53 protein-coding genes and 1 riboswitch (2 of these 54 only partly in view) are annotated in these 57,222 nt (G+C 65.2%); of the genes, 22 read left to right on the top strand and 31 right to left on the bottom strand.

Features of this window, described 5'->3' with window-relative positions; genetic code table 11:
* The 5 genes from MB901379_RS01355 to MB901379_RS01335 form a co-directional block, all read right to left on the bottom strand.
* Window positions 1–509 carry the 5' portion of a class I SAM-dependent methyltransferase gene (locus MB901379_RS01355; protein ID WP_158014969.1) on the bottom strand. 430 nt of this gene lie to the left of the window's left edge, so the window shows 509 of its 939 coding nt (coding positions 1–509); its start codon is at window positions 507–509; its stop codon lies beyond the left edge, outside the window.
* Window positions 509–1,441: a class I SAM-dependent methyltransferase gene (locus MB901379_RS01350; RefSeq protein WP_158018868.1), complete on the bottom strand. Its 933-nt coding sequence runs from the start codon at window positions 1,439–1,441 to the stop codon at window positions 509–511. Before MB901379_RS01350 ends, MB901379_RS01355 begins: the two co-directional genes overlap by 1 nt.
* 33 nt (window positions 1,442–1,474) lie before the next feature.
* Window positions 1,475–2,401, bottom strand: a complete 927-nt coding sequence (locus tag MB901379_RS01345; RefSeq protein ID WP_158014968.1) for a class I SAM-dependent methyltransferase — start codon at window positions 2,399–2,401, stop codon at window positions 1,475–1,477.
* Between the two features lie 84 nt (window positions 2,402–2,485).
* Entirely contained in the window at window positions 2,486–3,121 is a 636-nt protein-coding gene (locus MB901379_RS01340) for a TetR/AcrR family transcriptional regulator (protein WP_158014967.1), read from the bottom strand.
* On the bottom strand, window positions 3,121–4,107 hold the full coding sequence (locus MB901379_RS01335) for a pirin family protein (RefSeq protein WP_158014966.1): 987 nt from the start codon (window positions 4,105–4,107) through the stop codon (window positions 3,121–3,123). Before MB901379_RS01335 ends, MB901379_RS01340 begins: the two co-directional genes overlap by 1 nt.
* 96 nt (window positions 4,108–4,203) lie before the next feature.
* Between MB901379_RS01335 and MB901379_RS01330 the strand changes: the two genes are divergently transcribed.
* Window positions 4,204–5,646, top strand: coding sequence for a chloride channel protein (locus tag MB901379_RS01330; protein ID WP_158014965.1), 1,443 nt, complete (start codon window positions 4,204–4,206; stop codon window positions 5,644–5,646).
* 79 nt (window positions 5,647–5,725) lie between these two features.
* Here MB901379_RS01330 and MB901379_RS01325 read toward each other — a convergent pair whose 3' ends face one another.
* On the bottom strand, window positions 5,726–6,637 hold the full coding sequence (locus MB901379_RS01325) for a DNA-3-methyladenine glycosylase family protein (protein ID WP_158014964.1): 912 nt from the start codon (window positions 6,635–6,637) through the stop codon (window positions 5,726–5,728).
* 84 nt (window positions 6,638–6,721) lie between these two features.
* On the opposite strand from MB901379_RS01325, the gene MB901379_RS01320 reads away from it, so the two are divergent.
* Window positions 6,722–7,132 (top strand): nuclear transport factor 2 family protein, encoded by a 411-nt coding sequence (locus MB901379_RS01320; protein ID WP_158018867.1) that lies wholly within the window; start codon window positions 6,722–6,724, stop codon window positions 7,130–7,132.
* Here MB901379_RS01320 and MB901379_RS01315 read toward each other — a convergent pair.
* The 3 genes from MB901379_RS01315 to MB901379_RS01305 all read right to left on the bottom strand — a co-directional run bounded on the left by MB901379_RS01315 (window position 7,113) and on the right by MB901379_RS01305 (window position 9,095).
* Entirely contained in the window at window positions 7,113–7,493 is a 381-nt protein-coding gene (locus tag MB901379_RS01315; RefSeq protein ID WP_158014963.1) for a DUF427 domain-containing protein, read from the bottom strand. The two genes, MB901379_RS01320 and MB901379_RS01315, sit on opposite strands and share 20 nt — an antisense overlap.
* 79 nt (window positions 7,494–7,572) lie before the next feature.
* Window positions 7,573–8,592: an NAD-dependent epimerase/dehydratase family protein gene (locus MB901379_RS01310; RefSeq protein ID WP_158014962.1), complete on the bottom strand. Its 1,020-nt coding sequence runs from the start codon at window positions 8,590–8,592 to the stop codon at window positions 7,573–7,575.
* Window positions 8,589–9,095, bottom strand: a complete 507-nt coding sequence (locus MB901379_RS01305) for a nuclear transport factor 2 family protein (RefSeq protein WP_158014961.1) — start codon at window positions 9,093–9,095, stop codon at window positions 8,589–8,591. The genes MB901379_RS01310 and MB901379_RS01305 overlap by 4 nt, the downstream gene beginning before the upstream one ends.
* Before the next feature lie 151 nt (window positions 9,096–9,246).
* On the opposite strand from MB901379_RS01305, the gene msrA reads away from it, so the two are divergent.
* Window positions 9,247–9,762 carry a peptide-methionine (S)-S-oxide reductase MsrA gene (msrA, locus tag MB901379_RS01300; protein WP_158014960.1) on the top strand — a complete coding sequence of 172 codons (516 nt, stop codon included), beginning with the start codon at window positions 9,247–9,249 and terminating at the stop codon, window positions 9,760–9,762.
* A gap of 112 nt (window positions 9,763–9,874) precedes the next feature.
* Here the strand turns inward: msrA and MB901379_RS01295 are convergent, their stop codons facing one another.
* Window positions 9,875–11,200: a cytochrome P450 gene (locus tag MB901379_RS01295; RefSeq protein WP_158014959.1), complete on the bottom strand. Its 1,326-nt coding sequence runs from the start codon at window positions 11,198–11,200 to the stop codon at window positions 9,875–9,877.
* A gap of 128 nt (window positions 11,201–11,328) precedes the next feature.
* Here MB901379_RS01295 and MB901379_RS01290 point away from each other — a divergent pair, with 128 nt between their 5' ends.
* From MB901379_RS01290 to MB901379_RS01280, 3 genes are all read left to right on the top strand, one after another.
* The gene (locus MB901379_RS01290) at window positions 11,329–11,937 is read left to right on the top strand and encodes a TetR/AcrR family transcriptional regulator (RefSeq protein ID WP_158014958.1); all 609 of its coding nucleotides are present in this window, start codon (window positions 11,329–11,331) and stop codon (window positions 11,935–11,937) included.
* A gap of 68 nt (window positions 11,938–12,005) precedes the next feature.
* A complete protein-coding gene (locus MB901379_RS01285; protein ID WP_158014957.1) occupies window positions 12,006–12,218 on the top strand; it encodes a TOBE domain-containing protein in 213 nt (70 codons plus the stop codon).
* A 5-nt stretch (window positions 12,219–12,223) separates the two neighbouring features.
* The gene (locus tag MB901379_RS01280) at window positions 12,224–13,267 is read left to right on the top strand and encodes a zinc-binding dehydrogenase (protein WP_158014956.1); all 1,044 of its coding nucleotides are present in this window, start codon (window positions 12,224–12,226) and stop codon (window positions 13,265–13,267) included.
* A gap of 215 nt (window positions 13,268–13,482) precedes the next feature.
* Here the strand turns inward: MB901379_RS01280 and MB901379_RS01275 are convergent, their stop codons facing one another.
* Together MB901379_RS01275 and MB901379_RS01270 are read right to left on the bottom strand one after the other, a co-directional pair.
* Window positions 13,483–14,373, bottom strand: a complete 891-nt coding sequence (locus MB901379_RS01275) for an alpha/beta fold hydrolase (RefSeq protein ID WP_158014955.1) — start codon at window positions 14,371–14,373, stop codon at window positions 13,483–13,485.
* 28 nt (window positions 14,374–14,401) lie between these two features.
* Window positions 14,402–15,562 carry a sulfotransferase family protein gene (locus tag MB901379_RS01270; RefSeq protein WP_408632347.1) on the bottom strand — a complete coding sequence of 387 codons (1,161 nt, stop codon included), beginning with the start codon at window positions 15,560–15,562 and terminating at the stop codon, window positions 14,402–14,404.
* A 103-nt stretch (window positions 15,563–15,665) separates the two neighbouring features.
* Here MB901379_RS01270 and MB901379_RS01265 point away from each other — a divergent pair, with 103 nt between their 5' ends.
* Both MB901379_RS01265 and MB901379_RS01260 read left to right on the top strand, forming a co-directional pair.
* The gene (locus tag MB901379_RS01265; RefSeq protein ID WP_158014954.1) at window positions 15,666–16,265 is read left to right on the top strand and encodes a TetR/AcrR family transcriptional regulator; all 600 of its coding nucleotides are present in this window, start codon (window positions 15,666–15,668) and stop codon (window positions 16,263–16,265) included.
* Window positions 16,262–17,374 carry a DUF1214 domain-containing protein gene (locus MB901379_RS01260; protein ID WP_158014953.1) on the top strand — a complete coding sequence of 371 codons (1,113 nt, stop codon included), beginning with the start codon at window positions 16,262–16,264 and terminating at the stop codon, window positions 17,372–17,374. Before MB901379_RS01265 ends, MB901379_RS01260 begins: the two co-directional genes overlap by 4 nt.
* Here MB901379_RS01260 and MB901379_RS01255 read toward each other — a convergent pair.
* From MB901379_RS01255 to MB901379_RS01240, 4 genes are read right to left on the bottom strand one after another with little or no spacing between them, the layout of a single operon-like run.
* Window positions 17,371–18,411: an LLM class flavin-dependent oxidoreductase gene (locus tag MB901379_RS01255; RefSeq protein ID WP_158014952.1), complete on the bottom strand. Its 1,041-nt coding sequence runs from the start codon at window positions 18,409–18,411 to the stop codon at window positions 17,371–17,373. The two genes, MB901379_RS01260 and MB901379_RS01255, sit on opposite strands and share 4 nt — an antisense overlap.
* The gene (locus MB901379_RS01250) at window positions 18,411–18,935 is read right to left on the bottom strand and encodes an SRPBCC family protein (protein WP_158014951.1); all 525 of its coding nucleotides are present in this window, start codon (window positions 18,933–18,935) and stop codon (window positions 18,411–18,413) included. Before MB901379_RS01250 ends, MB901379_RS01255 begins: the two co-directional genes overlap by 1 nt.
* Window positions 18,936–18,980: 45 nt before the next feature.
* Window positions 18,981–20,093: a fatty acid desaturase family protein gene (locus MB901379_RS01245; protein WP_174236961.1), complete on the bottom strand. Its 1,113-nt coding sequence runs from the start codon at window positions 20,091–20,093 to the stop codon at window positions 18,981–18,983.
* 45 nt (window positions 20,094–20,138) lie between these two features.
* The gene (locus MB901379_RS01240) at window positions 20,139–21,248 is read right to left on the bottom strand and encodes a flavin reductase family protein (RefSeq protein WP_158014950.1); all 1,110 of its coding nucleotides are present in this window, start codon (window positions 21,246–21,248) and stop codon (window positions 20,139–20,141) included.
* 70 nt (window positions 21,249–21,318) lie between these two features.
* On the opposite strand from MB901379_RS01240, the gene MB901379_RS01235 reads away from it, so the two are divergent.
* Window positions 21,319–21,993, top strand: a complete 675-nt coding sequence (locus MB901379_RS01235; RefSeq protein WP_158014949.1) for a TetR family transcriptional regulator — start codon at window positions 21,319–21,321, stop codon at window positions 21,991–21,993.
* Window positions 21,994–22,001: 8 nt separating this feature from the next.
* Here MB901379_RS01235 and MB901379_RS01230 read toward each other — a convergent pair whose 3' ends face one another.
* From MB901379_RS01230 to MB901379_RS01220, 3 genes are all read right to left on the bottom strand, one after another.
* On the bottom strand, window positions 22,002–24,110 hold the full coding sequence (locus tag MB901379_RS01230) for a catalase (protein WP_158014948.1): 2,109 nt from the start codon (window positions 24,108–24,110) through the stop codon (window positions 22,002–22,004).
* Between the two features lie 65 nt (window positions 24,111–24,175).
* Entirely contained in the window at window positions 24,176–24,517 is a 342-nt protein-coding gene (locus MB901379_RS01225) for a hypothetical protein (protein WP_158014947.1), read from the bottom strand.
* Window positions 24,518–24,590: 73 nt separating this feature from the next.
* Complete coding sequence (locus tag MB901379_RS01220; RefSeq protein ID WP_158014946.1) at window positions 24,591–25,196, bottom strand: GNAT family N-acetyltransferase; 606 nt, start codon at window positions 25,194–25,196, stop codon at window positions 24,591–24,593.
* A gap of 128 nt (window positions 25,197–25,324) precedes the next feature.
* Between MB901379_RS01220 and MB901379_RS01215 the strand changes: the two genes are divergently transcribed.
* On the top strand, window positions 25,325–26,620 hold the full coding sequence (locus tag MB901379_RS01215; protein WP_197717887.1) for an acyl-CoA dehydrogenase family protein: 1,296 nt from the start codon (window positions 25,325–25,327) through the stop codon (window positions 26,618–26,620).
* A 101-nt stretch (window positions 26,621–26,721) separates the two neighbouring features.
* Here the strand turns inward: MB901379_RS01215 and MB901379_RS01210 are convergent, their stop codons facing one another.
* Window positions 26,722–27,177 (bottom strand): MaoC family dehydratase, encoded by a 456-nt coding sequence (locus MB901379_RS01210; RefSeq protein ID WP_158014945.1) that lies wholly within the window; start codon window positions 27,175–27,177, stop codon window positions 26,722–26,724.
* A 36-nt stretch (window positions 27,178–27,213) separates the two neighbouring features.
* Between MB901379_RS01210 and MB901379_RS01205 the strand changes: the two genes are divergently transcribed.
* The 5 genes from MB901379_RS01205 (at window position 27,214) to ag85C (ending at window position 31,096) form a co-directional block, all read left to right on the top strand.
* On the top strand, window positions 27,214–27,711 hold the full coding sequence (locus MB901379_RS01205; protein ID WP_158014944.1) for a metallophosphoesterase family protein: 498 nt from the start codon (window positions 27,214–27,216) through the stop codon (window positions 27,709–27,711).
* 18 nt (window positions 27,712–27,729) lie between these two features.
* Window positions 27,730–28,233 carry a MarR family winged helix-turn-helix transcriptional regulator gene (locus MB901379_RS01200; protein ID WP_158014943.1) on the top strand — a complete coding sequence of 168 codons (504 nt, stop codon included), beginning with the start codon at window positions 27,730–27,732 and terminating at the stop codon, window positions 28,231–28,233.
* Entirely contained in the window at window positions 28,230–29,045 is an 816-nt protein-coding gene (locus MB901379_RS01195) for an ATP-binding cassette domain-containing protein (protein WP_158014942.1), read from the top strand. The genes MB901379_RS01200 and MB901379_RS01195 overlap by 4 nt, the downstream gene beginning before the upstream one ends.
* Window positions 29,035–29,853 carry an ABC transporter permease gene (locus tag MB901379_RS01190; RefSeq protein ID WP_158014941.1) on the top strand — a complete coding sequence of 273 codons (819 nt, stop codon included), beginning with the start codon at window positions 29,035–29,037 and terminating at the stop codon, window positions 29,851–29,853. The genes MB901379_RS01195 and MB901379_RS01190 overlap by 11 nt, the downstream gene beginning before the upstream one ends.
* A 250-nt stretch (window positions 29,854–30,103) precedes the next feature.
* Window positions 30,104–31,096, top strand: a complete 993-nt coding sequence (ag85C, locus tag MB901379_RS01185; protein WP_158014940.1) for a diacylglycerol acyltransferase/mycolyltransferase Ag85C — start codon at window positions 30,104–30,106, stop codon at window positions 31,094–31,096.
* Window positions 31,097–31,174: 78 nt separating this feature from the next.
* Here ag85C and MB901379_RS01180 read toward each other — a convergent pair whose 3' ends face one another.
* From MB901379_RS01180 to MB901379_RS01160, 5 genes are all read right to left on the bottom strand, one after another.
* Window positions 31,175–31,855, bottom strand: a complete 681-nt coding sequence (locus tag MB901379_RS01180; protein ID WP_158014939.1) for a YoaK family protein — start codon at window positions 31,853–31,855, stop codon at window positions 31,175–31,177.
* Window positions 31,856–31,937: 82 nt separating this feature from the next.
* Window positions 31,938–33,305 (bottom strand): maltokinase N-terminal cap-like domain-containing protein, encoded by a 1,368-nt coding sequence (locus MB901379_RS01175; RefSeq protein ID WP_158018863.1) that lies wholly within the window; start codon window positions 33,303–33,305, stop codon window positions 31,938–31,940.
* Window positions 33,306–33,367: 62 nt separating this feature from the next.
* Window positions 33,368–35,152 carry a maltose alpha-D-glucosyltransferase gene (treS, locus tag MB901379_RS01170; RefSeq protein ID WP_158014938.1) on the bottom strand — a complete coding sequence of 595 codons (1,785 nt, stop codon included), beginning with the start codon at window positions 35,150–35,152 and terminating at the stop codon, window positions 33,368–33,370.
* A gap of 121 nt (window positions 35,153–35,273) precedes the next feature.
* Complete coding sequence (locus MB901379_RS01165) at window positions 35,274–36,347, bottom strand: S1C family serine protease (protein ID WP_158014937.1); 1,074 nt, start codon at window positions 36,345–36,347, stop codon at window positions 35,274–35,276.
* Between the two features lie 96 nt (window positions 36,348–36,443).
* Window positions 36,444–36,929, bottom strand: coding sequence for a nuclear transport factor 2 family protein (locus tag MB901379_RS01160; RefSeq protein ID WP_158014936.1), 486 nt, complete (start codon window positions 36,927–36,929; stop codon window positions 36,444–36,446).
* 41 nt (window positions 36,930–36,970) lie between these two features.
* Here MB901379_RS01160 and MB901379_RS01155 point away from each other — a divergent pair, with 41 nt between their 5' ends.
* The 3 genes from MB901379_RS01155 to MB901379_RS01145 all read left to right on the top strand — a co-directional run bounded on the left by MB901379_RS01155 (window position 36,971) and on the right by MB901379_RS01145 (window position 40,265).
* Window positions 36,971–37,378, top strand: coding sequence for a TIGR03668 family PPOX class F420-dependent oxidoreductase (locus MB901379_RS01155; protein ID WP_158014935.1), 408 nt, complete (start codon window positions 36,971–36,973; stop codon window positions 37,376–37,378).
* A 193-nt stretch (window positions 37,379–37,571) separates the two neighbouring features.
* Window positions 37,572–39,731 carry an elongation factor G-like protein EF-G2 gene (locus tag MB901379_RS01150; RefSeq protein ID WP_158014934.1) on the top strand — a complete coding sequence of 720 codons (2,160 nt, stop codon included), beginning with the start codon at window positions 37,572–37,574 and terminating at the stop codon, window positions 39,729–39,731.
* Between the two features lie 15 nt (window positions 39,732–39,746).
* Window positions 39,747–40,265, top strand: a complete 519-nt coding sequence (locus MB901379_RS01145; protein WP_158014933.1) for a DUF2231 domain-containing protein — start codon at window positions 39,747–39,749, stop codon at window positions 40,263–40,265.
* On the opposite strand, the gene MB901379_RS01140 is transcribed toward MB901379_RS01145, so the two are convergent.
* The gene (locus MB901379_RS01140; protein ID WP_232022059.1) at window positions 40,218–41,825 is read right to left on the bottom strand and encodes a FadD7 family fatty acid--CoA ligase; all 1,608 of its coding nucleotides are present in this window, start codon (window positions 41,823–41,825) and stop codon (window positions 40,218–40,220) included. The genes MB901379_RS01145 and MB901379_RS01140 overlap by 48 nt on opposite strands.
* Window positions 41,826–42,190: 365 nt before the next feature.
* On the opposite strand from MB901379_RS01140, the gene oxc reads away from it, so the two are divergent.
* Entirely contained in the window at window positions 42,191–43,951 is a 1,761-nt protein-coding gene (gene oxc / locus MB901379_RS01135; RefSeq protein ID WP_174237066.1) for an oxalyl-CoA decarboxylase, read from the top strand.
* Here the strand turns inward: oxc and MB901379_RS01130 are convergent.
* Window positions 43,935–44,867, bottom strand: coding sequence for a LysR family transcriptional regulator (locus MB901379_RS01130; RefSeq protein ID WP_158014930.1), 933 nt, complete (start codon window positions 44,865–44,867; stop codon window positions 43,935–43,937). The two genes, oxc and MB901379_RS01130, sit on opposite strands and share 17 nt — an antisense overlap.
* Before the next feature lie 275 nt (window positions 44,868–45,142).
* On the opposite strand from MB901379_RS01130, the gene MB901379_RS01125 reads away from it, so the two are divergent.
* A complete protein-coding gene (locus tag MB901379_RS01125; RefSeq protein ID WP_158014929.1) occupies window positions 45,143–45,898 on the top strand; it encodes a L,D-transpeptidase in 756 nt (251 codons plus the stop codon).
* Between the two features lie 201 nt (window positions 45,899–46,099).
* Here MB901379_RS01125 and MB901379_RS01120 read toward each other — a convergent pair whose 3' ends face one another.
* Together MB901379_RS01120 and MB901379_RS01115 are read right to left on the bottom strand one after the other, a co-directional pair.
* Window positions 46,100–47,878: an NRAMP family divalent metal transporter gene (locus MB901379_RS01120; RefSeq protein WP_408632346.1), complete on the bottom strand. Its 1,779-nt coding sequence runs from the start codon at window positions 47,876–47,878 to the stop codon at window positions 46,100–46,102.
* Window positions 47,879–48,000: 122 nt separating this feature from the next.
* On the bottom strand, window positions 48,001–48,192 hold the full coding sequence (locus tag MB901379_RS01115; protein ID WP_158014927.1) for a hypothetical protein: 192 nt from the start codon (window positions 48,190–48,192) through the stop codon (window positions 48,001–48,003).
* A 290-nt stretch (window positions 48,193–48,482) separates the two neighbouring features.
* Window positions 48,483–48,655, bottom strand: a riboswitch (M-box (ykoK) riboswitch).
* A gap of 660 nt (window positions 48,656–49,315) precedes the next feature.
* Between MB901379_RS01115 and MB901379_RS01110 the strand changes: the two genes are divergently transcribed.
* Both MB901379_RS01110 and MB901379_RS01105 read left to right on the top strand, forming a co-directional pair.
* Window positions 49,316–53,716, top strand: coding sequence for a PE family protein (locus MB901379_RS01110; RefSeq protein WP_158014926.1), 4,401 nt, complete (start codon window positions 49,316–49,318; stop codon window positions 53,714–53,716).
* A 94-nt stretch (window positions 53,717–53,810) separates the two neighbouring features.
* Window positions 53,811–54,476: an O-methyltransferase gene (locus tag MB901379_RS01105; RefSeq protein ID WP_158014925.1), complete on the top strand. Its 666-nt coding sequence runs from the start codon at window positions 53,811–53,813 to the stop codon at window positions 54,474–54,476.
* Window positions 54,477–54,479: 3 nt separating this feature from the next.
* Here MB901379_RS01105 and MB901379_RS01100 read toward each other — a convergent pair whose 3' ends face one another.
* The gene (locus tag MB901379_RS01100) at window positions 54,480–56,492 is read right to left on the bottom strand and encodes an acyltransferase family protein (protein ID WP_158014924.1); all 2,013 of its coding nucleotides are present in this window, start codon (window positions 56,490–56,492) and stop codon (window positions 54,480–54,482) included.
* Between the two features lie 234 nt (window positions 56,493–56,726).
* Window positions 56,727–57,222, bottom strand: partial view of a CaiB/BaiF CoA transferase family protein gene (locus MB901379_RS01095; RefSeq protein WP_158014923.1) — the 3' end only. It continues 683 nt past the right edge of the window; the window shows 496 of its 1,179 coding nt (coding positions 684–1,179); the start codon falls outside the window, past its right edge; it ends in the stop codon at window positions 56,727–56,729.

Raw genomic sequence — 57,222 nt, 5'->3', positions numbered from 1 at the left:
CAGTCGTGGCGTAAGTCGACGGGCACCGATCGTCGATCTGCGATCGGGATGGCGCCGTGACTGGCCAGCGTCTGCTCCTTGTATTCCAACACCTTGGGCAGATCGATCTCGTACACGGTGGTGTTGGCCGGCCAATCCAACCGGTAGGCCCGGGAGTCAAGACCGGCGGCCAGGATCACCACTTGCCGAATTCCGGCCGCGGTTGCCTCGACGAAGTAGGCGTCGAAGAAGTGGGTGCGTACCGCCTGGTAGTCGATCATTTGCTGGGAGTCGACGGTGAAATCGGGGTCCGCCTCGACCCCATCGTCGTTCGGCTCCGGAGCCCACCAGACGGCAACCTGTTCCCGTACCTCCGCCAGCTCGGGCGTGGAGACCAGCGGCTCGGCGAACTCATCCCTGATCAGCGGAGAGTCGGTGGCGGTCTCGGCGGCACGGGCCAACGCGACCATGACCGCGGTCGCTCCGACGCTGGTCGCGATGTCCCAGGAGTCGTCCGCGGTGCGCGGCATTACAACCGCTCCGCGGTCACAAATTCCGAATATGCCTGCTTGTCGTCCGCCATAGGCACGCCCTCGACCCAACGCCCCACCCGGCGCATTTCGTCGCTCGCGTTTTGGCCGGCCGCCCGCCAGCCGTGCTCGTTGAGCCAGTCAGCGAGAACGGCTCGATCCGGGTCGTTGTAGATCAGCTCGTGTACATCGATGGTCTGTTCCAGACCGAGCGCCTCGGCGACCTTCCGGAATCGCTCCCGCATTTCTTGTCGCCGCTCATCGGCGTGGTTGCCGGCGGTTTCGGCGGCGATACGGCTACCCGCGGCACTGAGCTCACCGATCTGGGTGAACAGCCGATCTTGAGCCTCCGCGGGCAGATACATCAACAAACCCTCGGCCAACCACGCGGTCCGCGCGGTGGGGTCGAAGCCGGCGGCACGCAGGGCGACCGGCCAGTCCTGACGCAAATCGATGCGCACTTCGCGGCGATCGGCCGTGGGAGTTACGCCGTGTTCCGCCAGCGTTGCCGACTTGTAGGCCAGCACCTGCGGCTGATCGATTTCATACACGGTGGTGCCGGCCGGCCAGTCGAGCCGGTAGGCGCGGGAATCCAGTCCCGACGCCAGGATCACCACCTGCCGTACCCCGGCGGCCACCGCGCCGGCAAAGTAGGTGTCGAAAAAGTTCGTCCGCACCGCCTGATAACCACGCATGTGGGCGACGGTGGCGGCGGTTTCGGCGTCGAGAGCCTCGACCTTGGCCACCATCTCCTCGTCGAGCATCGCTTCCCAGATGACCCCGGCGTTCGCGTTGGTCACCAGCAACTTCGCGTACGGGTCGCGGATCAGCGCGTCGGGCTGATTGGTCTCGACGGCCCGAGCCGCAGCCACCATGACTGCGGTGGCGCCGACGCTGGTTCTGATGTCCCAGGTGTCGTCATGGGTACGCACCGTGCTCATCGCGTCCTCCCGGTCTTTCGTGAGTCAGTCAGTGAGTGCCGCTCGTAGCAGCGTCGTCGTGATCGCCTCGTCGGACAAATCCTCGGGGACCGGCCGGCCAAGCCGCGCCATCTCTTCGATGTTGCCCACGCCATGCACCTGCCAGCCATGGTCGACCAGCCATTCGCCCGCATCCGCACGACCGGGCTCGTGATAGGTCAGTGCTTCAATGTTGACATCAAGGCCGAGACGATCACGCATGCGATTCCAGCGGTGCGTATTGCCTTTGGTGCTCATGTTGAACGCCTCGACAGCGACTTGACTGCCGGACACGCTGTGCGCCGTGAGCACTTCGAAAAGTCGATCCTGGGCGTCACTGGGCAGGTAGGCCAGCAACCCTTCGGCCAGCCAGGCGGTCGGTCGGGTCGGGTCGAAGCCGGCGTCCGTTAACGCGGCCAGCCAGTCGTCGCGTAAATCCACTGCCACCGCACGCCGTATCGCCGTCGGAACCACGCCGTGTGATTGGAGAATCCCTGCCTTGTACTCCAACACCTTTGGTTGGTCGATCTCATAGACCACCGTGCCCGACGGCCACCTCAGCCGGTAGGCCCGCGAGTCCAGTCCGGCGGCAAGGATCACCACTTGCCGGATTCCGGTGCCCACCGCGGCCTCGAAATACTCATCGAAGAAATGCGTCCGCACCGCCTGGTAGTCACAGCCGATCCGGTGCAGCCGTTGGCCGTGCCGGTCGCCGTCCAGCCAGGCGATGTCGGGGTCGGCCAATTGGGTCCATGCCGGGCCGGCCGGCGACACCAGGATGGCGGCGAACTCGTCACGGACCAACGGATTGGGGCTGGCAGTTTCCACGGCACGAGCGGCCGCGACACCCAACGCGGTGGCGCCCACACTCTCCGTGATGTTCCAGCTGTCGCCGTCGGTGCGCACGGAGCGAAGGTCGTCGAGATCAGTCATGTCCCGACCATGCTACCTAGTAAGTTAGGCAATCTATACTCTTTGTGGGCCACGTCACGCCGGACACGTCGCCACTGCCCCCGACTAGGCCCGCGGCCTCCACAGCGTGCCACCCATCAACTGGCCCAGCGCCGCGATGATGTCCTCCATCTCCCGGTAGCTGCCCACAAAGCCGGCATAGAAACCCACCCCACACAGCACCAGCAACAAGGCCTCGGCCAGTGGACCGGCTTCGACGTCGGTATTGAGTTCTCCCCGCTCGATGGCATCGCTGACGGCCGAGAGTAAGTAGCCGCGGCTGATACTTACCGCGTCGTTCTGCCCCTGCTTCAGTTCCGGATGACGCTGCGACTCCAACACCGCGGTCGCCAGAAACGCTGCGGTGCAAGGATTCTTGGCGTCGGCGTCCATGGCCACCTTGATGAATGCCGCAATCTGCTCGATCAGCGTGTTCTCGTGTCGAGCCCGCTCCATCCCAGCGGCAACCACAAGTTCGTTGGTTTGCGCCATCACTTCCCGATAGAGGGTCCGCTTGCTATCGAAATAGTGATTGATCGCCGGGCGCGTCAGATCGGCGCGCACCGCGATGCTCTGGAAGGTCGCCCCGTCGTAGCCGCGTTCGCTGAATACCTGACGAGCGGCGCGGACGATGCGCCTTCGGGTGTCGTCAGCTTTTGTGGCTGGAGGACGCCCCGGACGGCGTGTGGCCATGATCGGCATTATCGAAGTGTCCCATCGCTTTGGTGTGGCATCAGCGCGTTTTGTGGGATGCTACGGAACTTGCCCGTTCGATAGTCCTCGAGTGCCTCGATGATTTCGGCGCGGGAGTTCATCACGAAGGGTCCGTAATGAACGACCGGCTCCCGGATCGGTCGCCCACCCAGTAGCAGCACGTCAAACATCGTTCCGCGATACCGATCGGGCGTGGACTCGGCGGCCAGGCCAATCCGATCCCCGCTGCCCAGCACGGCCAATTGACCCTGGCGGATGGGGTGCCCGAGCGGACCCACAACGCCGTGACCAGAGAGAACATACACCAACGAATTAAAATCACGCTGCCACGGAATGCTAAGCCGTGCACCACGTTCGATCGTCGCGTGCGCCATCGTGATCGGCGTGTGGGTGATTCCAGGTCCGCGGTAGCCGTCGATCTCACCGGCGATAATGCGGACCAGCGCCCCGCCGTCACCCGAAGCGACCAACCTGACATCGCCGCCTTCGATTGCCTGGTACCGCGGTGGCGCGAACTTGTCTTTCCTCGGCAAATTCACCCACAACTGAATGCCGTGAAATGTGCCGCCGCTATTTATGGTATCGACAGGCGGAGTTTCGATGTGTAGTATGCCGGACCCGGCGGTCATCCACTGTGTTGCACCATCGGTGATCAGGCCACCACCGCCGTGCGAATCCTGGTGCGCGAATTTTCCGTCGATCATGTATGTGACGGTTTCGAAACCGCGATGCGGATGCCAGTCGGTGCCGCGCGGCTCTCCGGGCTGGTACTCCACCTCGCCCATCTGGTCCATATGCACGAACGGGTCCAGTGCGGTGGTGCTGACGCCGGCGAACGCCCGTACGACCGGAAAGCCTTCACCCTCGTAGCCACGCGGGCCGGACGTGATCGATCGCACCCGTCGTTCGGTGTCGCCCGGACCCGGCAACCCCAAGCGGGGCAAGGTAATTGTGTCTGCGGTTACTGCGGGCATGGACGCCTCCTCAACTTCGGTCCATCGATACAACCGGACCAGAGTCCGTTTATTCCCACTGTCATACGATGGCCAAATGCCTGTGAGGTCCGCGTCGTGAGCAAACGGAGACCTAACACCCAACACCCAAGGGAGGCCCCGGCCGCGTCGGCGGGCGGACGGTTCGGGGCATCGATTCGCAATGCGGGTTACCTCCGCAAGTGGTTCCTGCTTGGCATCATCATCGGCGCCATTGCGGGGCTCGGAGCGGTCGTCTTTTATCTCGCTCTGAGATACACCGGCGAGTTTCTGCTCGGCTATTTGGCCGACTACCACATACCGACTCCGGTGGGTGAGGGCGGCAACCGCGGATCCACCAGTTTTGTGCGTCCGTGGGCGATCCCGCTGATTACTACCGGCGGAGCGCTGGTGTCGGCGTTCATCGTGGCCAAGTTTGCGCCGGAAGCCACCGGTCACGGCACCGACGAAGCCATCGAAGCGGTCCACACCAATCCGCGGGCCATCCGCGGCCGGGCGGTGCTGGTGAAAATGGTGGCCAGCGCCTTGACGATCGGCTCGGGTGGTTCCGGCGGGCGGGAAGGCCCTACGGCGCAGATTTCTGCCGGTTTCTGTTCGTTGCTGACGCGTCGGCTGGGGCTGTCCGACGAGGACGGCAGGATCGCGGTGGCGCTGGGCATCGGCGCGGGTATCGGTGCCATTTTCGCCGCACCGCTGGGTGGCGCGGTGCTGGCCGCCTCGATCACCTACCGCGATGACTTCGACTACCAAAACCTGCTGCCCGGTTTTATCACTTCGGGAACGGCATACGCGGTGCTCGGCGCCTTCATGGGCTTCGATCCGCTGTTCGGCTACATCGACGCCGAGTACCGCTTCGAGAAGGCGGGGCCGCTGTTGTGGTTCGTGGTGATCGGCGTGGTCGCCGCCGCCGCGGGCTACCTCTACGCACGGATATTCCATGCGTCGGTGGCACTGACTCGCCGGCTTCCCGGCGGACCAGTGCTCAAACCGGCCATCGGCGGTCTGCTGGTCGGGTTGTTGGGACTGTTGATTCCCCAGATCTTGAGCAGCGGCTACGGCTGGGCACAGCTGGCCTCCGATCGGGGTGCACTCATGGGAATCCCGTTGTGGATCGTCGTCGTTTTGCCGATCGCCAAGATCGTTGCGACGTCGCTGTCGATCGGCACCGGGGGCTCCGGTGGATTGTTCGGACCTGGAATCGTGATCGGCGCCTTCGTGGGCGCGGCAATCTGGCGGCTCGGTGAGCTGTCCGGCTTACCGGGGGTACCCGACGCACCGGGAATCTTTGTTGTGGTGGCGATGATGACCTGCTTCGGCAGCGTCTCGCGCGCCCCGCTGGCGGTGATGATTATGGTCGCTGAGATGACCGGCTCGTTCTCGGTGGTGCCGGGTGCCATTCTGGCCGTCGGGATCGCTTCGCTGCTGATGTCGCTGACCAACGTCACCATCTACGAGGCGCAGCGCCTGAATCGTGAGACCGCCGAAGCCGAACGCGCGGAAAGATCGGCCGCGGGCGACTGACCCAACAGCCCCACCGCGGCGGCCGCATCGTGCTTGGCGCACTGCGGGGGTGACGCCCGGCCGAGCCGCGCCCCTTCTTCTACAGCGAACCGATATTCTGCACCGGCAGCCGCGGGCCACGGCGAGGTTCGCGGGCCAGCCCGCTGGCTTCGAGCAACCGCACCACCCGGTGGCGGTGCGGGCGCATGGGTTCCAGCAGTTCGAGCATGCCGGCGTCATCGACCGGACGGCCCAGCAGCGTCCAGCCGATCATTTTCGGAATGTGGTAGTCACCCACCGAGATCGCGTCGGCGTCACCAAACGCCCGTTGCACGGTCTCGGCGGCAGTCCACACCCCCACGCCGGGAAGCGACACGAGCGCTTCCCGGGCCTGCACCGCGGTGCGCGACGCCAACCGCTCCAGCGAGGCCGCCCGCTGCGCGCAACCCGCCACCGTGCGCGCCCGCCCCGGGTCCACATTGGCGCGGTGAAACTCCCAGGACGGGACCGCTCGCCACGCATCGGCAGACGGCGGCACCCGCATCCCGACCGGTGCCGGACCGGGGGCCGGGGTCCCAAACCTCGTGACCAATAGCCGCCAGGACCGAAACGCCTCCGCACCGGGAACCCGCTGCTCGATGACCGCCGGAATCAGGGCTTCCAGCACCCGCCCGGTGCGGCCCACCCGCAGATGGGGCAGCCGTCGGTGCGCGGCAACAACGGTCGGATGCTGCGGCACAAAGTCCGACGCGTCGTCGTCGGCACCAAGTAGCGCGGGCAACGTCTCGACAAACTCCTGGGCACCACTGCCCCAGACCGCGCAATGGGCCGCATCAGGTGCACAGCGGCTGATCCGGGCGGTGACGGGTCCCGACGCCAGCAAGCTGGTCCGCCAGATGGAGCCGTCCCCCGGGACCCGAAAGCACGGATCCCCGCGGCCCCGGCGAAGGGGCGCCAAGCAGTGCCCGAACCCCGCCGCCCCAGCGAACGTGATCGTGCGCTCTATCTCCACCTGAGATCTCCGTAAACCCGATGGTCCGGTCGATTGACCGCAAACTGGCTTCCACGACAGGATGGCCTATGTGATGACGCCGTGATGACTCCGTTCGACGATCCGCAGGCCGAACTGGCCTGGATGTTCTTGCAGAGCATGGCCGAGGGCGGGGATCTCGACGAAGGCTTCGCTTTGCTCAGCGACGACTTCACCTACTGGAGCATCATCACCCGTTCCGCCTTCGGCAAGCGGACGCTGCGCCGAGCGGTTGAGCAGCGCAAAAAGGTCTTCGAAGTCACCATCGATCTGCTCCGTTGCGTCAACGAGGGAGAAACGGTGGTGATCGAGGGCGAATCGGACGGCACCACCGCCGAAGGCGTCCACTACAGCAGCCCGTTCGTGTGCATCTTCGAAACGCGTGACGGCCTGATCGTCTCGCTACGCGAATACAGCGATACCCAATCGTTGGCCGAAGTGTTCCCGGTGGGCGGTGCTACCGCGGCACCACGCTGATTTCGGCCTTGTTGGGGTAGAAAGCCACGTGCCCGGCGATGGCCGACACCGCGGGATACGGCTGCTCATATGTCCAGATCGCGTCCGCGACGGTGTCGCCGGCAGCGGTGGTCACGCTGAAGTAGCTGGCATCGCCCTTGAATGGGCAGTAGGTGCTGGTGTCGGTGCGCGTCAGCCGGTCTTGCACCACATCAGATAGCGGAATGTATTGCACCGCAGGCAAAGTGGCTTCACGCAATTCCAACGCCGCCGTGGTGTCCGCGACGAGTTCGCCGTTGACCCGAACCTGTACCCGCCCCTTGGTCGGTTCGATGGTGATGGGATGACCGGCACTGGGTTCTTTGACTTCCGGGTGGCTCATGGTTGACCTCCTTAGACGCGGGTGCCTAGTGCAACGCCGGCCGGCGATCGAGACTTCCCATATTCGCGCAGCGGTTGGATTAGCCAGCGACGTCCTCGGTGCGGTGTCGAGCCGTCCGCATCACGACCCAGAACCGGGCGGCCTCTCGGATAGATTCCTCGACGGGGCGCGGTTGCCAGCCCAATTCGCGCACGGCCTTGCTGTGGTCGACGTCGGCTTCGGCGCGCATCATCCGCACCGACTCCAGGCTCAGTTCGGCATCTTTGCCGGTCAACCTTGCCCGCAGGCTGCCCAACGCACCCAGGACATAGAGCATCGGTGCCGAGATCGACCGCCGCGGCGGCGGCACCCCAGCCTCGTCGGCGGCGATCCGCACCACGTCTCTCAACGCGATCATCCGCTCGGAGACAAGATAGCGCTCGCCGTTGCGTCCGCGTTCGGCCGACAGGATCATCGCCCGCGCGGCGTCGTCGACACCCACCGCTTCCAGCTTGATGCCGTTCATCAGGAACGGCAGCTTGCCGAAGACCGCGCCGGCAATGAAGGCGCCGTGTGGGGTGCGGCCCCAGTCGCCGCTGCCGTAGGTCGTCGACACGCACATCGCCACCGCGGGCAACCCATGCTGCGCGACATAGCTCATGACGAGATCTTCAGCTTGAACCCGGGATTGGACATAGGACGAAACCCGGCGGGAGCCGATCCGGTCGTCCTCGGTCGCCACATGCCCAGGTCGACGATCCACGGTCGAGTAACTGCTGGTGAACACGAACCGATGCAAGTCTGCGCTCTTGGCAACGTCGAGGACATTGCGCAGGCCTTCGACATTGGTGCGAAAAAGCGGCGACGGGTCACGTAGCCAGGCGCGAGTGTCGACCACGCAGTAGTACACGTCGTCGCAGCCAGCCATCGCTTCGCGCAGCGCGGGCGTGTCGAAGATGTCGCCGTGGAATCGAGTGACCGGCAGGTCGTCGATGCTGCGGGTGTAGGCGGTGGGCCGCACCATCACCCGTACTTGCGCGCCATCCTGGACGAGCAAACGGGTCACATGTGAGCCGAGAAAGCCATTGGCGCCAATGACGAGCTTGGGTTTGGTGCTCATTGCGAGCCGCCGTATTGCTGCATCCACCGGGCCGCGTCTTCGTCGAGTGTGCCCAGTTCGTGGGCCTTTTGGCACCATCTCAGCCCGGCCCGCAGGAAACGCAGCGGGTTGTAGATGTCTTCTTGCCGGCGCCACTGGCCCGACCCGGCATAGGTGATGATCGAGATGTTGGTCGCGCCGATCACGGTGCCGTCGCCGGGGTCGCGCATCGGGTTGTCCAGCTCCATGATGATCCGCCCGGTGGATTCGTCGATCACCGACCACAATGCCGGGAACTCCATCATGTGACTGCCGGGGAAGGTTGTCATCGTGCGTTGGATCCAGGCGCGCACCTGCTCGCGGCCGTGCATGGTGCCGGCAGCATGTTCGATGTACTCCACGTCCGGCGTGTACTGCGCCACCCAGGCGTCCCAGTCGCGTGATTGCGCGGCTCGGGCGACCGTATCCTCGAACTTCTCGAAGGCCGCCGCCAGCTCGCTACGAGAGAACTCTGACCCGCTCACCCGGCGACCGTAAATCTGCTGGTTGAGCGAATTTTGTTGCCGGCCATGGCTGGCATCGCAGCGTTACACCCCATCGCCGGAGTGTAGCCTGGGAACGACTTGGGTCCCCGGGGTCCCTGGGACGTCCGGGCCGGCTAGGAGGACGAAATCCATGACGAACACGCAAAAGGCGATCCTCGCCGGCGGCTGCTTCTGGGGAATGCAGGACCTGATCCGCAAGCAGCCCGGTGTGGTGTCGACACGAGTCGGCTACAGCGGCGGCGACGTCCCCAATGCGACGTATCGCAATCACGGCACGCATGCCGAGGCGGTCGAAATCGTCTTCGACGCCCAAACCACCGATTACCGCACGCTGTTGGAGTTCTTCTTCCAGATCCACGATCCGACAACGCCGAACCGTCAGGGCAACGACCGGGGTACCAGCTACCGGTCGGCAATTTTCTATGCCGACGACGAGCAGCGGCGAATCGCGCTGGACACCATCGCCGACGTCGAGGCGTCGGGCTTGTGGCCCGGCAAGGTGGTGACCGAGGTGAGCCCGGCAGGCGATTTCTGGGAGGCCGAGCCCGAACACCAGGATTACCTGCAGCGCTACCCCAACGGGTACACCTGCCACTTCATCCGGCCGGGCTGGCAGTTACCGCGACGCGCTGACGCTAGCCGCTGAGTGCGGGGCGATTCCGCGCTGAGGGCCGTGTCGCAGCGAAAGGTTTAGGACCTGTACTCGGCGCCGCCACCGCGGGCTCGATCGAGCGCCGGGCCCGAGCGGGCCGGCGGCCTCAGCGACGCCGCACCACAACCCGTCCACCGTCTTTGGGGGTGTAGGCCACACCCCGGCAATGTCTCCGTTCTCCGGGGGCGGTGGTCGTCTCGATAGTGAAGTGCTGCAACACCGTGCGCAGCACCACATCCATTTCCATGTTGGCAAACGCCGCCCCCACGCAGCGCCGGGTGCCACCACCGAACGGGATCCAAGCGAACGCGGATGGTTTGGTTGCGATGAACCGCTGCGGGTCGAAACGTTCCGGGTCGGGAAATATCTCCGGGCTCTCGTGTATGTGTGCGATGTTGACCATGATCGATCGCCCGCGCGGAATGACCCACTCACCGAGTTGGTAGACCTCCGGGTAGACGCACCGAGCCGCGAAATCAATGACCGTACGGGCCCGCTGGACTTCCAGAATCGTTGCTTGACGCAGCTCGCCGCCGCCGCTATCAGCCTCCTCAACCAGGCGCGACAGCACATCGGGATGGCGACTCACCCGCTCGAACGCCCAGCCGAGGGTGGCCGCGGTGGTTTCGTGCCCGGCGGCCAGCAACGTAAGAAGCTCGTCGCCGATGTCCTTGCGCGACATGCGTGACCCATCGTCGTAGGTGCTACGCAGCATTAGTGCGAGCACATCGGTGCGATCCGCGAAGTTGGGGTCGGACCTTTCCCGGTCGATCAACCGGTCGATAACGAGGTCGTACTGGCGCCGGTACTCGGCCAGCCGGCCCCACGGGGTGTGCCGGCCATAGTCCCGTTTAGGCCCTGGCATCGCCGCTAGACGCGAGCCCAGCGTGACCCACGGCGGGATGATTCGGCGCAACTCCTCCAGTTCGGCGCCGTCGGCACCGAAAACGGCACGCAGGATGGCGTTGAGGGTAATGCGCATCATCGGCGCCAGCGTTGCCAGCGGCCGACCCTCCGGCCAGTTGGCGATTTCACGAAGGGTCTCTTCTTCGATGATGGCCTCGTAGTTCTTCATGCTCTTGCCATGAAACGGCGGCGCCAACAGCCGCCGACGCCGGCGATGATCGTCCCCGTCAAGCGCGAACACCGAACCCGAGCCGAACATCCGGCTCAAATTGGGCTGGATATTGCCGAGTTCATCGGGGCTGGTGGTGAAGATCTGTTTGGCCAGCTGCGGATCGCCGACCACGACAATGCTGCCGTAGACGGGAACGTTGAGCATAAAAGCGTTGCCATAACGGCGGGCCAGCCATCGCATCATCCCCCGCCGCGACATGGCAAAGGCCAATCCCTGCATCAGTTTCGGCAACCGGCTCGCCGGAGGCAATCTGACTGGGGGCGCTGGTGCAGCAACGGCGATCGGTTGGCTCATTGAGGTCGCTCCCAAACATCAGCCCAAGGAATCGGGGTGGTACTGCGGTGTACCGCATGCTTGTCCAGTACGGTACCCTTCGGTACCAAACCTGACAAGGCATCGCGATCACCGAAGGAGGCGCGCTCGTGACGGCAGTCGCTGGCGGCGCGGCAGTGACGATCGCACCTGACGCGTTTCGACTGCGACTGCTCGACGGTCTGGCCGCATCGATCGATGAGCGCGGCTACCGCGCAACCACCGTCGCCGATATCGTGCGGCACGCGCGGACGTCAAAGCGTACGTTCTACGACCGGTTTTCCAGCAAAGAGCAGTGTTTCCTCGAGCTGCTACTGGCCGACAACGAGAAGCTGGTCCAGGACATTGGAGCCGCGGTGGATCGCGAAGCCGACTGGCACGATCAGATCCGTCAAGCCGTCCAAGCCTATGTCAGCCACATCGAATCCAGGCCGGCCCTGACGTTGAGTTGGATCCGTGAATTCCCCTCCCTCGGCGCCGTCGCCTACCCCGTGCAGCGCCGTGGCATGGACCTGTTGACCAACCTGATCATCGAGCTCAGCGCCAGCCCCGGGTTCCGACGGGCCAACTTGCCACCGATGAATGCGCCACTGGCAGTGATCCTGCTGGGCGGTCTGCGGGAACTGACCGCGCTGACCGTCGAGGACAGAAAAGACATCCGTGAAATCGTCGCACCCGCGGTGGACGCGTCCATCGCGCTGCTCGGGCCTCGACATTGAGCCGACGCTAGGCCCGGGGACTAGGCTCGGTTGCCGACCGTGACCGTCTATCAGATCGGGGACTTGCGATGCGGCTATCGACCCGAAACCAGCTCAAGGGCACTATCACCGAGGTCGACCTCGGTAACGTGATGGCTATCGTGAAGGTTCAACTCGACGGCGGTGACCAGGTCGTCACGTCCTCGATCACCAAGGATGCGGCGGTCGAGCTGGGGCTTGCGGTCGGTCAGCCGGCGACGGTGTTCATCAAATCGACCGAAGTAACCATCGGCGTCGAGTAACCGACATGGTAGCCACCATGCGCGCCGAGCGCTTTTACTCGGAAACCAAAACTGTTGAGCTCGAAGATGTTCCAATTCCAGAGCCGGGCCAGGGCGAGGTGCTGGTCAAGGTCGCCTTCTGCGGAATCTGCCATTCGGACCTGAGCCTGATCAACGGGACGTTCCCGGCCCAGGCCCCGGTGGTGACGCAGGGCCATGAAGCGTCGGGGACCATCGCGAAACTTGGTCCCGGCGTTACCGGTTGGGCAGCGGGCGACCGGGTGGTGGTTGCCGCCGGACGGCCCTGCCAGACCTGCCCGAATTGCCTGCGCGGTGACGGGGTCAACTGCTTGCGGATCCAGTTGATGGCATTCGCCTACGACGGCGCGTGGGCCGAATACACGGTGGCCCAGGCCGCGGGACTGACTCGGGTGCCCGACAACGTCCCGCTGGAGCAGGCCGCCATTCTGGCCGACGCGGTTTCGACGCCTTTCGGTGCGGTGGTGCGCACCGGCAAGGTGGCGGTTGGCGAGTCGGTGGGAGTGTGGGGCGTGGGGGGTGTGGGCACCCACATCGTCCAGCTCGCGCGGTTGGTCGGCGCGGTGCCAGTGATCGCCCTCGACATCAATCCAGCCGTTCTGCAGCGTGCGCTGGAAATCGGCGCCGACTATGCGTTCGATTCCCGCGACAACGGGTTGCAGGACAAGATCGCGGAGATCACCGGGGGCCGCAAGCTGGATGTTGCTTTCGACGCCGTCGGCCTAAAAACGACGTTTGAGCAGGCACTCGACTCGTTGACCCCCGGCGGCCGGCTGGTCGGCGTGGGCATGAGCGCCGAGTCGCCGACCATTGGCCCCACCTCCATGTTCGGGTTGATGCGCAAGCAGGTGCTCGGTCACCTTGGCTACGAAAACGTGGACATCGAGACCCTGGCGAAGCTGGTTTCGCTTGGGCGCCTCGATCTTTCGCGGTCGATCAGCGAGGTCATCTCCCTCGAAGACCTGCCGTCCGGTATCGAAAAGCTGGAGCGCCAGGAGGGCAACCCGATCCGCATTCTCGTCCAGCCGTAGCGCGGCTACCGCCACCACTAGTCCGACAGTTTGTCAATGACGCCCCTGTCGGTGCGCGCCGGCATACGCTTCCGCACCCGGCGGTGGCTCGCGGCGCGGCTACGGGGCGTCCCTGGCCCGGCACTACAGCATCTATCGAGCGCTGACCGCACTGCTTCAGACCGAGCTGACCCACGGTAGCCCGGTCGCCGTGGAATCCAGCTGATGCGCGGGGCCTAGGTTCCAATCCGCAGAAAGGCGCGCAACCGGTCCAACACCAAATCGGGTCGCTGCTCGACGATCCAATGACCAACGCCGTCGACCAGCTCAACCTCGAAATCGCTTGCCCGATCCTGATATCCGCGCAGCAGTTGAGGCGTCAGCACGGGGTCACCGGTGCCGTGCAGCCAGCGCATCGGAACATCGACGCGAGCGTCGTCGTATTCGCCACGCAGCCAGCGCAGCATTTCGGTGGTTTGGAAGGTGCGATACCACCGCGAGCCAGCTACCGCGTGCCCTGGCGCTCGCATCCGATCGACATACAGCCGCACATCCTCCTCGGGCACCGTGAATCCGCTACCGACCCAGGACGCCAGCATGCGGAAGTAGCGGCCCTTGGGATCGGCAATCAGCCGTGGACCGATGACCGGCAGCGACATCGGTATTTGGTACCAAAACCGCCACATGTGGCGAACCATTCCGAGATCGCGACGTACCCATGGCGCCGAGGTATTCAGCCCGAAGAACCCGGTCACCTTCGCCGGATGACGCAACATCATGATGAACGCGACCGGTCCGCCCCAATCATGCGCGACGAGCCTGACCGACGTGACGCCCAACCGGTCCAGCACCGCCGCCAGATCGTCGGCCATGTCGCTCTTCAGATATCGCGAGCGCGGCGCTGAACTCCAGCCCGCGCCGCGCAAATCGGGGCACAACACCCGATAGCCGTCGGCGGCCAGCGGGCCGATCAGCTCGTGCCACTCCCACCAGTTCTCCGGGAACCCGTGCACCAGCATTATCGCCGGTCCGTCGGCGGGGCCGGCATCGGCGACGTGGATGGTGACACCGTCACCCAGGTCGACAAATCTGTGTTCGACGCCGTCCAGTGCGGGCAGGGTGGTCATAGTCGTCAACGTAGCTACTCACCGGCGGCTAGGCCAGGAACCGCTCGACATACGCGGCGAACCGGCCTCGCAGATCCTCCGCGGTCAGCCCGAACATCTCGTACGACGTTTCGACCCTGCCCAACCGGCCGCGCCGGTGGCCCGCCAGGTAGTCGACGACTGCTGCTCGCGCTAGCTCGGTGAAGGGTTCACCGGCCAGGTCGTATACCCGCTCGGCGACCCCGAGTTCGTCGGCCATGAAGTCGTCGAAGCGGATGTCGATCGAGCGCTCCGGGCCAATGGTGTCGCGATCGCGAACCAGCAAGGAAAGCATTTGTTCGAGCCGATCGAGCCAATACCGGGCGATCTGCTCCACCGGCACCGGGGAACGGTGCATGCGGGCGGAGTAGGTGATCATCGCGATCATGGACAGCGCCACCGGGACCGGATCGCGATGGGTGAACACCACGATGCTGTCCGGGAAAACCCGATTCAGTACCGGCACCTGTTCGAGATGCTGGGGCGACTTGAGCAGCCAGCGGCGCCCACCGCGCAAAAACTGCATCGCTTTAAGTTGCCGGGTGAGGTACCGGTAGTGCGGCGTCTGGTCATGGACCTGGTAGTAGTCTCGCCAGGCCGGGGCGTCGGCGAGCGTCTCGAACAGCATGGTGGAGAAGTCGTTGGCCAGCAGCTGAATTTCTTCGTGGACGTGATCGGTGGTCATCTCGTGCATCAGCGGGAAATGGGGCATCACGGTGTTGATGACACCGACCGCGACGTCCATCCGGGTGCGGCGCGGATCCGGCTCGACCCCGGCTTCGGCCGGTAGCGGAAACGGTTCGACGCTCTCCCAGTACGGCATGGTGCGAAACGTGGGCGGGGCCGCGAGCATGTTGTGCAAATGGGTGGTGCCGGTGCGGGGCAGACCGGCGATCACCACCGCCGGTTGCAATTGGATGTCGTCGATCTCGGGGTGCCGGCGCAGTAGGTCGGTCAACAGCAGCCGGTTCTTGAGCAGCTGCAGCAGCTGGCCGTAGAAGTTGACCACGCCGGCTGGGTGCAGCCCGTCGATGTCCCGCAGTGCGGCTAGGTAGACCTCGAGCCGTTCTCGGTAGTCTGCGGCGCCGAAGTCATGCAGTCCGGTGTCGGCGCTGGCGTTGGCGTGCAGGGCCGCGGCATCCAACGGACAGTTCGGACCCATCGCGGCCATCACATCGAGGATCTGCTGTGCCTCGGGGCTAAACCGCGGCCGGTTCAGGTCTTCGAGGAGCAAGCCCTTGGTCACATCGACTTATGTTACTCTTAGTTTCGTAATGGTAGTAGACTTCGGCCGACCTCGCGATCCCCGGATCGACAGCGCAGTGCTGCGCGCCACGGTGGAACTTCTCGCCGAAACCGGCTACTCCGGGTTGTTGGTCTCCGCCATTGCCGAGCGCGCCGGCACCAGCAAGCCCGCGATCTACCGGCGCTGGCCAAGCAAGGCCCACCTGGTGCACGAAGCGGTGTTTCCGGTCGGCGCCGCCACCGCGATTCCCGATACCGGATCGCTGACCGAGGATTTGCGTGAGATGGTGCGTCGCACCATGGCGGTCTTGAGCACGCCCGCCGCCCGGGCGGCACTGCCGGGGCTGGTCGGCGAGATGGCCGCAGACCCGACGCTGCACTCGGCGCTGTTACAGCGGTTCGGCGACATCATCGGCGGTGGCCTCGCCCGGCTGCTGGCGAAAGCCGCTGCCCGAGGTGAGATCCGGACCGAGGTGACCGCCACCGAACTCGCCGAAGCAATCGCCGGCCTCACCTTGATGGCGTTGCTCACACGGCGCACCGGGCGGGACGCCGAACTGGACGGCGCGTGGATCGATCGCACCACCACGTTGCTGCTGAACGGAATCCGGAAAGGAACCACCGCATGACCCACGAGTCGACCGCCGCATGGCGAGCGCTGCTGGCCGCCCTCGGCGAACTCGACAAGTCCTTCCTAGAGGGCGAGCGCGCGGTGACCGACGACCGCCACATCGCCGACGGCTACCGCATGCTGGCCGCGACCCTGGGCGTCGCGTTTGACGCCTACCTGTTCCCCGAGCCGGGTCGGCCACAGTTCGTCGCGGTCAACACGCCATTCCGTCGTGATCGTCGGTGGGGCGGGGACAACACCGACGCCTACTACTTCATGTGCCCGGTCGATCCGGCACGCCGCTACCGGATCAGCGGGAACAGGGGGGACAGCGTGTACTTCTCGGTGACCGCCTACAACGAACCAACACCGGGAGCGTGGTCGGACCGCATCGTTGCGATAGTCCGGGACAGCGACCTCGACATCGACGCCGTCGGCAACTTCTGCTTCGAATTCCCTCCAACGCCCGACGCCGCCGTGCTGATGACCCGCGACTACCAAGCCGACCCACTGACCGGTGCCCCGATCACCTGGCATATCGAGGCACTCGATGAGCCGGACCCGATACGACACGGCGACGCCCAGACCGCCACATCACTGCGGGCGGCCACCACCTGGTTGCGCACCATGTTCGCCATCATGCCGCTGGCGGTCGGAACGCGGGTTGACGATGCGCATGCGCTCGGACACCAGACCGCGCATACCGCCAATCAATTCGCCGACCCCTATCAAGTGCCCGACGCCAACTTCGGCTGGTCGGCGCGAGATGCCTGCTATTCCTATGGCAGCTTCATGCTCGACGACGACGAAGCGCTGGTCATCACGCACCGACCGCCGTCGTGCAGATTCTGGAACCTGGTGGTGTGGAACCAGTTCATGGCCACCTACGGCGCCGCCGAAGGCCCCGACGCACGTTGCTCCATCAATGGCCATAGCGCCGTGGCAAACAGCGACGGCTCGGTGACCGCAGTCCTGGCCGCCGCCCGGACCGCACATCCGAATTCCCTGACCACGCTAGGCTATCCGCGTGGCAACCTAGCCTTCCGGTGGTTTCTCCCCGCCGGCGTGCCCACACGACCCGACGTGCAACTCGTGCAGCTGTCGGACGCGCCGACCGAACCGCTCTAGGCCTCGCGGACCAGTTCGATGGCCCGGCCCAAGGTGGCCAGCTTGGCATCCAATGTGTCTCCCGCGGGATACAACCGCACGGTGTGCACACCGCAATCGCGCCACACCGATAAGCGGGCACGGACCATCTCCTCGGTACCGACAAGCGTGGTGGCCAGCACCATCTCGTCGGTAACCAACGCCGCCGCGGCCTCCCGTTCACCGCGCTGCCACCGCTCACGTACCGCGGCAGCAACCTCCGCCCAGCCTTGCCGGCCATAGGCCCGGTTGTAGTAGTTCGTGCTTGCCGAACCCATCCCGCCGAGGCTGAACGCTAGCTCCGTTTTCCGGGCCGCCAGCATGTCGCGCAGTTCATCCTCGTCGGAGGCGAACGCGACCTCGGCGCCCTGGCAGATATCGATGTCAGCGCGGGTGCGTCCGGCGGCGGCCAGGCCCTCGTCGAGGTGGGCGAAGTAGGCGTCGGCGGCTCCCTCCGGGACAAAGCTGGTGCCCAGCCAGCCGTCCGCGACCTGCCCGGTCAATCGCAGCATCGCCGGCGACAAGGCGGCCAGGTAGATCGGAATCGGGTGTTGGGGGCGCGTCGACAAGCGCATCGGCACCCCTTCTCCGCCGGGGCGGGGGATCTGAAACTCACTGCCGGAGTAAAAGATTTTGCCGCCGTGGAAGACCTGCCGCACGATGTCGACGGTTTCTCGCATCCGGGTCAACGGCCGGCTGAACCGCGTCCCGTGCAGGCCCTCGATCACCTGCGGACCGGATACGCCCAAACCCAGCAGAAAACGTCCGGTGGACAGGTTCGACAAGGTGATCGCGGTTTGGGCGACCGCGATCGGCGACCGGGTACCGATTTGCAGGATTCCCGAGCCAAGCAGCATCCGCCGGGTTCGGGCCGCCAGGTAGCCCAGCGCCGAGGGTGCATCGCTACCCCAGGCCTCGGCGACCCAGCAGACGTCCAAACCCAGCCTCTCCGCCTCGACAACGAACTCCACAACATCGGCGGCCTCAGCGGATAGCTCAACCGTCGTAGCGGTCCGCACTACCGCACCCCGTGTTCAGCCAACCTTTTGATCGCGGCCAGGGTCTTGTCGATGGCAGCCTCGAACTCTCGCAGCCGCACAAAGACGATTTTTTGTTCCTGGTCGGGCATCGCGTCGATGGCGGTCGACAGCCCCGAACGGCCCGGTCCCATTTGGGTCCGGTAGGTCAGGGTGGTGCCACCGTCACGGGGGGTGAGCAGAAAGCGCCACAGCGACGCCGGGTAGTTGGGTTCACCTACCGCCCAAGCGAATTCGCGCGGCTGATCAAAGCTGACAATCTGGGAAGTGCTGCGCCACTGCCCGAACGCGTCGTGTTCGTTGTAGCCGACGAACCGGGCCCCGACTCGGGGTCCGGTGGCTCCCTCGATCCATTCCACCGCCTGCAGCTCGTTGCTGAGTGTCGGCATCAACTCAATATCCGCAACCAGACTCCAGACCCGTTCGGGGTCCGCGTCGATCCACGTCGATGCTTCCACCGTTGGCTTGTCCGCATAGCGCGCCCCGGTCCACTCCACGGGGACCATTGTCCTCCTGTTTGGCCGGTTGGAGCGGACCGGAGCGCGGCCGGCTCATGCGACTGCGGGCAACGGGTCGGCCGGCGCGGTGTCGGTGGGTTTGCCACCCGCCGGCCCCGACCGTGGCAAGGCGAGCTTGACGATCTTGCGGACCACCGTGCCGAACTGGCGCAGCAGCGGGCCGCGGTTGTAGGGAATACCGTAACGTTCACAGATCTCTTGCACCTCGGGCGCGATCTCGGCATACCGGCGCGCCGGGATGTCCGGGAAGAGATGGTGCTCGATCTGATGCGACAGGTTGCCCGACAAGAGGTGAAATATCTTGCCGCCCGTCAAGTTTGCCGACCCGAGCACCTGGCGGAAATACCACATGCCGCGAGATTCGTCCTTGGTCTCTTCGAGGGTAAATTCCTGGGTACCGTCCGGGAAGTGGCCGCAGAAAATGATCATGTACGACCACACATTGCGCATCAGGTTGGCCGACAGGTTGCCCGCGAATACGAACGGCGCAAACGGGCCGGCCAGTAGCGGGAAGGCCACGTAGTCTTTCAGCGTTTGCCGACGCGTCTTTTTCCAGATGGCCCGCAGCACCTCGCGCTTGTCGGCAATCGTGATCTCACCGGCGCGGATGCGCTCGGTTTCCAGTTCATGCAGCGCGACCCCATACTGGAACAGCACCATGAGCAGGAACGCGTAGATCGGGTTACCCAGAAAGTACGGTTGCCAGGGTTGGTCTTCGCTCATCCGCAGGATGCCGTAGCCGATGTCGCGGTCCATCCCGACGATGTTGGTGTGGGTGTGGTGCATGTAGTTGTGGGAGTGCCGCCATTGATCGGCGGGGCAGGCCGTGTCCCATTCGAACGACCGCCCTGAGATGGTCGGGTCTCGCATCCAGTCGTACTGACCGTGCATGACGTTATGACCAATCTCCATGTTGTCCAATATCTTCGACAGTCCGAGCATTGTGGTGCCCGCCAGCCAGGCCGGAGGCAGGAACAGCAGCGCGCGCCCACCGACCTCCAGGGCGCGCTGTGTCTTGATAACGCGACGGATGTACTCGGCGTCTTTTTCGCCGAGGTCTGCCATCACCCGCTCCCGGATAGCATCGAGTTCACGGCCGAAGGCGTCGGCCTGTTCGGGCGTAAGGGTGATCTTGTTGTGTGTCATGGTTTTCCCTCCCAAGGTTGATATGAGTTGCGCGGCAGCCCGTAGCTACAGCGATAGATCGACGTCACCGACCGGCACCGACACACAGATCTGCACATCCTCGTCGGGGGCCGTAGAAACCGCACCGGTGATCAGGTTTCGCACAGTGCCGGAGGTCTTGCGCCGGGTACAGGTGTGGCAGATGCCCATCCGGCAGCCGTTGTCGGGTGTCAACCCGGCCGACTCGGCCTGCTCAAGCAGCGAGCGGCCATCGTCGACGACGTCGATACCGCTGTCTCCGAAGGTCACTCGACCGCCCGCAGGAGTCGCCGGCGCCGCCAACACGGGTGGCACAAAGCTTTCGGTGAACACGTTTTCACAGTGTTGCCGCACCGCGTCCACCAAAGTGGTGGGCCCGCAGACGAACACCACGTCCGGTGCGGCCATCGCCGCGGCCAGGTGGTCCGGCCCGAAACGACCGACCAGGTCGCCCCGGTCCGATCGGGTGTAGCCGTGCAGCACTCGCACCTTGGGCATGGCGGCCAGCTCCTCGCGGTAGCAGTCCTCGGCCGGGGTGCGCGCGTAGTGGACGAACGCGATCTCGCCCGCGTGGTGCTCGGCGACCAAGGTCCGCAGCATCGCCATCACTGGCGTGATGCCGCTGCCGCCCGAAACGAACAGGACCCGGCGAGGTCGCCTCCGGGGCAATACGAAGTCGCCGCCGAAACCGGCCAATCCGACCACCATGCCGCGGCGGGCATGCTGGTAAAGGTAGTTGGATACCAGTCCGCCGTCGTGGCGGCCGATCGTCAGCTCGAGAGTCGGGCTGCCTTCGGCATTGGCCGGTGAATAGCAACGGGTGTGCCGACGACCGTCGATGTCGACAGTGACGTTGACATACTGGCCCGCCCTGAGGCCGCCGCCGGCGGTATAGGCGTCGTTGGGCGCCAACGTAAAGGTGACGCTGCGCGGCGTGGTCCGCCGCACGTCGATGACCCGGGCGCGGGCCTCGCCTAGCGTCCACGTCGGCGCCACCAGCTCGGTGTAGCGATCGATGCCGTGCGGACCGGTGAGCAAATCGACCAGGGTCGAACCTAGGACTCGCTTGGCGATAGTTCGGGTCAGGGTTCGAGCCGAAATTTGAGCCGAAGTCTGGGCCGAAGTTTGAGTGAACATATGTACACGATGCGCTGATACAGTCCTGGTCGTCAAGGATTTTTCGCCCTCTTGTGGTAGGGTTCACACAGTGAACGACCGTACGCCTAGCTCACGCTCGCACCGGTCAAGCCGGGACCGCGGCCGCGACGGCCAGTCCCGGGGGGAGCGTAAAGAGGCCACCCGGCGTGCCATCATCGCCGCGGCGCTCAAGCTGCTGCAGGACCGCAGCTTCAGTGGTTTGAGCCTGCGCGAGGTGACCCGCGAGGTCGGAATCGTGCCCGCCGCCTTCTACCGCCACTTTGAGTCAATGGAGGCGCTGGGTTTGGTCCTGATCGACGAGTCGTTCCGGACATTGCGGGACACACTGCGCGGCGCCCGCGCCGGCCGGCTCGATCCGAGCCGGGTGATCGAATCGTCGGTCGAAATCTTGATCGCCAGTGTCGCCGAGCGACGCGAACACTGGCGGCTCATCGCGCGCGAACGCAACAGCGGGCTTTCCGTGCTGCGCTACGCCATCCGAACCGAGATCCGACTGATCACCTCCGAGCTGGCCACCGACCTGGCCCGGTTTCCGGGCCTCAACGAGTGGAGCACCGAGGACCTCAACGTACTCGCGACGCTATTCGTCAACGCGATGATCGTCATCGCCGAGGCGATCGAAGACTCCCAGAGTTCTGAAGCGCTAGAAGAGATCCGACGCATCGCCGTCAAGCAGCTGCGAATGATCGCGATCGGCGTCGCCGGCTGGAAGAGCCGGCCCTGATTGTCGCGTCAGGCCGGTACCGAATCCGTCTCCCGCTCCCACGATCGGTGCTTGGCCAGGGCGGTGGCGAGGGCGTCCATAAAATCGTCCGACAGGTCATCGACGGCCGCGGTGGTCGAGATAACCCCGCTGTCCGCAACGACATCCGTGCTGTCTGCCATTCGCTCGCCCACCCCTGCCTTGCGCAGCAATTCGACTCCGGCGCCGAACGCGCCTACCACCTTGAGGTGTTTGTAGGCCTCGGTGATGAAGTGCACGGCATAACCGTCCTCGGCTAGCGTCTGGACGGCATCCGGTCCGCATGGCACCACGACCGCGTCGTAAAGCACCGATGACATCGTCATGATCGCCCGGTCAACGGCCAGATCACCACCAGATCCGCCGGCGAGCTTGCCACCCCCTGTGGGTGCGAGCACTTCGGGTATGGCGCCGCGTTTGCGCATAGCATCGATGAACCGCTGCGTACCCACCGCGTCGACACCGTCGGCAGCCAGGATAGCGATCTTGCGTGTTTCGATGCTGTCGGTCGCCGTGTTCAGCTGGGACAACGCCGGGGACGCCGGGATCTTGTCGTCGACCGGCTGTTCCTCGGGCACAGGAAGACCCAGTGCCGCGGCGACCCGGGCCGCCAGATCGTGGTCGATCAAATTCAGCTGATCGACTACGCGCGAACGGATTTCGACCACTTCGACCTTGCCAAGCTCGAAGGCGTACGCAGCGACGATGTGCTTGGCCTCGACCTCCGACATGCTCTTCCAAAACATCCGCGATTGGCTGTAGTGGTCCTGGAAACTCTCGGCCCGCCGGCGGATCTTGTCACCGTCGACCTTTTCGGTGTAGTGGCGAAAGACATTTTCGTCGGCAAGTGCCGGGCAGCCCCCGCCGAGGCTGTTCTTGTGGTAACTGGATCTGCCTCGCGGAATGGTGTGTTGGCCATAGCCGTCGAGTTGGTTGTTGCGGACGTCAGCGAGCGGCCGGTTGACCGGTAGCTGGGCAAAATTGGGCCCACCTAATCTGATCAGCTGGGTGTCCAGGTAGGAAAAATTGCGGAACTGCAGCAGCGGGTCGTTGGTGAAGTCGATGCCGGGCACCACATTGGCGGTGTGGAATGCCACCTGTTCGGTCTCGGCAAAGAAATTGTCCGGATTGCGATTGAGCACCATCTTGCCCACCGGACGCACCGGAACCTGTTCTTCTGGAATGATTTTCGTTGGGTCGAGCAAGTCATACTGAAATGCGAACTCGTCGCTCTCCGGCACCAGCTGCACACCTAGCTCCCACTCGGGATACTGGCCGGCTTCGATGGCCTCCCACAGATCGCGCCGGTTGAAGTCGGGATCCTTACCGGCGATCTTCTGGGTTTCGTCCCAGATCAGGGAGTGCACACCGAGGCGGGGCTTCCAGTGAAATTTCACGAACGTGCCCTCACCCTTGGCATTGACGAACCGGAAGGTATGCACGCCGAACCCCGCCATCATCCGATAACTGCGCGGCAACGCCCGATCCGACATCAGCCACATGATCGTGTGCAGGGTTTCCGGTTGGAGCGAGACGAAATCCCACAAGGTGTCGTGCGCCGACTGCGCTTGCGGAATCTCGTTGTGCGGTTCGGGTTTGACGGCATGTACGAAGTCAGGGAACTTGATGCCGTCCTGAATGAAGAACACCGGGAAGTTATTTCCGACCAGATCGTAGTTGCCCTGATCGGTGTAGAACTTGGTGGCAAAACCGCGCACATCTCGAACGGTGTCGGCAGACCCCCGGGATCCGACCACGGTGGAGAACCGGACGAACACCGGGGTCCGCTTGCCCGGCGTGGTCAGGAACGTCGCCGCAGTGAAGTCCGCCAGCGAATCGTCGTAGGGTTCGAAGTAGCCATACGCGCCCGATCCGCGCGCATGCACCACCCGTTCTGGGATCCGCTCGTGGTCGAAGTGGGTGATCTTCTCTCGGGCGTGGAAGTCTTCGAGCAGGGTGGGACCGCGTTCGCCCACCTTCAGCGCATCGTCGGTGTGGTCGACCCGCACACCCTGCTGCGTTGTCAGGTAACCGGTTTCCCGGTTTACCCGGACCTGGTCCAGTTGCTGTTGTTTCGGGTCACGATTGTTGCTTGTCATTCGCCCTCTCCGGCTATAGGAACTCCGGTGCGGATACCCCGTTGAGACCGGAACAAACGGCTGGATCAGTCGTCGTCGACGATCTCGAACAATGAGCTGCCCTCTTCGAAGGTGCCGTCCACGCGGTCTCGACGAAACCTGCCCGGCCCCTCGCTATCCAACGAACCAGCTGGCGTGTCCGGTTGCTCAGCCGCAAGTCGGTTGTCGAGGGATGGCCCCGCCCGTCCTTCACCTGCCGTCATGCCGAACCGGTCGACCGCACGCCAGCGTTCGGGCGGGTCGACCACAGTGTCGCCGTCGGCGTTGTGCAACACGTCGGAGTCGGTGGATTCGGCGGGGTTGAGCGTATCGCCAGGGCCGCCCTCCGCAGGGAAGTTCGCGGGATCGACTAGGTCTCCTGGAGCCATCGGCTCCGGTTGCCCGCAGCGCTACGCCGCTAAACCCCGGTTCGCATCCGAACCGAAAAGTTCGTGGTGGTGACTAGCGCGGTTCACGCCACATTGACCACATCGGCGGGCCGCCGCGTGGGAGCGTGATTTCGCCGGTGACCACAAAGCCGAATCGCTCGTAGTAGGGCACATTTTCCGGCTTGGAGGACTCCAGATATGCCGGGCAGTACTCGGCGTCGCAGCGATCCAGTCTCGAGTGCATCAAAGCTCGTCCGAAGCCGTGCCCGCGAACACTTAGGCCGCTGCCAATCACCGCCAGATACCAGTGAGGTTCTTCGGGGTGAGCGGCCCTCATCGCCTCCTGGACGGCAAGTCCCAACCCGGTCTGACGGCCAAGTGCGCGTAGCAATGATGGCATCATCACCGCTTGCGCGACGACGGTTTCACGCCAGTGACCGGGCGGATCCCACAGTGCCGCCGCACCGATACCCGCGCCGTTGGCGGCCACCTCAACCCCGCCAAGTCCCAAGTGGTGACGGCGGGTCATGATCGCAAACACGCGGAGTAGCTGGGCGGCCCGGCGAGTGTCGTCGGGCAACATCCAGACCATCACCGGATCGTCGTAGAAGGCTTCGGCCAGCGTGTGGGCTAACTCGCGGATATCGCCCTTTGTCGCGGGACGCACTTGCGGTGTCACGCACGTCAGGCTAGTAGGTGCCAGATTCGGGGCAAATGCCGTGTGCTGGACTCGGCGGCCACCCGTACGATGGTGTGGCTCCCCGAACGATGCCGGCGCAACGCTGCGCCGGGGAACGGTGGCCGACGGTGTGGGATTTCGAAACGGACCCGGAATACCAGGCAAAGCTGGACTGGGTACACAAGTTCATGGTCGACGAACTCGAACCGCTCGATCTCGTCGCCCTCGATCCGTACGACAAAAAGAACCCCGAGATGATGGCGATACTGCGGCCACTGCAACAGCAGGTCAAGGGCCAGGGGTTATGGGCCGCGCACCTGCGGCCCGAGCTTGGCGGTCAGGGGTTCGGCCAAGTCAAACTTGCGCTGCTCAACGAGATCCTCGGGCGGTCCCGCTGGGCACCGTCGGTGTTCGGCTGTCAGGCGCCGGACTCAGGCAATGCCGAAATCCTGGCGTTGTTCGGTACTGAGGAACAGAAAGCTCGCTACCTGCAGCCACTACTGGATGGCGAGATAACTTCCTGCTACTCGATGACCGAACCGCAGGGTGGCTCAGACCCAGGGATGTTCGTTACCGCCGCGACCCGAGACGGCGACAGCTGGATCATCAACGGGGAGAAGTGGTTTTCCACCAACGCCAAGCATGCGTCGTTCTTTATCGTCATGGCCGTCACCAACCCCGACGCCCATACCCACGAAAAGATGTCGTTGTTCATTGTTCCCGCTGAGACACCCGGCATCGAGATCGTGCGCAACGTCGGCGTGGGGACAGAGTCCGCCAAGCACGCCAGTCACGGCTATGTCCGCTACAACGACGTGCGGGTGCCGGGCGATCACGTATTGGGCGGTGAAGGTCAGGCGTTCATGATCGCCCAGACCCGACTCGGTGGCGGCCGCATCCATCACGCGATGCGGACGATCGCGCTGGCGCGCAGGGCGTTCGACATGATGTGCGAGCGCGCGGTGTCACGCAAGACCAGGCACGGCCGACTGGCCGACCTGCAAATGACCCAAGAGAAGATTGCCGACAGCTGGGTCCAGATTGAGCAGTTCCGGCTGCTGGTATTGCGCACGGCCTGGCTGATCGACAAGCATGACGACTACCAGAAGGTGCGCCGCGACATTGCGGCGGTCAAGGTTGCGATGCCCCAAGTGCTGCATGACGTGGCGCAACGAGCCCTGCACCTGCACGGCGCGCTCGGGGTCTCTGACGAGATGCCATTCGTCAAGATGATGGTCGGTGCCGAATCGCTGGGCATCGCCGACGGTGCTACGGAGCTACACAAGATGACGGTTGCTCGCCGCACGTTACGTGAATACGAGCCGGTGACAACGCCTTTCCCGTCGCAGCACATCCCGACCCGGCGCGCAGCCGCCGAGGCCCGGCTGGCGGAGCGCCTGGAACACGCAATCGCAGAATTCTGACCCGGTCGCGCGCCGCCGCTCATCACGACACGTAAATCTTGCACGCGAAACGCCGTAAAACACGGCCACAGATTATGTTTCGCGACTACTGGGTCGCCTGGTTAGGTGACGTACCGAACGACGCTTTCGGCCACGCACGCCGGCTTGCCGGATCCTTCGACCTCGACGGTCGTCGACAACGTCGCCTGCAGGGCGCCATTGCCGACGTCTTCGACACCGACCAACGAACTCTGCGCACGCACTCTGGAACCGACCGGAACCGGAGCGGGAAAACGAACCTTGTTGAGCCCATAATTGATTGCCAGCTTGATGCCGTTGACGGTGTACATATCGTGTTGCAATCGCGGCAACAGTGAGAGCGTCATGAAGCCATGGGCGACGGTCTTGCCGAACGGCCCCTTGGCCGCCCTTTCCGGGTCCACGTGGATCCACTGGTGGTCCCCGGTCGCATCGGCAAACAGGTTGACGTCTTCCTGAGTGATGGTCACCCAGTCGCTTTGTCCGATTGTCTCGCCCACAGCGGCGGCGAGATCGGCTACTGACTCGAAGGTACGCATGACCGGCTCCTCTGCTCGGGGGTAAGCATAGATCGTGTGAAGCTGCTGCTGATTGCCGATACGCATGTCCCGAAACGCGCTCGGGACCTGCCCGCACAGGTCTGGGACGAAGTGCTGCGCGCCGACGTGGTCATTCATGCGGGTGATTGGGTGGCCGCCGACCTACTCGACGAACTGGAGACCCGGGCCGCGCGCCTGGTCGCGTGCTGGGGAAACAACGACGGGCCCGCGCTGCGGTCCCGACTGCCGGAACGAGCGGACGCGACGCTATCGGGGGTGCACTTCACGGTGGTCCACGAGACGGGCCCCGCGGCCGGCCGCGAGGCGCGGATGTCTCGCCGCTATCCAGACAGTGACGTGCTGGTTTTCGGCCACAGTCACATCCCGTGGGACAGCACGACCGATACCGGCCTGCGGTTGTTGAATCCGGGATCGCCAACGGATCGCCGCCGACAACCCGCCTGCACCTACATGACGGTCGAGGCGCAGAAAGCAGCCCTGACCAGCGTCATTCTTCATCAGGTAGAAACATAGCTCCCCTACAGATGTATTATGGCGGAAGTGACCACCCGAACGGATCTCGCCGCTGCAGTTCCGGGGATCCTAGGCAGGTTCCGTCGGCAACTACGGCGATCCAGCGGCACCGGCTATTCGCCCGGCAGCCTGTCCGAGTCACAGGCCGAGCTATTGCGGCTGGTAGCGCGACGACCCGGGGTTTCGATCAGCGATGCCGCAAACGAGCTTGGGCTGGTCGCCAACAGCGCCTCGACTCTGGTATCCAAGCTGGTCGGCGAGGGATTGCTGGAACGAACCTGCGACGCCGCCGACCGCCGCGTCGGCCGATTGCGGCTCACCGAGTCGGCTCAGCAGGTGATCGATGCCTCGGCGGAAGCACGGCGAGCCTTGCTCGCCGACCTGCTGCGCCGGCTTGATGACAACCGAATCGGGGTATTGGCACAGGGATTGGAGGTCCTCGAAGAGGTGACCCTGATGCTTCAGGAACAAACAGAAAAGCTTCAGGAACAAACAGAAAAGCTTCAGGAACAAAGAGAGTGAACACACCAGCCATCCCGGCGATCGACTGCTGCCAGCTGACCTATCGCTACGGCAAGCACACCGCAGTCGACAACCTCACATTGCAGGTCCGGGCCGGCGAAACGATGGGCCTGCTGGGACCCAACGGCGCCGGGAAGACGACGGTGGTGCGTATGCTGACCACGTTGGCGCCGGTGCGTCACGGCGAGCTACACATCTTCGGGCTGGATGCCCGCCACCAGACGGTAGCCATACGCAGCAATATCGGCTATGTGCCACAGAAACTTTCGATCGAAACCGCCCTGACCGGACGGCAAAATGTGGAATGGTTTGCCCGGTTGTACGGTGTGCCGCGAACCCAGCGCGCCGAGCGCGTCGATGCGGCGCTGGCCGCGATGGACCTACTTGATACCGCCGATCGGTTGGCAACAACCTACTCCGGCGGCATGGTTCGCCGATTGGAGGTGGCCCAGGCCCTGGTCAACCGTCCGTCACTGCTGGTCCTGGACGAACCAACGGTCGGACTCGATCCGATTGCGCGCGACGGCGTATGGACACAGGTGCAACGCATGCAGTCTCAGTTCGGCATGACAGTGCTGCTGACTACCCATTACATGGAAGAAGCGGACCTGCTGTGCGACCGGGTGGCGCTGATGCATCGGGGCGCGCTGCGGGCCGTGGGAACACCCGAGGAGTTGAAGTCGACGTTGTCGCCCGACGCCACCCTCGAGGACGTGTTCCGCCACTATTCGGCGTCCGACTTGGCGACCGATGCTCCGTCCGGAATGTCTGAAATACGCTCCACCAGAAGGATCGCCCGCGATGTCAATTGATCACGCCGGTGCGCTGAGCCTGGTCCGCGCCCCCCGCGGATTCGACAAGGTTTCCGCAATGCTTAGCCGCATAGCGGCATTCGCGATCGTCGAATTACAGAAGCTGCAGCACGACCGAACCGAGCTTTTCACGCGGATGGTGCAGCCGGCGCTGTGGTTGTTGATCTTCGGCACCACCTTCAGCCACTTACATGTCATCGACACCGGCGCGGTGTCCTACTTGGCATTTCTGGCGCCCGGAATCATTGCTCAGTCAGCGCTGTTCATCTCGATCTTCTATGGCATACAAATTATTTGGGACCGAGACGCGGGTATCCTCGACAAACTCATGGCGACCCCAGCGCCAGCATCGGCGCTGATCACCGGCAAGTCGTTCGCCGCCGGTGTCCGATCGGTCGCCCAGGTCGTCGGGGTGTTGGTGTTGGCCTACGCGATGGGTGTCGGACTGACCACCAACCCACTCCGAATCGTGGCTGCCATGGGCGTGGTGATGCTCGGCGCCGCATTTTTCGCGTGCCTGTCGATGACCCTGGCCGGACTGGTACGCAATCGCGAGCGCCTGATGGGTATCGGGCAGGCCATCACGATGCCGCTGTTCTTCGCTTCCAATGCGCTGTACCCGGTCGACGTAATGCCAACCTGGCTGAACGCACTGAGCACGGTGAACCCATTGAGCTACGAGGTCGACATTTTGCGGGCGTTATTGATCGGCACCCCTTTCAACCCGGTGGACGTCGTCGTGTTAGTGATAGTGCCGGTCATCGGAATCATCACCGCGTCAAAGGTTTTACGCCGTCTGGTCTCCTAGTCCGAGCGAATCTCGGCCCTGAATTGCAGAATTGCTAGCCCATGGACTAACAATTCTGAAGAATGAATATCGATCTGAGCGCCAATCGTTATCTGAACGCGACGATTCCGGCCCGACTCTCAATCGTTAACCAAACGCGATGTTTTGCTTCGGCCGTGATAAACGAATTGTGTAGTGCCGCTGTGTTTCACTCGCCCAGACAGATTCGACCGCGTCGTGCGGCAGATGAAAGTTGGGATGGGTAGGAGCTATGAAGTTCGTTGAGAAGTTGCGTGGCGCAGCGGCCGGCGCGCCGCGCCGGCTGGCTGTCGCGGCCATAGGGGCTGCCCTATTGACCGGTCTCGTCGGGGCCGTCGGCGGCACCGCAACCGCGGGGGCGTTCTCGAGGCCAGGCCTCCCGGTGGAGTACTTGCAGGTGCCATCGGCGGCGATGGGCCGCGAAATCAAGGTCCAGTTCCAAGGTGGCGGAGCGCACGCGGTCTACCTGCTCGACGGTCTGCGAGCGCAGGACGACTACAACGGTTGGGACATCAACACGCCCGCCTTCGAGGAGTACTACCAGTCCGGTTTGTCGGTAGTGATGCCCGTCGGCGGCCAGTCCAGTTTCTACAGCGACTGGTACCAGCCCTCCCAAGGCAACGGTCAGAACTACACCTACAAATGGGAGACATTCCTGACCAGGGAGATGCCCACCTGGCTGCAGGCCAACAAGGGCGTGTCACCAGCCGGCAATGCGGCAGTGGGCCTTTCGATGTCGGGAGGTTCGGCCCTCATTCTTGCCGCCTACTACCCACAGCAGTTCCCCTACGCCGCGTCCCTGTCCGGATTCCTCAACCCCTCCGAGGGCTGGTGGCCGACGTTGATCGGTCTGGCGATGAACGACTCGGGCGGTTACAACGCCAACAGCATGTGGGGTCCATCCACCGACCCGGCCTGGAAGCGCAACGACCCGATGCTCCAAATTCCACGTCTGGTGGCCAACAACACCCGGATCTGGATCTACTGCGGCAACGGGACCCCCAGTGACCTCGGCGGCGACAACATGCCGGCGAAGTTCCTCGAAGGGCTGACGCTGCGCACCAACCAGACCTTCCGGGACACCTATTTGGCATCGGGCGGGCGCAACGGAGTGTTCAACTTCCCGACCAACGGAACGCACTCGTGGCCCTATTGGAATCAGCAGCTGGTCGCCATGAAGGGCGACATCCAGCAGGTGCTCAACGGAACCAACCCTTCGGCCTGAGAACCGGCAGTAGCAACAAGCCAGCATCGGCAGCAGCGCAACGGCCAGCGCTGCTGCCGATGTTTGTCGGCGCCGCGGCTACCGCAACAAAGCCCGACGGTCGGAGTGGAAATAGGTATAGCCGGTTGTTATCGCGCACACGGTGGAGGCGACGGCCAGCATCTGCGTTCCGCTGACCACCAGGCTGACGCCGCCGCCCACGGTGGCGCCCAGCACGAAGCTGGCGAACAACAGGAAGTAGCCGAGCCAGTCCGCGGAGTTTCCGCCGGCAATATGCCGTTCGATGCCCTGCCCCATCTTGACCAACGTGCCGGTCACGTAGCTCAACGGCACCGACACCTCGCCGTCCTTGACGAACGAGGTGTTCAACGAGCCAACCCCGAAAACCACGAACATGATCGGCAAGAAATCAAGCTGGCCGTCTTCCCAGCCCCCAATGACGATGTCGAGTGCGGTCGCGGCTATCAGACTGAACGTCGTCAGCACGGTCGGACCATGCGGATGATCGACCCAGATATGACGCCTGCACACCGAGGCAACCACCACACCCAGGACGAAGCACAGCAACAGCAGCCCCGCAGTTATCGAAAGCCACATGTCCTCGCGAAAGTAGCCCAACACGGCGCGTTGGGCATTGCCCGTCATGAAAGTCACAAAATAGCCCGCAGAGTGGGTAAACGCGGTTGCCCCCAACACCCCCGCCAACACCGCCAGCACCCACGACAACCTTGCCTCACTGTCGAAAATCTCCTTGATCACACGCACATGCTTCCAGACGCCGGTTGCGCGTGCAGGCGACGGCGCGACCACCGTCGGCCGGGCAGCCGCCGGCGGTGGCTGGCTACGCGACGGTCAGCCGGGCGATCGAGCGCAGCGGTATCGGCAGCCAGCCGGGCCGATGCCGGGCCTCGTAGCCGGTCTCGTAGACGGCCTTGTCGAGTTCGTAGGCGCCTAGCAACAGCTCGGAATCTCGCGGATCGGTTCCCGAGGCGGCCGCATAGCCGTCGCAGAACGCGGCTCGATTGCGCTCGACCCACTCCCGGGCACGGGCGGCCAGCTGCTTGTCGTCGGCGTGTTCCACCAGCGGCCCGTAGGCCGCGTACTCGAAGGAGCGCAACACACCGGCAACGTCACGCAGTGGTGAATCCGGCGCCCGCCGCTCCGCGAGCGGCTGACCGGGTTCACCTTCGAAGTCGATCACCAGCCAGCTTCCCGGGGTTCGCAGCACCTGGCCCAGGTGCAGATCCCCGTGCACCCGTTGGACGGTGATCGGCTCGTCCGCCAGCTTGTTGAATCGCTCCTGAATTGTTGCGGCGAACTGCTCCAGTTCAGGTACCGCCGCCACGGCCGACGAAAGCCGCGCTAGTACGTGGTCCACCGGAAACGTTGCCTGTGCCGTGCCCAGGTATTCCGCCAGGGTCGCATGCACGGACGCGACCGCTTCGCCCAGACGATAGGACTCACCGGCGAAGTCCCCACCGACTTCGTGGGCATACAAATCGGCCTCCGCGAACAGGTCGCGAACGCTGGCGGTAGCCATGGCCCAACCCTCAGCCGCATTCGCCTCGTATTTGGTCGCCATACCCAGCGGACACAATGCGTCCGGCGAGTCGTCCGGGGCAGCTATCTCATAGCTACCAAGGAGCCGGGCCACGTGCGGATTGCGGGCGCGTCCCAGCACTCGGTTGAGTTCGATGTCGGGGTTGATACCCGGGCTGACGCGACGGAACACCTTGACGATGGCACCCGGCCCGCGGTCGAAAATCACGCTGGTATTGCTCTGTTCTGCGTCCGAAACACGCGGATGGGCGGCGAGCGGCAACTCCACATCTGGTTCCCGGGTAAACCGGACCTGTGCGGCCGACGAACTGCGTTCGGCGCCGGAGTCGATCAACGACAACAGAAACTGCGGAGCCTCGGGCTCATAGAGCGCATCGAATCCGGTGTGCCCGTCGACGGAGCCGATCGTGGCAAGCGTGCTGAACTCCGACACCGGGGCGGCATCCCAACCGACGATCACCTGGTAGCGCTCGGCCGAACCATCGCTGTAGCTGGCGTCAACCAGCACCAAGTCGAGATTGTCGCGAAGAGAAACCACGACGCCGGGCTCGGCGGCGGACAACTCGCGGCTGCGGCCCGCATACCACCGCTGCTGCGGCAACCATTCGGACCAGGGCAGCCTGGCGGCAAGCGTGGCCGTCCACGTTATCGGCGGCCCCTCCGGTCCCCCACCAGCGGGCGGTACCCCCACTGCATCGTCGCCGGCACGAGTCATCGTTCCTCCTCGGATGCGGACAGCTGGAACCAGTAGAACCCGTGTCCTGGAAGTGTTAGCAGATAGGGAAGGTGCCCAATTCTGGGAAAATCCACCTGCCCGGTCAGCTCGACGGGCGTATAGCTGTTCCACTGCTGCAGGTTCAGTTCGATCGGCTGCGGGAACCGCGACAGGTTGTTCACGCACAGCACCACGTCATCGTCTTCACCATCGTCGCCCGGGGCTTCGCGCACGTAGGCCAGGATCGACGGGTTCGATCCGCCCAGTTCCTGGAAGCTGCCGGCAGCGAACGCATTGTGGCGGCGGCGCACCGCAAGCATGGTGCGAGTCCAGTTCAGCAGCGACGTCGAGGTGTCACGCTGCGCCTCGACATTGACCGCCTGGTAGCCGTAGACGGAGTCCTGGCTCGGCGGAAGATAGAGCCGGCCGGGGTTGGCGGTGGAAAATCCGGCGTTACGGTCCGGTGTCCACTGCATCGGAGTCCGCACGCCGTCGCGATCACCGAGCCAGATGACATCGCCCATGCCGATCTCGTCGCCGTAGTACAACACCGGAGACCCGGGCAGGGACAGCAGCAACGCATTGAACAACTGGATTTGATTACGGTCGTTCTCCAGCAACGGCGCCAGGCGACGGCGGATGCCGACATTCGCCTTCATCCGCGGGTCCTTGGCGTACTCCGCATACATGTAGTCGCGTTCCTCGTCGGTGACCATCTCCAACGTCAACTCGTCGTGGTTGCGCAGGAAGATTCCCCACTGGGCCAGCTCGGGTATCGGTGGCGTCTTCGCCAGAATCTCCGAGATCGGAAACCGCGACTCCCGGCGCACCGCCATGAAAATGCGCGGCATCAGTGGGAAATGAAAGGCCATGTGGCATTCGTCGCCGCCGGTGCCGGGATCGCCGAAGTACTCGACGACATCCTCCGGCCACTGGTTCGCCTCCGCCAGCAATACCCTGCCCGGGTACTCGTCGTCCACCACCTTGCGGACGCGTTTGAGGAAGGCGTGCGTCTCCGGCAAGTTCTCGCAGTTGGTGCCCTCGCGTTCGAACAGGTAGGGCACGGCATCCAACCGGAACCCGTCGATCCCCAGGTCTAGCCAAAACCGCAGGACGTCGATCATTGCTTCCTGTACGGCCGGGTTGTCATAGTTGAGGTCCGGCTGGTGTGAAAAGAATCGATGCCAGTAAAACTGGCGGCGGACCGGATCGAATGTCCAGTTCGACTCTTCGGTGTCGACGAAGATAATCCGAGCGTCGGTGTATTTCTCGCTGGTGTCACTCCACACGTAAAAGTCACCGTAGGGCCCGTCTGGGTCGTGGCGGGATTCCTGGAACCATGGGTGCGACTCTGAGGTGTGGTTCATGACCAGGTCGGTGATGATGCGAATGCCGCGCAGGTGAGCGGCGTCGACCAACGCGACGAAGTCGTCGACGGTGCCGAATTCGGGTAAGACCTTGTAGAAATCCCGGATGTCATAGCCACCGTCACGCAGGGGCGAGTCGTAGAACGGGGGCAGCCATATGCAGTCAATGCCCAGCCACTGCAGGTAGTCCAGGCGGTCCATGAGGCCGCGCAGATCACCCGAACCGTCCGCGTTGCCGTCGTAGAACGCACGGACTAGCACCTCATAAAAGACGGCGTGCTTGAACCAGGTCGGATCGGCCGGAAGTGCCGCGGCGTTGCCAAAATCCTTCGCATCGGGATGCTCGACCACCCCTCCCGCGACATGGCTGCCCTCAGCAGGATCGTGCTCGACGGTATCTCTTGCGTCGTTCATCAATTCCACGATGCCACGGGTACCCGAGGGACAACCATAAGAATCGCGCTCACATCGGTACGGTCAATTACCGGCAATGCCATACGAATTGGCCCACCGACGTCGAGCGTCCGCGACGAGGTCAGGCCGGGGGGCCCTCCGCCAGCGTCACGTTTTCGGTGCGTTGCACACCCGACTTGGAGGTCCAACTGATCGAGACGATGTCACCGGGATGGTGTGCGTTGAGCGCATCAGACATCGCGGTTGCCGAGTTGATCGGTGTCCTGTCCAGGGCGGTGATGATATCGCCGGTGGAGATCCCGATGCCCGCGGCGGGAGCGCTGCCCACGACGCGCTCGACCCTGGCGCCGGTGCCGTTGTTGTCGACGACGCCCAGGCCGAGGAAGGCGGTGGGCCCGATGTGCACCGTGGGCGACCCGCCCCCGGACCGGATCTGTCCGGCGATCGCCATCGCACGGCCGATAGGGATGGCGAATCCCTGACCACCACCGGACATCTGGAAGTTGTCGGATGCGGCGGTGTTCATGCCAACCACCTGGCCCATGCTGTTCACGATCGGTCCACCAGAGTCGCCCGGTGCGATCGCGGCATCAACTTGGATCAACCCATTGAGCGTCTCCTCGGCGCCGGTCAGGGAGTCGGACGCTTGTACGGTCTGGTCCAGTGCGACCACGCGGCCCGGCACCGCACGCGGCGTTCCGCCCTGTCCGCCGGTGTTGCCCATCGCCACGATCGGCTCGCCGACAGCGACTCCACCGCCGATCGCGGCGGCGGGTAGGCCACCGGCGCCGCGCAGCTGCAACACCGCGACATCCTGCGTGCGGTCGTAGCCGATCACATCGACGCCATAGGTGTTGCCGTCGCCGACGCTGTACACGGTGATGTCGGTGGCACCCGAGATGACGTGGTTGTTGGTCAGCACCACACCGTTGGGATCGATGACGATGCCGGTTCCGGCACCCACGGCGTTGTTATAGCCGAGCTTGGTGTTGACGTTGACCACCTGCGGACCCACCTGGGCGACCATTGCCGACGGGTCCAGCGGCAGCGTGGGATAGTCGGCGAATCGGTCTAGCGCCAGGGTGGACGGCGCCGCCTGGGCGGGCGCCGGCGACGTGGCCAAGCCCAATCCCAGCACGGCCACTATCGCGAATAACCATGCCCACCTCGGTGAGCGATCGCGCAATTTCTTCATCCCGCAACCTCCTGCGTCGGGGTAAGCATCAGAGCATTGTCCCAGCCTTGAGGTCCGGGCGGCAAAACTTTGTCTTACAGATTAGTCCAAGGATAGCTATAGCTGACCGTGCTCAGGTCCAGATCGTTGCCAGTACCCAGCGGTCGGCGCAATCGAATAGTTGAGGTGGCGACTGACGTCGCCCACCATGTCGATAAGGGTCAGGTCGCGATAGGAAAACCGCCAATTTCCGTCGACGCAGTCGAAACGATCGACGTACCGGCCGGTCACGATGGTCTGCAGCGGAAAGTCGTCGGTTTGCTGCAAGACGGTGTAGTAGCTGCGACAATGCGCAGTTTCGGCGTGCGCGTCAATATCGATAATCGGATTGCTAACCACGTGCTTGGTACGGGGTGTCCCGTCGGGATAAAGCACGATCAGCGACTTCCAGATCTTCAGCAAACCCGCCGCGTCGATCGTGTCGTCTCCGCGAACCCGAATGCGAGCGTGCTCGAAGAGCCCGGCCGCCCCGTCCAGGTCGCCGCCGTCGATGCATTCGGCATAGCGGTACAGGAGATTGGTGATCTGCGTCTCCGCCCGCATCGGGTAACGGTAGCGCGGCGAGCCGGTCCTAGGCTGGGCACGTGGGCGGATTCGACCCGAAGGTCCGATTCACTCAGTCTCGGGTGGCGCGGCTGGCCACCATCACGCCCGAAGGCATTCCCCATGTGGTGCCGGTCGTCTTCGCCGTAGCGCGGGACTGCATCTTCACCGCCGTGGACGGGAAACCCAAAAGCACCCAACGGCTGCGTCGCCTCTCCAACGTCGCGAGCCACCCCGAGGCCAGCGTGCTCGTCGACCGCTACGACGACGATTGGACGCAGCTGTGGTGGGTCCGCGCCGACGGCGTTGCGGCGGTTCACCACGACGGCGAAGCGATGCACACTGGCCATCGCTTGCTTCGGGCCAAATATCCTCAGTACCAATCTGTTTCATTGGACGGCCCGGTCATCACCGTCACCGTACGGCGCTGGACGAGCTGGCACGCCTAACCAGACCTGGCCACCGCACCGGCCGGTTCGGCGCCGGGTCGAGAACCATGACGGGGCGCCAAGATCTGGCAGTGCGATGGGCCGACCCTTGTATTGGGCGGCTGTTGGGGGAAAAGTTGCTACTGCATCCTGTGGGCTGGAACACACCGCGTACGGGAATGAGCGGACACCCCGGGAGAACGGGAGGTAAGTCGTGGCCGACAGAGTAGGCGCTTCCTCGGGGGCGGGAGCTGTGCCCACCGCGGAGGGTCCGGACGCCATTCGCAACGTGGTTCTGGTCGGTCCGTCGGGGGGCGGCAAGACCACCCTCGTGGAAGCCCTACTGGTCGCGGCGGGTGTGTTGCCTCGCCCCGGCTCGGTGACCGACGGCACCACCGTCTGCGACTTCGATGATGCGGAGATCCGGCAACAGCGCTCGGTTGGCCTTGCGGTGGCTTCCCTGGCCCATGACGGCATCAAGGTCAACCTCGTTGACACACCCGGATATGCCGACTTCGTCGGTGAGTTGCGGGCCGGATTGCGCGCCGCGGACTGCGCCCTGTTCGTAATCGCGGCAAACGAAGGTGTCGACGAGCCGACGAAGTCCCTCTGGCAGGAATGTAGCCAGGTCGGCATGCCCCGGGCCGTGGTGATCACCAAGCTCGACCACGCGCGAGCGAATTATCCGGAGGCACTAGCGGCCGCACAAGACGCATTCGGCGACAAGGTGATGCCGCTATATCTGCCGACCGGCCTGCCCACCTGCGCCGGCCTGATCGGGCTGTTGTCCCAAACCCAGTACAGCTACGCCGACGGCAAGCGGACCGAGAGCCCCCCGGACTCATCGGATACCGATCGCACCGAGGAAGCGCGTGGCACCCTGATCGAGGGGATCATCGAGGAGTCTGAGGACGAATCGCTGATGGAGCGCTACCTCGGTGGTGAGCAGGTCGACGAATCGGTGCTGATCCAGGATCTGGAGAAGGCCATTGCCCGAGGCTCGTTCTTCCCGGTGATCCCGGTGTGCAGCGGCACCGGTGTCGGCACCTTGGAGCTGTTGGAAATCATCACCCGAGGCTTCCCCTCGCCGCGCGAGCACCCGCTACCGGAGGTCTTCACCCCGCATGGCGCCGCACACGCCGAGTTGGCCTGCAACGTCGACGAACCATTGCTTGCCGAAGTGGTCAAGACGACATCCGATCCGTACGTCGGCCGGGTCAGCCTGGTCCGGGTGTTCTCCGGGACCATTAGACCCGACGCCACCGTTCATGTGTCGGGTCATTTCTCGTCCTTTTTCGGAGGGACCAACGGGAATGGGAACACCCACCCCGATCACGACGAAGACGAGCGCATCGGGGTGCTGTCGTTTCCGCTCGGCAAGCAACAACGCCCCGCAACCACGGTGGTGGCGGGCGACATCTGCGCGATCGGCAAGCTGAGCCGCGCCGAGACCGGCGATACGCTCTCGGACAAGGCCGAACCCTTGGTACTCAAGCCCTGGACGATGCCGGAACCCTTGCTGCCGGTCGCCGTCCAGGCGCACGCCAAGACCGACGAAGACAAGCTGTCGGTCGGGTTGGGCCGGCTCGCCGCCGAAGACCCGACATTGCGGATCGAGCAGAACCAGGAGACACACCAGATCGTTCTCTGGTGCATGGGTGAGGCACATGCCGGCGTTGTGCTAGAGGCGCTGGCCAACCGCTACGGTGTCACCGTGGACACGGTCGAGTTGCGCGTGCCGCTACGAGAGACCTTTGGCGGCAAGGCAAAAGGCCACGGCCGACACGTCAAACAGTCAGGTGGACACGGACAGTACGGGGTATGTGACATCGAGGTGGAGCCGCTGCCGGAGGGCTCCGGGTTCGAGTTTCTTGACAAGGTGGTGGGCGGCGCGGTGCCGCGGCAATTCATCCCCAGCGTGGAAAAGGGCGTCCGGGCGCAGATGGAGAAGGGGGTGGCGGCCGGCTATCCGGTGGTCGACATCCGAGTGACCCTGCGCGACGGTAAGGCCCACAGCGTCGACTCCTCGGATTTCGCGTTCCAGATGGCCGGTGCGCTGGCGTTGCGAGAAGCCGCCGCCGCGACCAAGGTGACCTTGCTCGAGCCGATCGATGAAATTTCGGTCCTGGTTCCCGACGACTATGTCGGTGCGGTAATGGGCGACCTGTCCAGCCGTCGCGGCCGGGTGCTCGGTACCGACACGGTGGGCCATGAACGCACGGTAGTCAAGGCCGAGGTCCCTCAGGTGGAACTGACCAGGTACGCAATCGACTTGCGGTCACTCGCCCATGGGGCCGCATCATTCACCCGCACGTTCGCCCGCTATGAACCAATGCCGGAGTCAGCCGCGGCCCGGGTGAAGGCAACCGCCTAGGAGCCACCAGGATTCATGTCGACCATCGGCGGACTACCAGCCCACATACTGCTCAACCACCTCGTCGTCGTCCTGGGTCCGTTGGTCGCGATGCTGGCGATCATGTGCGCGCTATGGCCCGCGGCACGACAGCGGCTGATCTGGCTGACCCTGGCGCTGGCGGTGATCACGCTTGTCGTGACCCCGTTGACGGCCAGCTCGGGTGAATGGTTGGAGGGGCGGCTCGGCAAGTCGCCCGAAGTCGAGACTCACCGGGAGCTGGGCGAGTCCCTAGCTTACTATGTGGCGGCGCAGGCGGTAGCGGTCACCCTTTTGACCATCGTGCATATTCGGCACGTCCGCGAGCGCACGATCAAATCCGGTGTGCGCGCACTGGTCACGCTATTGGTGATCTCCGCGGCCGCGGCAACGCTGGTGCAGACCTACCGCGTCGGGGACTCCGGCGCGCAGGCCGCGTGGGGTTCCGTCGCATCTGCACCGGCCGAATTACGTTTGTCGGCCGAACTTTTCGGCTACCGCACGCCGGTCGAGTGACCCTTTCGCGGTATGCGGCAACTCGGGCACCAACTGAAAACTTGCCGGAATCTCGAAGGCTGCCAAGCGCTCTCGGCAGAACTCGGTTAGCTCTTGCGCGCTTGGCGCGGGCTCCCGCGGCACCACAACCGCCGCGACAGCCTCACCGTAGAGCGGGTGCGGGATCCCTAACACGGCCGTCTCCAAGACATTGGGATGGCCAGCAAGCACACCCTCGACGCGCTCCGGCGAAATCTTCTCACCGCCTCGATTGATCAGTTCTTTGATCCGGCCACGGATGCTGAGGTCCCCGTCCTCGGACAGTGCGCCCAAATCTCCGGTTCGCAACCACCCGTCTGTGAAGTTTGCCGCTGTTATCTGCGGGTCGCCGAGGTAGCCACGCACCACGGTGCTGCCCCGTAGCCAAACCTCGCCGACGGCACCGGGCGCGACGGCCTGCCCGTCGGAACCGACGATCCGGATGTCAGGGCCGGTCGACCGGCCTACCAGACCCACTGAGCCGGCGGGAGTTTCATCTTGACCAGCGCGCCCGATGCTGGTCGTTGCCACCTGGTGCGTGGCCTCGGTCATGCCGAACGCACACAGCACCGGCGCGGAGAACTCCTCCTGCAACGCCTGCGCCGTCTGCGGGGTGAGCGGGGCGCTGCAACTGCGGATGAAGCGCAAAGCGGCGGGTTTGCGCCCGGCCGGTTCAGCCTCGGTCTTTAGCCGCTCCAACAGAATCTGGTGGATCGTCGGCACCGCGGTGTACCAGGTGGCCCGGGCCGCGGCGATGTCATCCCAAAATGTGTGCGCCGAGAATTTGCCGCGGGCGGGCACCAATACCGTGCCGCCGGATGCCAGGGTCGACAGCAGCGCGGCCATCAGCCCGTGGCCGTGGTACAGGGGCATCACGGCCACGGTCCCGTCTTCTGGGCCCAGTTGGTAGCCGGCGATGATGGCCCGGACGGAGTCGGCAATGTTTCGGTGCGTCCAGGGAACCATCTTTGGCAATCCGGTGGTCCCGCCGGTGAACATGATCATGGCGTCGTCGGAATGTAGCCCTTCGGGCGTCGACGCCACCGCGTTCGGCGCGGTGGCAGCGTTCAGGTGGACCGACGGGGTGTCCTCCGGGGTGCCGTTGCCACGGCCCACGTTCACCGCAATCGGCCACCACCGAACCGTCGCCCCTTCGCCTTCGTCAGGTCCGTTGGCGTCGATCAGCACCACCCGCGCTCCCGCGGCGTCGACCCGCATCTGTTGATCGGTGAGGGGCAGCGCCGGATCCAACGGAACCACAATCAGATCTGCTCGCGAGGCGGCCAATAACGCGACGACGAATTCGGCGCTGCTGCCCGCCCGCAACGCCACGCGATCGCCCGGCTCCAGACCTGCGCTGGTGAGCTGCCGGGCCAGGTCATCGCCCAGACGGACCAAGTCGCGGTAGCTGATCGGGACGCGATCGGAGGTGACGATGAGTGCCACCGCCTCGGGAACACCAGTTGCCGCCAGCGCGATCAGGTCGGCGATGCGTGGACTCGCTTGGTCGCCGGACCGGTCCGCGCCGAGGTGCTCGGCCATTGCCTGGTCGCTGATGATGGCGTCGGATGACATCGGGTGGCGCTCCTTACTGAAGTCATGGTGCGCGGCGAGCACCTGATCAGCACGATGCCGGTGACAAATCGTGTTGTCCAATATCGATCTGCTAACGGTCAATAGCCGGTAGCTATCGACCGGAGATCGGGCCGTTGGCCGCCGCCGCGGCAAACGGTTGATAGACGGTGTCAATCGCTGCATAGCGATCCGCTCTTGGACATGGCCTAGTCATCCGACGAAAGTGATGATCGAGACATCCGGGCCGCCCGCGTCGGCGATGCCCCGCCTGCCCCAACCGAGCAAGACGAGGAGTCGCCAGCATGGCCTCACAATCGGCATCCACCAGCGAAATGGCGGCCGGATCGAGCACCGGATTGGACGCGAGCCGCTTAACTGATGGCTTCCACCTCGTGGTGGACGCTCTGCAAGCCAACGGCGTGGACACCATCTACGGGCTCGTCGGCATTCCGATCACTGACCTGGCCCGCACCGCCCAGGCTTCGGGTATCCGCTATATCGGCTTTCGCCACGAGGCCTCGGCCGGGAATGCGGCGGCCGCGGCGGGCTTCCTCACCGCGCGGCCCGGTGTTTGTCTGACCACGTCGGGCCCCGGCTTTCTCAACGGCCTGCCCGCGCTGGCCAACGCAACCACGAACTGCTTTCCCATGATCCAGATCTCCGGATCGAGCCAACGGTCCATCGTAGACCTGCAGCGCGGCGACTACCAGGAGATCGACCAGCTCAACGCCGCCCGACCGTTCGTGAAAGCCGCGTATCGGATCAACCGCATCGAAGACATCGGCATCGGGGTCGCACGCGCTTTCCGCAGCGCGGCCTCTGGCCGACCTGGCGGGGTCTACCTCGACATTCCCGGCGAGGTGCTCGGTCAAGCGATGGACGCCGCGGCCGCGGCGGAAACCGTGTGGCAGATCGTCGATCCGGCCCCGCGGCAACTGCCAGCTCCGGATGCGGTCGACCGGGCGCTTAGCGTGCTGGCGCAGGCTCATCGCCCGCTGATCGTACTCGGCAAGGGTGCCGCTTATGCCCGGGCCGACAACGTGATTCGCGAGTTCATCGAAGCAACCGCGATACCATTTCTGCCCATGTCAATGGCCAAAGGCCTACTGCCGGATTCGCATCCGCAGTCGGCGGCCGCCGCTCGCTCGCTGGCCATCGCACGCGCCGATGTCGTACTGCTCGTCGGTGCCCGACTAAACTGGCTGCTCGGCCATGGCGAGTCGCCGCAATGGTCGACCGATGCAAAGTTTATCCAGATCGACATCGCGCCATCGGAGTTCGACAACAATCGGCCCATCGTGGCACCGCTGACCGGTGACATCGGTTCGGCGATGTCGGCGCTTGTGCACGGCGCAACTCGACAGCCGATATCGGCCCCGACAGCTTGGCTCGGCGAGCTCGCGGACCGTAAGGCACGCAACGACGCCAAGATGAGGCAGCGGCTGTCCGAAGACCCACACCCGATGCGGTTCTACAACGCGCTCGGCGCAATTCGCGCGGTGCTGCAACGTCATCCGGATGTCTATCTGGTCAACGAAGGGGCCAACGCCCTTGATCTGGCCCGTAACGTCATCGACATGGATTTGCCGCGGCACCGGCTCGACACCGGGACCTGGGGTGTGATGGGCATCGGCATGGGCTATTCGATCGCGGCGGCGGTCGAGACGGGTCGGCCCGTCGTCGCGATCGAAGGCGACAGCGCCTTCGGCTTCAGCGGTATGGAGATCGAAACCATTTGCCGCTACCGACTTCCGGTAACCGTGGTAATTCTCAACAACGGCGGCGTCTATCGCGGTGACGAGGATAATGCCACGTCGCCGGGTAGCTCGCCGAGCCACGTTGCCGATCCTGCCCCCACCGTGCTCAACGCGTCAGCGCGGCATGAGCTGATCGCAGAAGCGTTCGGCGGTAAAGGATATCACGTCAGCACTCCAGCGGAGTTGGAATCCGCCCTGACCCTTGCGCTCGAATCCAACGCTCCCGCGATCATCGACTGCGAACTCGATCCCGCCGCAGGCGTGGAGAGCGGACATCTGGCGAACCTGAATCCCACCAGCACGGCAACATCGTCGCCGATCAGCGCCGATGACTGATACCTAGCATCCGCGCTTGGAAGAACTCGTTCAGCGACAGCGCTCGGGTCGAGGTGACCAGCGCTCGGGCAACCGGGGAGCCGGGGCCAGTCGAGTTGGTAGCCAGGGAGATCTGGGCCTTGACTGTCGGATCGGCCAGTTCAACGGGGCGAATTTCGCCGCCCACCGGCATGGCCCACAGCCAGGTGTGTGGAACGATGGAGGCCCAGTTCCCGGTGGCAACTTGCGCGAATAGCGAAGCAACGGAGTCTGTTTCGACCAGCGGACTGACAGTGATGGCGTGTTCGGAAAACGCTGCGTCGATGATCTGTCGGTCTCGCATGTCCGACGAGAGCAGCGCCAGCGGCAATTGCGCGGCGTCCGGCCAGCCCAGCCTCGATGTTCCGGGCGGCAGCATGTCGGCGGGTGACAGCAGCACGTAGTGCTCCTCATACAGCGGCACCAGCTCGACACCGTGTCCGTCTTCCGTTGTTGCGTGCACGATGACGGCGTCCAGCTCGAAGTCACGCAAACGTCGGTACAGCTCGGTTGAGGCCAGCCGGGAGCAGATTTGAGTCTTGACCAGGGGGTGGGCCGAGCAGAAGGCCGACAACACCAAAGACGCCGTTGTCGATGCGGACGGAACCGTGCCCAACCGCAGCGTCCCGGTTATACCGGATCGCACGGCATCGACCTCGGCCTTGAACGCGTCGTGCTCGGCGAGGATCCGCTTGGCCCACACCACCAACCGCTCCCCCTCGGGAGTGAGTCCCTCAAAGCTGTGGCCGCGGTTGATCAGGGTGACGTTGAGTTCGCGTTCGAGTTTGGCGATCGCGGAGGACAACGCCGGCTGCGAGACATAGCACTTCTCGGCGGCCCGGGCGAAGTGTCGCTCCTGGGCGACCGCGACAAAGTATTCCAGTTGACGGAAGAGCACCCGCACCTCCTGGGCCTTGGGGCAACCGATTCGCTGAGGCTACCGGTCGACCCGGTTCGGTGGTGCCGACAGGTCCCCTCGGGGTACTACGCGCAACCCGGCGGCGACGTCCAACTGCGGCGGTGCGAGACCAGTCAGGACAGCAACGCCGCGGGAGCCGTCGGCCCCGCCACGGTGTCCGAACCGCGCCGAAGTGTGTTTGCTAGCGCCACGCACGGGGCATAGAGCAACTAGACTGTCGTTGAGTTGATCGCACGTCTCGAAGGGTGGGCGCCATGCGTGGGACGTTTCGTTATCTATTCGTTATAGTGGCGATTATCGTCCTGACCGCTGCGGGTTCGGGCAACCCCGCGTCGGCCGCCTTACCGGTTCCAGAGCCGATTCCTGGCGTTGCTTCAGTGTTGCCGGCCGACGGGGCTGTGGTAGGTGTGGCGCATCCGGTGGTGGTCAGTTTCACCGCACCGGTGATGGATCGTCGCGCCGCCGAGCGAACCATTCACATCCTCTCCCCGACCAACATGGCGGGACATTTCGAGTGGGTCGACACCAATGTTGTGCAGTGGGTTCCGGCTAGGTACTGGCCTGCGCATTCCCGCGTCTCGGTCGGCGTGCAGGAACTGACCACCGGCTTCGAAACCGGCGACGAGCTACTCGGTGTTGCCAGCATCTCCGCACACACCTTCACTGTCAGCAGAAACGGCGAGGTGCTTCGTGAGATGCCGGCGTCGATGGGAAAGCCCAGCCGTCCTACGCCCATTGGTAGCTTCACCGCGTTGTCGAAGGAACGCACCGTCGTCATGGACTCACGCACCATCGGCATTCCGCTCAATTCTTCGGATGGGTATCTAATCACCGCCTCGTACGCGGTTCGAGTCACCTGGAGTGGCGTGTACGTCCATTCCGCACCGTGGTCGGTGAATTCGCAGGGCTACGCCAACGTCAGCCACGGTTGCATCAACCTGAGCCCGGACAACGCGGCATGGTACTTCAACACCGTCAATGTTGGCGATCCCATCGAGGTGATTGGCTAGCGTCGTCGGCGATCCGTCCGGTGCCGTACCCGAATCATTGGATACACCAAGGTAACTCGATTCTGATTGCCGGTTGATGCTCGATCGACTAGCCGAAAATTTTTGGTGCATAAGTTATTTAGCTGACCTACGGAGAAGCGCTGGGCTGCCTGCCCCCGGGTGCGCACCACCGACGAGGGCCAACGCGGCCGCGGCTGCCGATCAAGCCATACCGGCCTCGATGATCTTGACCACCACCAACACCACCGCAAGCGCAAGGTAGCCACGCAGGGTGAAAAGGCCCGCACGACGCGCCGGCGACATGCTCGGCCGGGCGAGCGTAGCCAGATCGGGGGTACGCCAGTTCGCCCGATCCTGCTCGCGAACGGCGCGCCGTTCGGCGCGGGTCAGCAGCGAGGTGTCATCGATCTCTTCGACCTCCGCGGGATCCAGGCCCCCGCCGAATTCCCGCGCAATAACCTCCGCTTCGCGCCTGTCGCGGTGTCGCCGGCCGGCAATGATCACCACGGAGCCACCAATCACGCCAATCACAGCCCCGGACACCAGACCAACCTCGATCGCGTCGGTGGACAACTGCGGAAAGAACGTGGTCACCGTCAACGCCAGCGACAGCAAGACCAGGCACCACACCGTGGTCCAGGCAATAATGTTCTGCCGCAACGTGTTTGCCCAGGGACCAAGAACCGCGCGGTCGTTGCATAGCAGAACCAGGAACACGGTTGCCGACGGCAACAGGATACCGGCCAGCGCCTGCACCCCCTGGGTCACCAAGCCCAGAATGTGGTCGGGACTGAACGCAACTGCCGCCGACAGCGCCAGCAGCGCCGCATAGCCTCCGTAGAACAACGGGGCCTCGCCGACCTTCCAGTGCAGTGAGTGCCGTCTGCCCATCGCGTCGCCGACAGCATACGTGGTGGCCAGCCCGATCGCGTTCGCCCCAATCAGCGACGCGTCGAGCAGGATGATCGCGAATAGCACGCCCACCGCGTTGCCGAAGTGGTTGGCCAAACCCGCCGCCGCCGCGCCGGCATCGGTGAAGGATCCGACGTTAGGGTTTCCGAAGAGTCCGAACGCGGTGACCCCCATCAGCGCAGTCGCGCCGACCATCACCACGATGATGCCGAGCACCAGATCGGCTCGCGCGTAGGGGATCCAGCGAGTTGTGATGCGCTTGTCCACCACATTGGACTGCTGGAAGAACAGCTGCCACGGCGCGATCGTGGTGCCGACAATCGCGACAACAAGCAGCAGCACGGTGGAGTCAAGACCGCCCGGGAACTGGGGAACCAGACCGCCGACGGTCCCCTTGAAGGTCGGATGCACCAAAAGTGCCATCGGGATGATCAACACGTTCACCGCGATCAACAAGAACATCATCTGTTCCCAGCGCCGGAATGAGCCGCCGGCGACCACCGCGAACAACAGCACCGCCGCGGCTGGAATGGCGATGAATCTTGGGCAGCCCAGAAATCCGAGCGCCATTGATACACCGATAAATTCGGTCACGATCGTCAAGGCATTGAGTATCAGCAGATCGCCGACGCTAAAGGCACCCCAGAACTTGCCGAAACGTTCAAAGATCAGTCGTGCGTGCCCTACCCGCACCACCGCGCCCAGCCGTAACACCATTTCTTGATTCACGTAGAGCACGGGAATCAGCAACGCCAGCGTCCACAACAGACTCATCCCGTAGTTCTGTCCCGCCTGCGCGTAGGTCGCGACGCCACCGGCGTCGTTGTCGCCAACCATTACGATCAGTCCGGGACCGCTGATGACCATCAAAGTTCTTAGGCGACGCCAACGTCCACCGCGGGTGCCGTCGTCGCCTTGTTGGATACGGCCGAACGCACCGACGATGTCGCCGGCATGCGCCACATCCAGCACCCGCTGCTCAGCCCTGCCAGTGGGCTCGTTGGCGACCAACGATTCACCCAGAGCGCCGACATTTAGGTCGCCACGCGTTGAAGCAGTCATCGAAATCTCGCAATCAAACAGAACGATGGACGAACCGATCAAGCCCCTCGGCGGCGGGCACCGAATCGGTACCTGCCGCCGAGGTCGCCGCGGCTCAAGAGATATCTAGCGATGCTTGCCAGTGCCCGCTACGGATGACCGCCCAGTGAGGCGGTAACCACCGCAATCGGCATCCGAGACACGTAGTGGTTCGCGCGCTCTTGCGGCGTCGGGTAGCGCGATGCACGCAACCTGTTTGACACCCGGTGGCCGGCACCCAACATCGAGCGACCTCCGGCCCCGGCGATACGGGAAATGCGCTGTGCAGCGATAAAAGTCATGATTTTCTCCTGCTGGAAGCCCGATCGACTTCCGCCATTTTGGAGGCGCCGAAGCTGACCCGGCCGCGCATACGGATTGGTGCGCAAGACAAATCGCGCACGGATCCAGCGAAGACCCGGAAACTTAGACAGCGGCAAAAATGCCGGAACAGGATCGGGACAAAACGGATTTCGGATAGGGACTGTCGCCCGGACTCATCTCGCCCTCACCTCCTCACGGCCAGGACACACGGGGGTGTCACTACATCACCTGCACGAAGGAGGCACGAACGCGCGGCAGCGAGCCGCCGAACGCACCCCTCTCGTTGGAGCTTCGGCACTGCACGGCGTATCCGGAACTTCTTCGGAAGCCACTTGGGCTCAACCCTTAGGCCGGGAAGAGCTGTCCTGACCCGGGGCGTCTCTCGACGTTCGGGGTCAGTGGCCTGTGTCCATGCAGACGCCTCACCTACCGAGGTGCTTGCAGAGTCCATGCTCGCATCAAGATCGCCCACTCGTCAAACGCCGGAGCAGCGATCGCATCACCCGGGGCGGCATTCACCGGCTATCGACAAGCGCACCTACCCATCAGTTGCCGAATCCGGCGGCCAACCACCCGAGCCGCCCGGAGCAGACATGGAGCAGACATGGAGCAGACACTGCCCCACCGACACCCCGGGTTCGGGGTCGCTTCGGTCGGGGGTGAAACGACCTCACGTCGGCCGCGGGTCCGCATTTGCTGCCGTTTCCCGTGCGTCAACCCGGGGCCCGGTTTTCTGCGCGGGGCCGCGCTGGTGTGGTTGGTCGCTCAGATAGCCTGCGTCGGCCGCCCGGCCGCGCGTCGGTGATCAAGGCAGCCGATGTCGGGCGGTATTGCCGAGCACCGCGGTGCGTCGGCCAGGAGTGTTCACCGCAAGCCGTCTGATCGCGGAGCGGCAAAATCTTATTCTCAGCGTGAGACGAAAATTGTTTCCCAGGCCATTGTCAGCACAGGTCGAGTCGTTTTCGTGAGACAGCGACAAGCCTGGTGATACGAAACCGACTTTCAACTTTTCACGATGCCTATAACTCTTTGACCTGCGGATATAGCCTCATCGACCGGGGGCTAAGGCTTTCCATAAACGGGTTATCTGGATGGTGCGGAATGTCGTTTGTCAGTGTGACCCCCGAGTTGTTGACGGTGGCGGCCTCAGATGTGGCGCGTATTACGACGTCGATCAGTGCGGCCAATTCGGCCACGGCGGTATCGACGACGGGGATGGTGGCCGCCGCCGAGGATGAGGTGTCGGTCGCGATCGCGGCGTTGTTCGGCACGTTCGGTCGGGAATATCAGGCGATCAGCAGTCAGCTGACGCGATTTCAGGACCAGTTCGCGCAGATGCTGGCCTCGGCGGGGACCCGGTATGGGGCCACCGAGGCTGCCGGGTTGGGCTCGCTGCAGAGTTTGCTGGACGGGCTCAACAACTCCACCGTGCCGATGCTGGGACGCCCGCTGGTCGGTAATGGTGCCGACGGGTCGGCCGGAACGGGTGCCGCGGGCGGGGCCGCGGGGTTGTTGATCGGCAACGGGGGTGCCGGTGGATCCGGGGCCGCAGGCCAGGCGGGCGGCGCGGGCGGGGCCGCAGGGTTGTGGGGTCTGGGCGGGGCCGGCGGTGCGGGCGGTACGGGTGCCGTTGGTGGTGCTGGCGGCGCCGGCGGGTGGCTGGTCGGCCGCGGAGGTGTCGGCGGCGCGGCCGGCGCCGGCGGTGTCGGCGGTGTGGGTGGTCAGGCCGGGCTGGTCGGGAGCGGCGGTGTGGGCGGTGTCGGCGCCGATGGGTCGGCCGGCGGGGCTGGGGGCCACGGCGGCTGGCTGTGGGGCAACGGCGGTGCCGGCGGGGCGGGCGGCACCATGAGCGTTGGTGGGGCCGGTGGTGATACGGGGCTGTTCGGCAACGGCGGTGCCGGTGGCGCGGGCGGGGCCCAAGGCGGCACCGGTGGAATCGGCGGCAACGCGAGATTGTTCGGCAACGGCGGCGCCGGCGGGGTGGGCGGGACGGATGGCGGGACCGGTGGAATCGGCGGTGACGCCGGGATGTTTGGCAACGGCGGCGCTGGCGGGGCCGGCGGAGCCGGTGCGGCCGGCTCCGCCGGTGCGTTGGTCGGTGATCCCGGCGAGGTGGGCGACCTTCCTGGCAGCGACGGCGGTCAGGGCGGCACCGGATCGGATGGCGGTATCGGCGGCGCCGGGGGCCTCGGCGGCCGCGGCGGGCACGGCGGCTGGCTCGTCGGCAATGGCGGCGCCGGCGGTGTGGGCGGTGCCGGCGGCATCGGCGGACACGGCGCGGCCGGGGGCAACGGTGGCGGCGGCGCTGGCGGTGCGGTCAATGCCGCGGCGACCGGCGGTACTGGCGGTATGGGCGGCGACGGCGGCGACGGCGGAGTGGGCGGCGCCGGTGGGCACGGCGGTGCCGGCGGCGCCGGCGGAACCGGTGGCCTGTTGGGTCATGCCGGACGAGCCGGCAGCGGTGGCGCCGGCGGCACCGGCGGGCTGGGCGGGGCGCCCGGTGACGGTGCGGTCGGCGGAGATGGTGGCAGCGGTCTTAGCGGTGGCGCCGGTGGCGCCGGCGGTCGGGGTGGTGACCCGGGCGCCGGTGGGGCCGGGGGCCAGGGCGGCGCCGCGGGCGGGGCGCGCGCCCACGACGGTGCGGCCGGTGGCGCCGGCGACGCCAACGGGCCCGGCACCGGCGGTGACGGCGGAGCGGGCGGTCACGGCGCCGCGGCCACCGCGCCGGGCGGTTCCGGCGGGAACGGCGGGGCGGGTGGGGATGGCGGCAGGGTCGGTGACGGCGGGGACGGCGGTAGCGGCGGCAATGGCATGGCCGGGGCCAGCGGTGATGACGGTACCTCGGCGGCCGTGACGGGTACCGATGGCGCTGACGGCGGCGCCGGAGGCGAGGGTGGTGCCGGCGGAGCTGGCGGAACCGTGGCCGGTAACGGCGGGGCCGGTGGGGCCGGCGGCAACGGAGCCAACGGCGGGGACGGCGGGAATGGCGCCACCGGCGTCAATGGTGCCGCGTTAGGCGCGGGCAAGTCCGGTCTGGACGGCGGTAACGGTGGTTCCGGCGGTGCCGGCGGGGCCGGCGGCGATGGCGGGTTCGGCGGCAGCGCGCGGGCGAGCGGGTACAGCGACGGTATCCGTGGCGCCGGCGGCAGCGGCGGGTCCGGCGGTGACGGTGGTGCCGCCGGCGACGGCGGCAACGGCGCAGACGCGGCCGAGAACTCAGGGCAGGCCGGCGGCGCTGGTGGACATGGCGGTGACCCCGGGGCGGGCGGCGCCGGAGGGGCCGCCGGCGCCGGTTCCAGCACCGGTGCCCACGGTGCGGATGGGCTCAGCTCCACCAGCGGCGGCAACGGCGGGGCCGGCGGTGACGGCGGCAGCGGCGGTTCCGGCAAAGCCGGGGGCGACGGCGGGAACGGCGGCAACGGCGGGTCTTACGGCAACGGCGGGGCCGGCGGTGACGGCGGCGGCGGCGGGCAGGGCGCAGCAGGGAAGGTGCCTGTCTTCGCCGGCGGTTCTGGTGGCAGCGGGGATTCGGGTGGCGCTGGCGGGGCCGGCGGCGCCGGCGGCATGGGTGGCGCCATAGCCGGCAGCGGTGGCTCCGGGGGCGCCGGCGGTGACGGTGGTGATGGCGGGAACGGCGCGAACGGGGCCACGGGTCCCGGCGGCAGTGTCAGCGCGGTCGGTGGCGGTGGGGATGGCGGGAACGGCGGGGACGGCGGGAACGGCGGAGCGGGTGGGGCCGGTGGCGCGGCCCAAGCGGCCAGCTACAGCACCGGAGTCGGCGGTGACGGCGGCGCCGGTGGAAGTGGCGGCACGGCCGGCAACGGAGGCGGTGGCGGCAGTGCCGCCCCAGGCTCCGGCACGGCCGGCGGCCGGGGCGGCGATGGCGGTGACCCCGGCCTCGGCGCGGACGGTGGCGCCGGGGGGGACGGCTCGACTCCGGGTGATTCGGGTGCGGCGGGAGCCAGCCCCACCAGCGGCGGCAACGGCGGCAACGGCGGCAACGGCGGCACCGGTGATACCGGAAAGGCCGGCGGCGACGGCGGGAACGGCGGCAACGGCGGACGCTACGGCAACGGCGGCAACGGCGGCAACGGCGGCAACGGGACCGTCGCCAGCGACGGGTCCGGGGGAGACGGCGGAGACGGCGGGGACGGCGGAGACGGCGGGGACGGCGGCGTCGGCGGGATCGGTGGAGACGGCGGCCGTGGCTCTGACGCCGCCGCGAGCACCGGGAAGGCCGGCGGCGACGGCGGGAACGGCGGTGAACCAGGTACCAGCGGCAAAGGTGCTGCTAACCCCACCAGCGGCGGCAACGGCGGCAACGGCGGCAACGGCGGCAGTGGCGCTCCCGGAGCCGACAGCAGCACCGGTAATGGCGAGCCCGGCGGTGACGGCGGCGCCGGCGGTGACGGCGGCCACGGCGGGGCGGTCGGCAACGGCGGAAACGGCGGCAACGGCGGCAACGGCGCAGCAGGCGGTGCGGGTGCCTCCGAAGTGAGCGCGTTCGAGTTTGGCGCGTCTGGCGGCGAAGGCGGTAGCGGCGGGGCCGGCGGTAGCGGTGGGAACGGCGGACTGCTGGCCGGCAACGGCGGCAACGGCGGCAACGGCGGGGCCGGCGCCAAGGGCGGCGGCGGCGGCGACGGCGGCGACGGCTTCAACGGCACCGGCACCGATTCCCTGGGCAACGGCATTAGCGGCGGGGCCGGCGGCAACGGCGGGGCCGGCGGCAACGGCGGGGCCGGTGGTAACGGCGGGGCCGCCGGCAAAGCGTGGGCGGCCTCGGGTCAGAACGGTAGCGCGGGCGCCGGCGGGATCGGTGGCGACGGCGGCAACGGCGGCACTCCCGGCAACGGCGGGAACGGGGCGAACGGTGCGGCGGGCACCTTGCCAAATCCTGAGGGCGGCGATGGCGGTGACGGCGGCAACGGGGGTACGGCCCTACGGGGCGGAGCCGGCGGGGCCGGCGGAACCGCTGGCAAGAGCGCCCTCGGCCTGCCCGGCCTGGCGGCGGCCTCGGGCAAGGCCGGCGCCGCAGCGGCCGGGGGGGCCGGCGGCAACGGCGGGGCCGGCGGGGGCAGCGGCTTCGGCTCCGGCGTCACCGCCGGCGACGGCGGTAGCGGCGGCAACGGCGGGGACGGCGTCACCGGCGGGACCGGCGGTGATGGCGGGGCCGGCGGTAGCGGCGGGGGGGTCGGCGGGGACGGCGGGCGCGGCGGCGACGGCGGGCGCGGCTATGTCGGTGCCGGTGGCGACGGGGGCGACGGCGGCGACGGCGGCGACGGCGCTGCTGGCCAGGCGCCTCCCTTCGGTGTCGGCGGTTTCAATGGTGGTAATGGCGGCGACGGCGGCTGGGGGGGTTCCGGTCGCCTCGACGGGCCAGGACTACCGAAATCCGGCGAGATCGGCGACCTGGGGATCAACGGCGGCCCGGGCAACTCCCAGGGTCCCGGCGGCAACGGCGGCGCCGGTGGTCAGGGCGGTAAAGGCGGTAACCCCGGCTAACGGTGCGTGAGCGCCGCGGGCGGGTGGGCAGTCAACGCTGGCTCATCGACTTCCCGGCGGCGCTCCGCGAGTGCCTGGGCCTAACCTCGGTGGTATGGCCAACGCGCTACAGGATCCCAAGATCGCAACAGCCCTGGACCGGATGTTCGCCAATGCCGCAAATCAGCGCCAGTTGCTGCGCGAGATGGGGGCGGAGTTCACTCGGTTGGCGTCGGCAAGCGCAGAAGAACGCGCCGATGCGCTCAGCACCTTCTACCTGCCGGTGACGCCGGAGGCCGGCCGGCTGCTGTATGCGCTGGTGCGTGCGGCGCGTCCAACGATCATCGTGGAATTTGGAATGTCGTTCGGCATTTCCACCATCCATCTGGCTGCGGCATTGCGGGACAACGGGAGTGGTCAAGTGTTCACCACCGAACTCAGCACCAGCAAGATTGCCGCCGCCACGCAGACGTTCGCCGAGACCGGGCTGAACCATCTGATCACCATTCTTCACGGAGATGCTCTTTCGACGCTGGCAACCCTGGACCAGCCGGTCAATTTTGTTCTGCTCGACGGCTGGAAAGAGCTGTATCTGCCGGTGATGGAGCTACTTGAACCCGCGCTGTCCCCCGGTGCGTTGATCATCGCCGACAACGCCGAAGCGTCGGGTACCCAACCGTATCTCGACTACGTGCGCAACCCGGACCATGGCTACGTCAGCTTCAACTTCCCGGCAAGACAAACCGACAGCATGGAAATCAGTTGCCGCACCGTCGTTTAGCGGCTAGCGCAATGACTCCTCTAGCCACGGTATTAACCACTTCACCCCTTCCGGAGTGAGATGGACGCCGTCGCTGCGAACTTGGATGCCGTCGACCTTGGCGGTATAGACGCCGTCCGGACACAGCTTCTTGTTCAGATCGATGATTCCGACGTTGGGATGCTCACTAACGGTCCTGCGTAGCATGGCATTCCATTGGTTCACCCGGTCCGGCTGATCCTCCGGAAACAAGCGACCATCCGGCTTCTCACCTGCCCGACTGTAGGGCACCGTGGCTACCATCACCCGAACACCGCTGGAGCCCACGATATTGAGCGCTCGCTGGAGTTCGAAGTTGAGATATCCGTCGAAGGTTGGGTCGCCGATGTGCGTCCACTTTCCCTCGTTGACCCGGTCCACGGTCTCCCAGCGGCCGATGATCAGCAGCGCGGTGTCCGGTTGGTCCTGGCTGATCTGGGTGGACCATCTGGTAGGCCAGGTGTCGCATTCCGATCGCTGCTCCAAAGTCTTGCCGGCATACCGATACGGCGTGCCGCGGACCAGGCTGCATCCGATGACGGTGTGGTCGATGAATCTGAATCCGGGCGTGGGCGGCAGGTAATGCATCATGGTCCAGCCGATCGAATCGCCAAACACCGAAACGGTGAAGGGCCGGTTCGGATCTCGCGGCCCAACGGCAGGTCCGACCTGGCTGGGTCCCGGCGGTGATGGCGAGATCGCCGCAACGGCGGAAACCCCGGGCGGCAGACCGACCTCGCGAAGACCGGGTCCGATGCCGACCGGCACCACCAGCATCGTCGCCGCAGCCGCGGTGGCGACGGTGGCCGCCGCCAGCGGCAACAGCGGTACCCGGGCCGGACGCCAACGCCGGATTGGTTGTTCTATCAACCACCATGATGCGGTGGCCACCACGATGGTGGCCGCGCACCGCACGCCGAACAGTCTCAGGCCGGTCCATCCGGTGCGTTCTCCGTTGAGCACCAGGAAGATCGGCCAATGCCACAGATAGACGCCGTAGGAGATGGTGCCCAACCACACCAACGGCCGGCAAGCCAGCAGGCGCGCCACCGCCCCACGCTGCTCGATGGCGACCGGGGCCACCACAAAGACGGCGGCAATCGCCACCGCGAGCAGCAAACCGCGCCGGAATTCACCGACGCTTCCGGTGGCAAAATGGGTCAACACCGCCAAGCCGGCCACACCGATCACTGGCAACGTGCGAGCGATTCGGCGTCCCCACCGAGTTCGAACGAGGCACCAGCCGCGGTTTAGCGACGGCCAATCCCGAACCAGCAGAGCCGCTGCCGCGGCACCGATGAGCAGCGCTTGCGCGCGAGTATCGGTACCGAAATAGATGCGGTCGCGCGTCGCGTCAGAGGTGAACACGATGGCCGCCGCGGCAGAAGCCAGCGCCCCCAGGGTGGCGATGACGAACGCGGCGAACCGAACGTGGCCCACGGTGGTCTTGGCGAAGTAGCGTCTGGCCCGGGCCGCCAACAACAACGTCACCGCGATCAACAGGAGTGGCCAGACGATGTAGTACTGCTCCTCCACGCCCAGCGACCAGGTGTGCTGCAGCGGTGAGGGTGGAGCGCCCTGGGTGAAGTAGTCGGTCTTTTGCGCCACAAACCGCCAGTTGGCCAGCCACGCGAAGGCGGCGATCGCATCATTGCGCAAGCCGGTAAGCGCCTGGTAAGGCAACAGCTCGCGGGCAGCAGCCACGGCCAGCACCATCAACACCAGGGCCGGCAGCAGGCGGCGCGCGCGGCGTACCCAGAAGCCGGCCAGGTCGATGCGACCGGTGCGGCCGAGCTCATCGAGTAGCAACGAGGTGATCAGGAACCCGCTGAGAACGAAAAAGACGTCGACGCCGATGAATCCGCCGGACATGCCGGGGATACCGCCATGTCCGGCAAGAACAAGCGCGACCGCTATCGCACGAAGTCCATCCAACGCCGGAATGCCGCTACGCCGCTCCGGCCGATCCCAGACGGCCAGCCGTCCCACCCTGCGCACCGGGGCCACCCACCGGCGCCGCGGCGCAGAACGCGCCCGCGCGGGGTGCCGCCCGCCCGGCTCAGCGCTCGCTGTTAACGCGCCCTGACCACCATGTCGCCCGGCGCCGTAGTTGCTGCCAATACGTCGCTGCCCCTCCTCTTGACCCCCGCAAGCTTAGATGCGGCGGTTGCGCAATCCGCGCAGACACGCGAGGCCAGACTGGCTAGGCCAATGCTTTCGGTCGCTGCTGGACTATTTCGGACCGGCGGGTTCAGCCTCGGCCGAGGTCAGTCCAAGTTCTTCCAGCACCTCTTCGGTATGTGCGCCCAGCGCCGGCGCGGGACCGGCGACTCTGCCCGGCGTTCGGGAAAACCAGGTCGGCACGCCTGGGAATCGCACCGGCCCCTGCGGGGTAGCCACGGTCTCAAAGAAACCCGCGGCGTTCAGGTGGCTGTCGTCGAACAATGCGGCGGGGCTGGACAGTGCCGACGCAGGTATTTCCAGCTCACCAAACAGCTCCAGCCATTCCGCGGTGGTGCGTTGTGCAATCGTTTCGGCCACCAACGCATACACGGTGTCGATCCGCTGAGCACGCCCCGCGAGCGTGGCGTACACATCACTGGCCCAAGGTGGTCGCACGGCATTGACAAATGCCGCCCAATGCTTGTCGTTGTAGATCAGCGCGGATACGTAGCCGTCACTGGTGCGGTATGGCCGCCGGTTGGGGGCAACCGTACGCGGATAGACC

The sequence above is a fragment of the Mycobacterium basiliense genome, assembly GCF_900292015.1.
Classification (GTDB): Bacteria; Actinomycetota; Actinomycetes; order Mycobacteriales; family Mycobacteriaceae; genus Mycobacterium; species Mycobacterium basiliense.
This window is presented reverse-complemented; position numbering and strand designations above follow the sequence as displayed.

Bases quoted from the DNA above. Each gene is read 5' to 3' on its own strand.
- MB901379_RS01345 (WP_158014968.1), bottom strand. From the start codon at position 2,401: ATGACTGATCTCGACGACCTTCGCTCCGTGCGCACCGACGGCGACAGC.
- MB901379_RS01340 (WP_158014967.1), bottom strand. From the start codon at position 3,121: ATGCCGATCATGGCCACACGCCGTCCGGGGCGTCCTCCAGCCACAAAA.
- MB901379_RS01335 (WP_158014966.1), bottom strand. From the start codon at position 4,107: ATGCCCGCAGTAACCGCAGACACAATTACCTTGCCCCGCTTGGGGTTG.
- MB901379_RS01320 (WP_158018867.1), top strand. From the start codon at position 6,722: ATGACTCCGTTCGACGATCCGCAGGCCGAACTGGCCTGGATGTTCTTG.
- MB901379_RS01315 (WP_158014963.1), bottom strand. From the start codon at position 7,493: ATGAGCCACCCGGAAGTCAAAGAACCCAGTGCCGGTCATCCCATCACC.
- MB901379_RS01310 (WP_158014962.1), bottom strand. From the start codon at position 8,592: ATGAGCACCAAACCCAAGCTCGTCATTGGCGCCAATGGCTTTCTCGGC.
- msrA (WP_158014960.1), top strand. From the start codon at position 9,247: ATGACGAACACGCAAAAGGCGATCCTCGCCGGCGGCTGCTTCTGGGGA.
- MB901379_RS01295 (WP_158014959.1), bottom strand. From the start codon at position 11,200: ATGAGCCAACCGATCGCCGTTGCTGCACCAGCGCCCCCAGTCAGATTG.
- MB901379_RS01285 (WP_158014957.1), top strand. From the start codon at position 12,006: ATGCGGCTATCGACCCGAAACCAGCTCAAGGGCACTATCACCGAGGTC.
- MB901379_RS01280 (WP_158014956.1), top strand. From the start codon at position 12,224: ATGGTAGCCACCATGCGCGCCGAGCGCTTTTACTCGGAAACCAAAACT.
- MB901379_RS01275 (WP_158014955.1), bottom strand. From the start codon at position 14,373: ATGACCACCCTGCCCGCACTGGACGGCGTCGAACACAGATTTGTCGAC.
- MB901379_RS01270 (WP_408632347.1), bottom strand. From the start codon at position 15,562: ATGGCCGCGATGGGTCCGAACTGTCCGTTGGATGCCGCGGCCCTGCAC.
- MB901379_RS01265 (WP_158014954.1), top strand. From the start codon at position 15,666: ATGGTAGTAGACTTCGGCCGACCTCGCGATCCCCGGATCGACAGCGCA.
- MB901379_RS01260 (WP_158014953.1), top strand. From the start codon at position 16,262: ATGACCCACGAGTCGACCGCCGCATGGCGAGCGCTGCTGGCCGCCCTC.
- MB901379_RS01250 (WP_158014951.1), bottom strand. From the start codon at position 18,935: ATGGTCCCCGTGGAGTGGACCGGGGCGCGCTATGCGGACAAGCCAACG.
- MB901379_RS01245 (WP_174236961.1), bottom strand. From the start codon at position 20,093: ATGACACACAACAAGATCACCCTTACGCCCGAACAGGCCGACGCCTTC.
- MB901379_RS01240 (WP_158014950.1), bottom strand. From the start codon at position 21,248: ATGTTCACTCAAACTTCGGCCCAGACTTCGGCTCAAATTTCGGCTCGA.
- MB901379_RS01230 (WP_158014948.1), bottom strand. From the start codon at position 24,110: ATGACAAGCAACAATCGTGACCCGAAACAACAGCAACTGGACCAGGTC.
- MB901379_RS01225 (WP_158014947.1), bottom strand. From the start codon at position 24,517: ATGGCTCCAGGAGACCTAGTCGATCCCGCGAACTTCCCTGCGGAGGGC.
- MB901379_RS01210 (WP_158014945.1), bottom strand. From the start codon at position 27,177: ATGCGTACCTTCGAGTCAGTAGCCGATCTCGCCGCCGCTGTGGGCGAG.
- MB901379_RS01200 (WP_158014943.1), top strand. From the start codon at position 27,730: ATGGCGGAAGTGACCACCCGAACGGATCTCGCCGCTGCAGTTCCGGGG.
- MB901379_RS01190 (WP_158014941.1), top strand. From the start codon at position 29,035: ATGTCAATTGATCACGCCGGTGCGCTGAGCCTGGTCCGCGCCCCCCGC.
- ag85C (WP_158014940.1), top strand. From the start codon at position 30,104: ATGAAGTTCGTTGAGAAGTTGCGTGGCGCAGCGGCCGGCGCGCCGCGC.
- treS (WP_158014938.1), bottom strand. From the start codon at position 35,152: ATGAACGACGCAAGAGATACCGTCGAGCACGATCCTGCTGAGGGCAGC.
- MB901379_RS01165 (WP_158014937.1), bottom strand. From the start codon at position 36,347: ATGAAGAAATTGCGCGATCGCTCACCGAGGTGGGCATGGTTATTCGCG.
- MB901379_RS01160 (WP_158014936.1), bottom strand. From the start codon at position 36,929: ATGCGGGCGGAGACGCAGATCACCAATCTCCTGTACCGCTATGCCGAA.
- MB901379_RS01145 (WP_158014933.1), top strand. From the start codon at position 39,747: ATGTCGACCATCGGCGGACTACCAGCCCACATACTGCTCAACCACCTC.
- MB901379_RS01140 (WP_232022059.1), bottom strand. From the start codon at position 41,825: ATGGCCGAGCACCTCGGCGCGGACCGGTCCGGCGACCAAGCGAGTCCA.
- oxc (WP_174237066.1), top strand. From the start codon at position 42,191: ATGGCGGCCGGATCGAGCACCGGATTGGACGCGAGCCGCTTAACTGAT.
- MB901379_RS01125 (WP_158014929.1), top strand. From the start codon at position 45,143: ATGCGTGGGACGTTTCGTTATCTATTCGTTATAGTGGCGATTATCGTC.
- MB901379_RS01115 (WP_158014927.1), bottom strand. From the start codon at position 48,192: ATGACTTTTATCGCTGCACAGCGCATTTCCCGTATCGCCGGGGCCGGA.
- MB901379_RS01110 (WP_158014926.1), top strand. From the start codon at position 49,316: ATGTCGTTTGTCAGTGTGACCCCCGAGTTGTTGACGGTGGCGGCCTCA.
- MB901379_RS01105 (WP_158014925.1), top strand. From the start codon at position 53,811: ATGGCCAACGCGCTACAGGATCCCAAGATCGCAACAGCCCTGGACCGG.